We start from the raw sequence: 57,306 nt of genomic DNA, 5'->3' as shown, positions 1-57,306 counted from the left end.
TCGCCGGGTGCCAGGTGATCCGGGCCTCACCGGCATCCGTACCGACCGTCTGCGTGGTCACTTCTGTCACGTCCGTCACGTCAGAAGAGTGTGCCCTCTTCCGGTCCCTCCAGCTCCTTCAGCAGCTCCGGGCCGTTGTTGCGGACATTGCTGACGGCGGTGGGGACCGGGTAGGCCCGCATCAGGCCGGCCGGGGGCGGGGCGAGCAGCTCGCGCAGCTCGTCAGGGTCGGTGCGGGAGGGGTCCAGCCACGCGTCCCAGCGGTCCGGGGTGAGCATCAGCGGCATCCGCGGGTGGATCTCGGCGAGGGAGCGCGGACCCTCGGCGGGGGCCACGGCCAGCGGGGTCCTCTCCGCCTCGGTGGTGATCACCGAGCAGGTGGCCCACCAGGCCCGCGGGTGGTCGTCGGGCAGGGTCCGGTCGCGCCAGAACTCGTACAGGCCGGCCATCGCGAACACCGAGCCGTCGGCGGGCAGCACGAAGTACGGCTGCTTGCGCGGCCGCTTCTTCCTGCCCTCCACCTCCAGGTCGCGCTCCTGCTGACCGGTGACCCACTCGTAGTAGCCGTCGGCCGGCACGATGCAGCGGCGGGCGGCGAAGGCGCGCCGGTAGGCGGGCTTCTCGTGCACGGTCTCGGCGCGGGCGTTGATCATCCGGGCGCCGCCCTCCGGGGTCTTGGCCCAGGACGGGACCAGCCCCCACTTCAGCGAGCGGAGCTGGCGAACCGGACGCGGGGAGTCCGCGTCTTTCAGGGGGCGGTCCAGGACGGCGTAGACCTCCTTGGTCGGCGCCACGTTGTAGTCGGGCTCCAGGGTCTCCTCGGGCTCCCACTTCTCGATCTCAAAGATTCCTGCGAGATCCTCGGGCCCACGACTCGATGCATACCGTCCGCACATACGTGCAACACTGCCAGGCCCGCCCGCCACCCGGCCACCACCTCGACGACGGCGCCGCGCGCCGACCTCCATCGCCAGCGAAACGGAGCCACCAGCAGACATGGACCGCCTCGCCGCCACCGCGCTGCCCGGCCTCTGGGACCGGCTCACCGGCACCCAGCCCGACCCCGACCTGTGGGTGGTGCTGGCCACGCTGGCCGCCGCGCTCGCGGTGGTCGTCCCCCACCCGGTGTGGCGGATATCCCGCAACGCGATCACCATCGCGCACGAGGGCGGCCACGGTCTGATCGCCCTGCTCACCGGCCGGCAGCTCACCGGGATCCGGCTGCACTCCGACACCAGCGGGCTCACCGTGAGCCGGGGCAAGCCGCACGGGCTGGGCATGATCCTGACGGCCGCCGCGGGCTACACCGCCCCCTCGCTGCTGGGTCTCGGCGGGGCCGCGCTGCTGGCCGCCGGGCGCATCACCCTCCTGCTGTGGGTGGCCACCGCCCTGCTGGTGGCGATGCTGGTGATGATCCGCAACGCGTACGGCGTACTGACCGTGGTCCTCGCGGGCGGGGCGTTCCTGCTGGTGTCCTGGCTGACGGGGCCGCAGGTGCAGGCCGCGTTCGCGTACGCGGTGGTGTGGTTCCTGCTGTCCGGGGGAGTACGGCCGCCGTTCGAGCTCCAGGCCAAGCGGTCCCGGGGCGGTGCCGGGGACTCCGACGCCGACCAGTTGTCCCGCCTCACGCACGTACCGGCGGGCCTGTGGCTGTTCCTGTTCCACGCGGTGTCGCTGTGCTCGCTGATCGGCGGAGGGCGCTGGCTGCTGGAGGGTTGACGGCGCGGCCTCCTTATAAAGTGGCCCCATGGCCCCGAACACCTCCTCCACCGCCCTCTGGCCCGCCCCGCACGCGAGCGGAGCCGTCGACGCGACGGTCCACGTGCCGGGGTCCAAGTCGGTCACCAACCGCGCTCTGGTCCTCGCGGCCCTGGCCTCCGAGCCCGGCTGGCTGCGCCGCCCGCTGCGGTCCCGGGACACCCTGCTGATGGCCGGTGCCCTCAGGGCCATGGGCGTGGAGATCGAGGAGGGCGTGGGCCCGGACGGCACCGGCGAGGCCTGGCGGGTGCTGCCCACGGGCCTGTCCGGCCCGGCCACGGTCGACGTCGGCAACGCGGGCACGGTGATGCGGTTCCTGCCGCCGGTGGCCGCGCTGGCCGACGGCCCGGTCCGGTTCGACGGGGACCCGCGGTCGTACGAGCGTCCCCTGAACGGCGTGATCGACGCGCTGCGGGTGCTCGGCGCCCGGATCGACGACGACGGCCGGGGCACGCTGCCGCTGACCGTGCACGGCGGCGGGGCCCTGGACGGCGGCCCGGTGTCGATCGACGCCTCCTCGTCCTCGCAGTTCGTGTCGGCGCTGCTGCTGTCCGGCCCCCGTTTCAACCAGGGCGTGGAGGTCCGCCACACCGGCGCCAGCCTGCCCTCGATGCCGCACATCCGGATGACGGTGGACATGCTGCGCGCGGTCGGCGCCCAGGTGGACACGCCGGAGTCCGGCGGCGAGCCGAACGTGTGGCGGGTGACGCCGGGCGCGCTGCTCGGACGGGACCTGACGATCGAGCCGGACCTGTCCAACGCGCAGCCGTTCCTGGCGGCGGCCCTGGTCACCGGCGGCAAGGTGGTGATCCCGGACTGGCCGGCCCGTACCACCCAGCCGGGTGACCGGCTGCGGGAGATCTTCACCGAGATGGGCGGTTCCTGCGCACTCACCGAGTACGGCCTGGAGTTCACCGGTTCGGGGGCGGTCCACGGCATCGACGTGGACCTCGGTGACGTGGGCGAGCTGACCCCCGGCATCGCCGCGGTGGCCGCGCTCGCCGACTCGCCGTCCACCCTGCGGGGCGTGGCCCATCTGCGGCTCCACGAGACGGACCGGCTGGCCGCGCTCACCAAGGAGATCAACGAGCTGGGCGGTGACGTCACGGAGACGGCCGACGGCCTGCACATCCGCCCGCGCCCGCTGCACGGCGGGACCTTCCACACCTACGAGGACCACCGCATGGCGACCGCCGGTGCGATCATCGGCCTGGCCGTGCCGGGCGTGCGGATCGAGAACGTGGCGACGACGGCGAAGACCCTGCCGGACTTCCCCGAGCTGTGGACCGGGATGCTCGGGCAGTAGGGACGTACGCCATGCGCCGCTACGGCAAGCACACCGACGAGGACGACATCCGCAGCCGTCCCAACCGCAAGGGCAACCGGCCGCGGACGAACATCCGGCCCAAGCACGAGGACGCGGCCGAGGGCATGGTCCTCACCGTCGACCGGGGGCGGCTGACCTGCCTGGTCGAGGACCGGGTCGTGATGGCGATGAAGGCGCGCGAGCTGGGCCGCAAGGCGGCCGTGGTGGGTGACCGGGTGGCCCTGGTCGGTGACCTGTCCGGCGCGAAGGACACGCTCGCGCGGATCGTCCGCATCGAGGAGCGGACGTCGGTGCTGCGCCGCACGGCCGACGACGACGATCCGTACGAGCGGGTGGTCGTCGCCAACGCCGACCAGCTGGCGATCGTCACGGCCCTGGCCGATCCCGAGCCCCGCCCCCGGCTGATCGACCGCTGCCTGGTCGCGGCCTTCGACGGCGGTCTGGAGCCGCTGCTGGTGATGACCAAGTCGGACCTGGCCCCGCCGGACAAGCTGCTGGAGCTGTACGGCGCCCTCGACATCCCGTACGTCGTCACCAGCCGGGGGGAACTGGAGAACGGGGACGCGGCGGACCGGGTCCGCGAACACCTCGACGGCAAGATCACCGCGTTCGTGGGCCACTCGGGCGTCGGCAAGACCACCCTGGTCAACGCGCTGGTGCCGAAGGAGCGCCGGCGTACGACGGGACACGTCAACGCGGTGACCGGCCGGGGCCGGCACACCACCACCTCCGCCCTCGCCCTGCCGCTGAGCGGTGCCGGGGGCTGGGTCGTCGACACACCGGGGGTCCGCTCCTTCGGGCTCGCGCACATCGACCCGTCCCGGGTGATCCACGCCTTCCCCGACCTCGAACCCGGCACGGCGGGCTGCCCGCGCGCGTGCAGCCACGACGAGCCGGACTGCGCGCTGGACGCGTGGGTCACGGAGGGGCACGCGGACCCGGCACGGCTGTACTCGCTGCGCCGGCTGCTGGCCACCAGGGAGCGCAAGGAAGGCGACTGAGCCTCGCGTTGTTTGCCGGGGTGCGAGGCCGGTAAGTGCATAATCGCACCGAGCCGGAGATCCGGATCAACGGGAGGACCGCACATGGCGTGGCTGCTGGTCATAGTGGCCGGGATACTGGAGACCGGCTTCGCCGTGTGCCTGAAGCTCTCGCACGGGTTCACGCGTCTGTGGCCGACGATCGCCTTCGCGTCGTTCGCCCTGGGCAGCTTCGGTCTGCTCACCCTGTCCCTGAGGAAGCTGGACGTCGGCCCGGCCTACGCCGTGTGGACCGGCATCGGCGCGGCGGGCACCGCCATCTACGGCATGGTCTTCCTCGGCGACCTGGTCTCCACCCTGAAGATCGTGTCCATCAGCCTGGTCATCATCGGGGTGATCGGGCTGCAGTTGTCGGGGTCGGCGCACTAGGGGGCGGGGCATGGGGGGCACGGGTCCGTCCCGGCACCACGACACGGGCCGCTGGCTGGTCCAGTACACCGGCCGGGTGCTGGTGGTCTGCCCGGGCTGCGGTGGCCGCGCGCTGGTCACCCCCCGGCCGGACCTGCCTGCGCCGCCGTACTTCAGCGAGCTGCTGTTCCTGCCGCGCCGGCTGACCTGCGCGGGCTGCGGCGCGATCGCCCACTGGACGGCGGACCCGCGCGGCCGGGGACTGGTCGGGGCCCAGCCGGGCGGCACCGAGGACCCCTTCTTCCGGCGGCCCCTGTGGCTCCAGACCCGGTGCCTCGGCCGCGTGCTGTGGGCCTGCAACGAGGAGCATCTCGAAGCGCTGACGGCCTACGTCGGTGCCGCGTTGCGCGAGCGGGGCCCCGCGCGTCCGACCATGGCGATGTTCGCGCGGCTGCCCCGGTGGATGAAGGAGTCCGGCCACCGTGCCGAGGTGCTGGCCGGCCTGGACCGGCTGCGGGACCTGGCCCGCCGCTCCGCGCCCGCCGACCGCTCCGACGCCGCGCACGAACGCGGGGACCGGCCCCGCCACTACGGGGCCGTGTACTTCCGGGGCGACCCCTACGAGGACGGTGTCTGAGGCCGCCCTCACACCAGGTGCCGTGGCAGCACCGCCCGTACCAGCTCGGCCATCCCGCCCTCCCCCGGCGGCGCCGCCACACAGGACAGGGCGAGGCGTACGACGAGCTCGCAGGAGCGGAGCAGTTCGGCGGTGTCGGCCGGGTCGGCGCCGGGACCGGCCAGCGCGGTCGCCGCGCGGTCCCGGACGATCCGCACGAGGTCGCGGGGCGCGGGCAGCGGCCCGTCCGCCCGGCGCTGCGCCGGTACCGCGGTGGTGGAGGGCACGGCGGTGAGCGGCGGGCTCGGCAGCCACTCGGTCCAGCAGCCGGTGAGCATGGCCCGGACGAGTACGTTGTCCCGGGCGGCGGTGGCCGTCCACTCGGCGGTGGCGGTGAGCCGGTCCGACGCCCCCGTGGGGCCGGCGAGGGCCCGCTCGACGCCGGCGAGGTATCCGTCGGCCTCCCGCCGCACCAGCGCCCGGGCCAGGCCGTCCTTGCTGCCGAACTCGTTGTACAGGGTCTGCCGGGACACCCCGGCCGACGCGGCCACGTCGACCATCCGCACGGCGGACCACGGCCGGCGCGCGAGCGCCGTGTACGCGGCGTCCAACAGGGACTCCCGGGCAGCAGGCATCCTCGCCTCCCTGGACCACACCGACTCTGCGCCCAGATTTGACGGGCTTGTATGCACTGTCAAGGGTTCGGGAGGGAGCGCGGGAGGCGTTCGGCCGCCCTCCCGCCGCGGGTCCGCCATGGCCCGCCGCGGGTCCGCCATGGCCCGTCGCGCGGTCCGCCTGGTCCCTCCGGGCTCTCCCCGCGCCCCCGGTGGCCCCGTACGGGCCCCGCCGGATACCGTTCCTCACATGCCCGACTACCTCGACGACCTGCGCCTCGCCCACGTCCTCGCGGACGCGGCCGACGCCGCCACCACGGCCCGCTTCAAGGCCCTCGACCTGAAGGTGGAGACGAAGCCGGACATGACCCCGGTGAGCGAGGCGGACAAGGCCGCGGAGGAACTCATCCGCGGCCGGCTCCAGCGCGCCCGCCCGCGGGATGCCGTCCTCGGCGAGGAGTACGGCATCGAGGGCACGGGCCCCCGCCGCTGGGTGATCGACCCGATCGACGGGACGAAGAACTACGTGCGGGGCGTCCCGGTCTGGGCCACCCTGATCTCCCTGATGGAGGCGGGCGAGGGCGGCTACCAGCCCGTCGTCGGCGTGGTCTCGGCCCCCGCGCTCGGCCGCCGCTGGTGGGCGGCGAAGGGCCACGGCGCCTTCACCGGCCGCAACCTCACCTCCGCGACCCGCATCCACGTCTCGCGCGTCGGCAAGCTCGCGGACGCCTCCTTCGCGTACTCCTCGCTCTCCGGCTGGGAGGAGCGCAGCCGCCTGGACGGCTTCCTGGATCTGTCCCGCCAGGTGTGGCGCACGCGCGCGTACGGTGACTTCTGGCCGTACATGATGGTCGCCGAGGGTTCCGTGGACATCTGCGCCGAGCCGGAGCTGTCGCTGTGGGACATGGCCGCCAACGCGATCATCGTGACGGAGGCGGGCGGCACGTTCACCGGCCTCGACGGCCGCCCGGGTCCGCACAGCGGCGACGCGGCGGCGTCCAACGGCCTGCTCCACGACGAGCTGCTGGAGTATCTCCGCCCGCGCCCGTGAGGAACGGGGAGAGGACCGGACGTACTCCCGCCACGCCCTCAACTGGCGCCGCGCGCCCCCTTGTTGACCCTCCCTTTACCTGGCACTCTGGGCCCACCCCCACTTGTGAACTTGTGAATCCCTGAACTTTCCCCAGGGATTCCTAGGAGGTGGTCCGTCCATGCTCGTCCGTGACGCCATGAGCACGGTGATTCTCACCCTCGGCCCCGCGCACACCCTCCGCGAGGCAGCCGCCCTGATGTCCGCCCGCCGCGTCGGCGCCGCCGTGGTCCTCGACCCGGACGCCGGCGGCATCGGCATCCTGACCGAACGCGACATCCTCAACTCCGTCGGCCTCGGGCAGAACCCGGACGCGGAGCGCACCCACGCCCACACCACCACCGACGTCGTCTTCGCCGCCCCCACCTGGACCCTGGAGGAGGCGGCCCGCGCCATGGCGCACGGCGGCTTCCGGCACCTCGTCGTCCTCGACCGCGGCGACGTTGCCGGGATCGTCTCGGTCCGCGACATCGTCCGCCGCTGGCTGCCGGCCCGCGAACCCACGCCCGCGCTGTGACATGCGAAGCGGGCCGGACCCCGAGCACCGTGGGGTCCGGCCCGCCCAGCCGCGAGGGCGGCCGGCTCAGCCGCGCAGCTCCCGCACCGCCGCTTCCAGCCGCTTGCCGAAGTCGGCGTCGGCGGCCGCGAAGTTGCCGATCGCGCGCTCGGCTATGTCCTCGCGCGAGACCTGCGAGATCGCGCCCGCGAGGTTGGCGATCAGCCGCTCCTTCTCCGCCTCCGACATCAGCCGGTACAGGTTGCCCGCCTGCACGAAGTCGTCGTCCTCGGCGTGCACGGGCGTCGGGTGGTTGCCGGTGCCGCCCGTGAAGCCGTCGAACGGCTGCCAGAGCGGACGGCCGGTCTGCTGCGGCCCGCCGAAGCTGTTCGGCTCGTAGTTCTTCGCACCGCCGTGCCGGCCGTCGTAGAGGAAGCCGTCACGGGAGTTGGTGCGCGCCTCGGTGGCGTGCGGGCGGTTCACCGGCAGGTGGTCGGCGTTGATGCCGACGCGGTAGCGGTGGGCGTCGCCGTAGGCGAAGAGCCGGCCCTGGAGCATCTTGTCGGGCGAGGGGCCGATACCGGGCACGAAGTGCGCCGGGGAGAAGATCGACTGCTCGACCTCGGCGAAGATGTTCCGCGGGTTGCGGTTCAGCTCCAGCTTGCCGATCTCGATGACCGGGTAGTCCGCGTGCGGCCACACCTTGGTCAGGTCGAACGGGTTGAAGCGGTACGTCGCCGCGTCCGCCGCCGGCATGATCTGCACGCCCACGGTCCAGCTCGGGAACTCCCCGCGCTCGATCGCCTCGCGCAGGTCGCGCTGGTGCGAGTCGGGGTCCTTGCCCGCGAGGACCTCCGCCTCCTCGGCGGTGAGGTTCTTGATCCCCTGGTCGGTCTTGAAGTGGTACTTGACCCAGAAGACCTCGCCGGCCGCGTTGTTCCACTGGTAGGTGTGCGAGCCGAAGCCGTCCATGTGCCGGTACGACGCGGGGATGCCGCGGTCGCCGAACAGCCAGGTGACCTGGTGCGTGGACTCCGGCGACAGCGACCAGAAGTCCCACACGTTGTCGGCCTCGGTGCTGCCGGTGTACGGGTCGCGCTTCTGGGTGTGGATGAAGTCCGGGAACTTGATCGCGTCCCGGATGAAAAAGACCGGGGTGTTGTTGCCGACGAGGTCGTAGTTGCCCTCCTCGGTGTAGAACTTCAGCGCGAAGCCGCGCGGGTCGCGGACGGCGTCCGCCGCGCCGAGGTTGCCGGCCACGGTCGAGAAGCGCAGGAAGACCTCGGTCTGCTTGCCGGGCTCGGAGAGGAACGCGGCGCGGGTGTACGGCGTGACATCGGCGGTCACGGTGAAGGTGCCGTACGCGCCGGCGCCACGGGCGTGCACCACGCGCTCCGGGATGCGCTCGCGGTTGAAGTGCGCCAGCTTCTCCAGCAGGAGCTGGTCCTGGACGAGGACCGGCCCGCCGACGCCTGCCGTCTCGCTGTTCTGGTTGTCGGCGACCGGGGCACCGGCCTCCGTGGTGAGCGGTCCCTGCGTCACGTACGCCTCCTGCGTCATCACTGACTAGTCCTGTCCTGTGGCCAAAGCCGGTTTCGATCCTACAATGGACATTGTCTAAGTCAAACGACGATCCAAAATCACACCTATTCCCGACCTGGGGACTCTTCCTGTTAGGCTGGTGGCCATGAGCGACCTTCTGGAACGGCTGCGTGGACGCGGATGGCGGATGACCGCGCAGCGACGCGTGGTGGCCGAGGTCCTGAACGGCGAGCACGTCCATCTGACGGCCGACGAGGTCCACGCACGGGCTGTCGCCAAGCTGCCCGAGATCTCCCGGGCGACCGTCTACAACACCCTGGGCGAGCTGGTCTCGCTCGGCGAGGTGCTGGAAGTCACGACGGACAAGCGCGCCAAGCGGTACGACCCGAACGCGCACCGGCCGCACCACCACCTGGTCTGCGCCCGGTGCGGCGCGATCCGCGACGTGCACCCGACCGGCAACCCCCTCGCCGACCTCCCCGACACCGAGCGCTTCGGCTTCGCGGTGTCGGACGTCGAGGTGACGTACCGGGGGCTGTGCCCGGACTGCGCGGGCGCGTAGTACACCCGCTTCCCTGGAGCCCCGGCATCCGCCGGGGCTCTTCGCGTATGCGGGTTGCCGGGTGCGTATGCGGGTGGCCGGTCGGTCGCGTATGCGGGTGGCCGGGTACGAAAACACCGAGGGCCGGAACCCATCTCTGGATTCCGGCCCTCGGCCTTCAGTAGCGGGGACAGGATTTGAACCTGCGACCTCTGGGTTATGAGCCCAGCGAGCTACCGAGCTGCTCCACCCCGCGTCGGTGAACTCGACACTACGTGAGTGAGGCATCGAGAAGCAAATCGGTTGGGGCCGGGGTGTCCGGCGTCACGCCGAGAGCTCCTCCCGCAGCGCGTCCCGCAGTCGTCCCGCCCGCTCGGACACCTCCGCCGGCCCCAGCGCGACCGCCCTGTCGGCCCACCGCTGCCCCTCCGCCAGCTCGCCGCGACGCGCGTAGACGAGGGCCAGCCGCAGCGCCGCCCGCCCGTGCCCGGCATCGGCGGCCCGGGTCCACCACACCGCCGCCTCGGGCTCGCTCCCCTCGCGGGCGAGCAGCAGCCCCAGGTTGAAGGCGCCGTTGCGCGACCCGGCCTCGGCCGCCGCCCGGTACCACCGCGCCGCCTCCACCACGTCGCCCCGCGCCGCCGCGAGCATGCCGACCCGCACCTGCGCCCGCCGGTGCCCCTGCGAGGCGGCACGCTCGTACCACTCCTCGCACTCGGTCTTCTCCTGCACGGTCTCGCCCAGCTCGTGCGCGGGCTCCGGCGGCCGCCGCGCGTCGAGCAGGGCGGCCAGCCGGTATGCGCCCTCCGCGCTGCCGCCGCCCGCCGCACAGCGCAGATGCCGTTCCGCCTCCTGCTCGTCGCCCTCGCGCAGCCGGGCGATCCCCACCTGGAGCGCGGCCTCGGCGTGCCCGGCGGCCGCCGCCCGCTCGTACCAGCGCAGCGCCATCTCGTCCTCACCGCGCCCGGCGTACAGGATGCCTAGGTTGAAGGCGGCGTCCACGCTCCCGGTCTCGGCGGCCTTGGAGAACCACGGCTCGGCCCCGGTCGTGTCGCCGTTCTGGAGCAGCAGGATGGCCAGCGCGTTCGCGGCCTCGCGGTGCCCGGCGTACGCGGCCCGCCGGTACCACTGCTCGGCCTGCGCGGTGCGGCCCTGCTCGGCGCAGAGGAGCCCGAGGTTGTAGGCGCCGTTGTCGTCACCGGCGTCCAGCGCGGCCCGGTACCACCGCTCGGCGGTCTGGGTCTCGCCGCGCTCGGCGTGCAGCGCGCCCAGCGCGTTGGCCGCGTTGCCGTCGCCGTCCTGGGCGGCGCGCAGCCACCACACGGCCGCGCTCTCGGTGTCGCCGGCGTCGCGCAGCAGGAAGCCGAGCGCGCAGGCGGCCCGCGGCTCGCCGTCCTTGGCGGAGGTCAGGTACCAGCGCCCGGCCTCCTTCAGCTCGCCGCGCTTCTCCAGGATGGCCCCGAGCTGGAGCGCGGCCCGCCGGTGCCCGCGCGCGGCGGCCTGCCGGTACCACTGCTCGGCCTCCGCGACAGCGTTGTCACCCCCGGTCTCCTCCCCGTGTCCGGCCGCGCGGTCGAGCGCGCGCGCCAGCCGGTAGGCGGCCTCGCGGTGTCCGCGCTCGGCGGCGGCACGCATCCAGTGCTCGGCGCCGACGTCCCCGCGGTGCTCCAGCAGGTCGGCGAGCGCGTAGGCGCCGAGGACATGGCCCTGCTCGGCGGACTGGCGCAGCCAGTACTCGGCGGCCGGCTCGTCACCGCGCTCCCGGTGGTGACGGCCGAGCGCGTGCGCGGCGGCGGCGGAACCGGCGACGGCGGCGATCCGCCACCAGCCGGCCGCCTCCTCGGGGTAGCCGCGCTGGTGCAGCAGGACGCCCAGGTTGTTGGCGGCGGCCCGGTCACCGGCCGCGGTGGCCGCGCGCAGGTGGGGTTCGGCTCCGTCCAGGTCGCCGCGGCGCAGCAGCATGGCCCCGAGGACGCTAGCCGCCTCGGCGTCACCGCTCTGCGCGGCGAGCGCGAGGCGCGTCTCCTCGCCGGCTTCCCCCATGTCCGCCAACTCGTCGCGGGCCGGCTCCGCGTCGGAAGGCTGCACAAATCGCCCTGACTCGAACAGAGTTGCCTTGTCCCCCATAACGTCCATCGTCGCACCACCTGCAACCTGGGTACACCCGGTATAACGCAGCCCGTGAGGTCACTTGAGCGTTTTGTCGACATGCCCACAGAGAGACAAGTCAAACACATACCGCCCAACTCCCCACGGCGGCGCGGCCGGTCCCTCCCCTCAGCACATGAGTTCGCACACCACGAAGGCCCGGATCCGTGTTGGATCCGGGCCTTCGACTTCAGTAGCGGGGACAGGATTTGAACCTGCGACCTCTGGGTTATGAGCCCAGCGAGCTACCGAGCTGCTCCACCCCGCGCCGTTGTGTGTCAACCGTACCACGGCGCGAGGGGGCCTTGATCAACTCCGGTTCTTGTCGCCGTTCTTGTCGCCGTTCTTGCCGCCCGTCTTGGACTGGGCCTCCTCGGCCCGCTTCAGCGCGTCCTGGAGATCCTTCTGCGCCTTGGCGTACGCGTCCCAGTCCGGTCCGTTCTTCAGCGCCTGCTGCCCGGCGTCGAACGCCTTCTGCGCGTCTTCCAGCGCCTGTTTGACCGTCGGACTGGCGGTGTTGGGCGGGGTCGTGGTGCCGGTCTGGGGCGGCCTGGCCGAGCCCTTCACGCCGAACACCTCGTCGAGGGCCTCGTCCAGGGTGTCCTTGAAGGCAGTCTTGCCCTCGTAGGTGACCAGAACCTTCCTCAGCAACGGGTACTTGAGCGAACCACCGCGGACGTAGACGGGCTCCGCGTACAGCAGGCCCCCGTCCAGTGGCACGGTCAGCAGATTGCCGTACTCCACCTTCGAGTGTCCGCGGCTGAGGAGGCTGATGGTCTCCGCGATGGCCGACTCGGAGTTGAACTGGCTCTGGACCTGTTTGGGGCCGTCGACGGTCGTGTTCGTCGGCAGCTTCAGGACTCTGATCCTGCCGTAGTCGCTGGTGCGCGGATCGGAGTCGACGGCCATGAAGGCGCTGAGGTTGTCCCGCCCGTTGGGCGTGAACGTCGTCGTCAGCGAGAACGCCTGCTCGCTCTGGCCCGGCATCTTCATGCTCAGGTAGTACGGCGGCACCGCGCTGCCCGAGTTGTTCGTCGGGTCGTCCGGGACCTGCCACACCTCGCTGCCGGTGAGGAACGTCTGCGCGTCCGTCACGTGGTAGCGGGTGAGCAGCTCCCGCTGCACCTTGAACAGGTCCTGCGGATAGCGCAGGTGGTCCATCAAGTCCGGGGAGATCGCGCTGCGCGGCTCCACCGTGTCGGGGAAGGCCTTCATCCAGGTCTTCAGCACCGGGTCCTGGGTGTCCCACTGGTACAGCTTGACCTCGCCGCTGTAGGCGTCGACGGTCGCCTTCACCGAGTTGCGGATGTAGTTGACCTGGTTCTGCTGGGCCACCACCGCGCGGGAGTTGTTCGTCGCGGTCAGCGAGTCGGCCGTCGTGTCACCGAGGGTCGTACGGGAGGCGTACGGGTAGCCGTTCGACGTGGTGTACGCGTCGACGATCCACTGGATGCGGCCGTTCACGACCGCCGGGTACGCGTCGCCGTCGATGGTCAGCCAGGGGGCCACCGCCTCCACGCGCTCCTTGGGCGTGCGGTTGTACAGGATCCGGGAGCCCTTGCCGATCGCGCCCGAGTAGAGGATCTGCGGCTCGTTGAACGCCACCGCGTACGCGGCCCGGTTGACCGGGTTGTCGAGGTTGACCCCGCTCTTGCCCTGGTAGCTGGTGGTCATCTCACGCTCGTTGTCGGAGTAGTCGACCTCCTTCTGGGGGCCTCCGACGATCGAGTACGTGGTGGTCTTCTCGCCGTAGTAGATCCGCTGTTCGTACGTCCCGAGGTCGCCCTGGGACGGCAGGTTCTTCTCGGTGAAGACCGGCCGGCCCTCGGAGTCCGCCTCGGTGCCCTTGGCGGCCACCACGCCGAAGCCGTGCGTGTAGCGGAAGTGGTCGTTGATCCAGTTGTTCTTCGGGATGCCGTCCAGGTTCAGTTCGCGCAGACCGATGACGGTGTCCTGCTCCTTGCCGTCCTTGGGGTACCGGTCGACGTCGAGGTTGGTCGGGAATCCGTAGTAGGCCTTGATCTGCTGGAGCTGCTGGAACGTCGGCGAGACGACGTTCGGGTCCATGATGCGGATGCTGGCCGTGGCGTCGACCTGGTCGCGCAGCTTCGTCTTGTCCGAGGTCGTGGACTTGCCCGGGTACTCGGAGACCTTGGCCTGGTCGATGCCGTACGCCTCGCGGGTCGCCTTCAGGTTCTTCTGGACGTACGGCGCCTCCTTGGCCTGCTCGTTCGGCTGGACCTGGAACTTCTGCACGATGGCCGGGTACAGGCCGCCGATCAGGATCGCCGACAGCACCATCAGGCCGAAGCCGATGACCGGGAGCTGCCAGGTGCGCCGCCACAGGGTGGCGAAGAACAGCAGCGCGCAGATGACGGCGATGCAGAACAGGATCGTCTTGGCCGGCAGGTAGGCGTTGGCGTCGACGTAGCGCAGTCCGGTCCAGTTGCCGGTCGCCTTGAAGTCGCTGGACTTGACCGCGAGGCCGTACCGGTCGAGCCAGTAGGCGACCGCCTTGAGGGCGACGAAGATGCCGAGCAGCACCGACAGGTGGCCGGTCGCGGCGGCGGTGGCGCGGGCCCCCGGGCTGGTGACGCGCAGCCCGCCGTACAGGTAGTGCGTGAGCGCGGCGGTGATCAGGCACAGGATGGCGGCGGCGAAGCCGAAGCCCAGCAGGAAGCGGTACCAGGGCAGGTCGAAGGCGTAGAAGGATACGTCGAGGTGGAACTGCGGGTCCTTCTGGTGGAAGGGCACGCCGTTCACCCACATCAGCCAGGTCCGCCACTGGCTCGACGCGGAGGCGCCCGCGATCAGCCCGACCAGGGCGGTGACGGCGAGCAGCAGCCACTTCTTGTACGGCGCGATGGCCATGCGGTAGCGGTCGAGGCTCTGCTGCTCCATGGACATGGCGCTGAGCGGCGGCCGCAGCCGGTGCGCGAGCCAGATGTTCAGGCCGACCGCGGCCGCCATCAGCAGGCCGAAGACGAAGAACAGCCCGATCTTGGTCGACAGGGTGGTGGTGAACACGGACGAGTAGTGCACCGACCGGTACCACAGCCAGTCCGTCCAGAAGCCCGCGAACATGGTGAACGCCATGCCGAGCACGGCGAGCACGCCCAGTGTCACGAGCAGGGCCCTCACCCTCCGGGACGGGCGGCCCGCTCTGATCCGTGGCCCCGTCGGGCCTCCGCCGCGGTCCGGCATCTGGAAAGCCAAGGTGCGCACCTCGAAGTTCGCTGTCGATCCGTCAGACCCTCGGGTTCGCGGGCCCGCCGTGGCCCCCCGTGATCGCGGGCCCACACCTATGCAACTTACTCACGGTTTACTCGGTTCCCGATTCCGGCCGGGAACGAGGCAGGATTGTGACCATGTCCAACACTCCCATGGCAGCGAGCCCGCTCACCCGGGCCGTACTCGAAATCGACGAGTACGTCTCCGGCCTCGGCTGGGACCAGCCCGCTCGCCTCTTCGCCCTCGTAGACACCGCACGGCTGCGGGCTCAGGAACCTTCGCTCGCGGCCCAGCTGGGCCTGGAGGACGAGTCCGAGACCGTCGGTCTCACCCCGATCGAGCAGGACGAGCTGCCGTCCGGCAAGCCCCTCGACGAGTTCCTCGGCACCATCGCCTGGCCCGACGCCGTGACCGGCTGCGCGCTCGCGGTGGAGCGCCTGATGCTGCCGCCGTCCGCCGAGGCCCAGGTCCCCTCCGGTCTGGACGAGGCCGGGCTGGCCAGGTGGGTGGCCGAGCACCCCGAGCGCCAGGAGGTCCGGATGACGGTGGCCGTGCTGCGCGACGGCAGCCGCGAGTCGGCGCTGCGGCTGCGGGAGAAGGACTCCCCGACGGAGGTCCTGACCGGCCCCGACCTGGTGCCGGGCCTGGCGGACGCCCTGGCGGCGACGTTCGCGGACTGATCCCGCCCCTCGGGGGTACGGCGCCGGGGGCGCCCCTGGTGGTCAGGGGCGCCCCCAGCCGTGTCACGGCCCGCTCAGCCCTTGGCGGTGCACTTCGGCAGGGCGGCGGTGTCCCCGCTGCGGATGTCCTTCAGCGCGTCGAGCGCGTCACCGATGGTCTTGACCTTGACCAGGGTGAGCCCGTCCGGGGTGTCCTTGGCGGCCGCCGCGCAGTTGTCGGCGGGGGTCAGGAAGTACCGGGCGCCGCGGTCGCGCGCGCCGACGGTCTTCATCTCGATGCCGCCGATCGGGCCGACCGTGCCGTTGTCGTCGATGGTGCCGGTGCCGGCGACGAACTTCCCGCCGGTGAGGCTGCCCGGGGTGAGCTTGTCGTAGATGCCGAGGGCGAACATCAGGCCGGCGCTGGGCCCGCCGACGTCGGCGAGCTTGATGTCGATGGTGAACGGGAAGGTGTGGTCGGTCCCGGCGGAGATGCCGACGATGGCCCGCTTGGGCCCGGTGTCGTCGGAGGTCGTCGTCGTGATCGTGACGTCCTGCGTCCTGGTCGCCACCCTGTTCGCCTTCTCGGCGGCGGCCTGCTCCTTGGCGGGCACGACGGTGAAGACGACCTTCTGCCCCGGCTTGTGCTTGGTGACCAGCTTGGCGACGTCGGACGGCTGCTTGATCACCGTGCCGTCGACGGCCTTGATCACGTCACCGGCGTGCAGCGTGCCCTCGGCCGGGGAGCCCTTGACGACCGTGGAGACGATCACCCAGGACTTCACCGGGACGCCCAGCTCCTTCAGGGCGGCGACCTTGGCACTCTCCTGGGACTGGCTGAACTCCTCGGCGTTCTCCTGGGTGGACTGCTCCTCCGTCTTGCCGTCCGGGTACAGCGTGTCGTGCGGGATGACCTTGCTGTCGTGGGCGAGCCAGCCGTAGACGGCCTCCACCAGGTTCATCTGGTAGTCGGCCCCGGTGACCCGGACGGTCGTCATGTTCAGATGGCCGTCCGTCGGGTAGATCTTGTGCCCCGAGATCTGCAGCACCGGCTCGCCGTCGTGCTCCCCGAGCGTGTTCACGGTCGGGCCGGGAGACATCTCCGCGTACGGCACGGGGATGAGGACTCCCGCGCACAGGAGCGCGATCAGCATCAGGGTCGAGGCGAGCATCGTCGCGGTGCGGCGTGGCATGTCACGACAGTACGGGACGCCTGTGTCGGCGCACCGTCAGGGCACCCCCGTCAGGCGCCGCGCGCACCCGTGTGGGACTTCTCCATGGCCTCGCGGAACCGGGCGTATCCGTCCAGCTCAGGGCCGTCGCTCCGCGTCTTGCGGGTCCGGTTGGCCCACGTTCCCCACAGCCCGCCGCCGATCGCGGCCACCAGCGGGATCAGCAGCCAGACAAGCACCCCCATGCCGACCTCCCATACGCCACGAGCGTCCGCAAATGACTGATCAGCAGATTAACCGTCTGCACGGACAACGCTCACGCTAGGGTGCCGGTTACGCAACCGGAGCAGACGTGTGCCGGGTGTGACGCCTTCGGGGGACCCCGGAAGACCAGACGGATCAGCGGACGGGCGCGGGACGAGGAGCGGCGGACACTGGGCGGGGTGGACGGGCGGGGCTGCGGGGGCCGGGCTGGGGGCTGCGGGGGCCGGGCTGGGGGCTGCGGGGGCCGGGCTGGGGGCTGCGGGGGCCGGGCTGGGGGCTGCGGGGGCCGGGTCGTCGGGCTGGAGGCTGCGGGGGCCGGGCCGAGGTGTACGGGCGCAGGGCGGGGCTGCGGGCGCTGGGCCGGGTCGTCGGGCCGCGGCTGACGCGGACCCGGCGGTGGCTGCGGGGGCCGCGCGAGGGCTGCGGGTGCCGGGCGAGGGCTGCGGGTGCCGGGCGAGGGCTGCGGGTGCCGGGCGAAGACAGCAAGCGCAAGCTAGCGGGTCAGCGGGTGCCGGGCCGGGGCCAGCGGGCTCCGGACCGGAGCCGGGAGGCGCCAGGGCGCGCCGGCCGGGAGTCAGCGGCGGCCGGGCCCGGGTCGGCAGGCGGCCGTTCGGGAACGACTGGCTCCGGCCGGATCAGCAGGCGCTCGCGCCAGGATCAGCCGACGGCCGGGCCGGGAAGCGGCAGGCGGGCGTTCGGGAACGGCGGGCTCCGGCCGGATCAGCAGGCGCCCGACCAGGATCAGCCGGCGGCCGGGCCGGGAAGCGGCAGGCGGGCCCGTCAGGATCTGGCGCCGGTCAGGCGTCAGCAGGCGCCGACCCACTCCTCCGTGCCGTCCGAGAACTTCTGGTGCTTCCAGATGGGCACCTCGTGCTTGAGGTCGTCGATCAGCTTGCGGCAGGCGTCGAAGGCCTCCGCGCGGTGCGGGCAGGCCACGGCGACGACGACGGCCAGATCCCCGACCCGGAGGTCCCCCACCCGGTGGACGGCGGCCAGCGCCCGCACGGGGTGGTCGGCGACGACCTTCTCGGCGATCCGCCGCATCTCGGCCTCGGCACTCGGGTGGCAGGAGTACCCGAGCGCGTCCACGTCGGCACCCCCGTCGTGGTTCCGCACGGTCCCCACGAACAGTGCGACGCCCCCGGCCGCGTCGTCGCCGACGGCCTGGAACACCTCGTCCACGGAGAGCGGGGTCTCCCGGATGCCGATCAGCTTGATGGGGTCCTGTGCCGCCTGCTCACCGGGGTGATCGTTCGTATGCGCCATGCCCCCATCGTGCCTCACGGGTGTGACACCGTGGAATACGAGTTTCCGCAGGCACGCGCGCGGGACGCTTGGAGGCTCCTACAGAGCAGCTTCCGCATCGGCCGCTCCCCGCACGTCAGACGCGTCGCCGGGCCTTCCGGGCGCGCCGTACGACGGCCGCCGCGCCGAGCAGGGCGACCGTCGCCCCGGCCGCACCAGCTGCCGTCGCGTCCTTCCGCCCCAGCCGCCGCCCGGCCACCGTGTGCCGGCCGGACACCTCCTCCAGCAGCTCGGCGAGCACCTCCTCGTTGGTCCACTTCGGCCGCCATCCGGAGTCGTGGAGCCGGCTCCCGCTGACCACCCAGGGGTACATCGTGTAGGCGAGGTCGCCCGCCGGGGACGGGGTGAGCCCGATCCGGTGCAGCCGGGCCGCCGCGCCGAGCGCGACCGCCGAGGGCAGCTCCATCCGCCGGATGCCGCTCAGCTCCTCGACCTCCTCCTGCTCCAGCCACCCGTCGCAGCCGACGGCCAGTTCCCCGTCGACCTTCTCCAGCACGGCGTACTCCAGGGCGCTGCACAGGTCCTCGACATGGCAGAACTGCCACGCGGGCCGCGACCCGGCCACGACCAGCAGCCGCGGCGACTCGAAGTACCTGGTCAGCGCGGTGTCCGTGCCGCCGACCAGCACGGCCGGCCGTACCACGGTGACGTTCAGGCCCGGATGCGCGCGCGGAGCCCGCCGCGCCAGGCGTTCGATCTCCAGCAGGTCGCCGACGCCGGTCGCCTCGGCGGTGGCGCGCAGCTCGGCGTCCTCCGACAGGGGCAGCTCGTTGTCGGGCAGCGCGCCGTAGACCATCGCGGAGGTGCACAGCACCACCCGGTGCACGCCGGCCGCCGCGGCGGCGGTCAGGACGGTCTGTGTCCCCCGGACGTTGTAAGCGGTGCGCGCCGCCGGATCGGTCTCCAGGTCGAGGTCGAGCGCGAGGTGGACGACGACGTCGGCGCCCCGCAGCTTGTCGGCGATGGCGGGGTCGCGGACGTCGAGGATGTGCCACTGCGCGTCGGCGCACTCGCCGCGCCGTTCGTCGATGGCGAGGACCTGTCTGATCTCCTCCGACGCGGCCAGTCGCTCGGTGAGCAGGGCGCCGACCCCGGTGGCGGCGCCGGTCACCGCGACGACGGGCCCGCGCACGGCAGTCGTCTCGCCGGCGCGCAGCGCCGTCGTCGAGGGGCGGTGGTCGGGCGACGGGTGGGCTGAGAGGTTTCGCGCTGCGCGAACCTGCGGATCTGGGGAACTCACCGGGCGTCTCCAGCGGTTGTCTTCAGTACGGGCGCGAGTGACGCGTACGTACCAGGTGCATCCATCCTGCCGCAGGCGTTCCGTGGGCGAAGCACCGAGGCCCGATCGGGTCGGGGTGTCTACGCTGGGTGGTGTTGTCGGGCAGCCGCGCCGCCGGAGCGAAACCGGTGGCCTTACCAGCCGAGGAATCCCGTGAGTGACACCCCATTCGGTTTCGGCCTTCCGCCGGAGGAGCCGGAAGACGGCGACGAGGGCAAGAAGAAGGACCAGCAGAGCGGTGGTGGGCAGGGACCGGCCAATCCGTTCGGTTTCGGCGGCCTGCCCGGAGCCGGCGGCTTTGGCGGCCCCGGCGCCGACAACCCGCTCGCAGCCATGTTCGGTTCCCTGAACCCCACCGACCTGGGCGCCGCGTTCCAGCAGCTCGGCCAGATGCTGTCGTACGAGGGCGGCCCGGTGAACTGGGACATGGCCAAGCAGATCGCCCGCCAGACGGTCGCCCAGGGCACGTCGGACGGCACGAAGGACGCGAGCGTCGGCCCCGCCGAGCGCAGGGCGGTGGAGGAGGCCGTCCGCCTCGCCGACCTGTGGCTGGACGACGCGACGTCCCTGCCGTCGGGCTCCGGCTCGGCGGTGGCCTGGTCGCGCGCGGAGTGGGTCGAGGCGACCCTGCCCGCCTGGCAGGAGCTGGTCGACCCGGTCGCCGAGCGGGTCGGCGCGGCCATGGGCGACGTGCTGCCGGAGGAGATGCAGGCCATGGCGGGCCCGCTGATCGGCATGATGCGTTCGATGGGCGGCGCCATGTTCGGCACCCAGATCGGGCAGGCCGTGGGCGTGCTCGCGGGCGAGGTCGTCGGCTCGACCGACATCGGTCTGCCGCTGGGCCCGGCCGGCAAGGCCGCGCTGCTCCCGGCCAACGTGCAGGCGTTCGGCAAGGACCTGAGCGTCCCGCAGGAGGAGGTGCGGCTGTACCTGGCGCTGCGCGAGGCCGCGCACCAGCGGCTGTTCGCGCACGTGCCGTGGCTGCGCTCGCACCTGTTCGGCGCGGTCGACGGCTACGCGCGCGGCATCAAGGTCGACACGGCCAAGCTGGAGGACGTGGTCGGCCAGTTCGACCCGCAGAACCCGGAGCAGTTGCAGGACGCGCTCCAGCAGGGCATGTTCCAGCCGGAGGACACGCCCGAGCAGAAGGCCGCCCTGGCCCGTCTGGAGACCGCTCTGGCGCTCGTGGAGGGCTGGGTGGACGCGGTGGTCCACGCCGCCGCGAAGCCGCGCCTGTCGTCCGCCGACGCCCTGCGCGAGACGCTGCGCCGCCGCCGCGCGACCGGTGGCCCGGCGGAGCAGACGTTCGCCACGCTGATCGGCCTGGAGCTGCGTCCGCGCCGGTTGCGTGACGCCTCCCGTCTGTGGGCCTCGCTCACGGACGCGCGCGGGGTCGACGGCCGGGACGGCCTGTGGGCGCACCCGGACATGCTGCCGACCGCGACCGACCTGGACGACCCGGACGGCTTCGTCCACCGCGAGCAGCTGGACTTCTCCGAGCTGGACAAGATGCTCGGCGAGGCGGCGGGCGGCTCGGCGGGCAAGCCGGACCTGAGCAAGAGGGACGAGGGCGACAAGGGCGAGGCCGAGGGCGACGACGGCAAGGGCGACGACGCCGAGTGAGCCTGTACGACGACGCGGTCCTCGTCCTGAAGGGGTACGAGGGCCAGGAAGAGCTGCGCCAGGCCTACCTGGACCATCTGGCGGCCCACCCGGACGGCCTGTGGAAGGCCTGCCACGCCGGTCATCTCACGGCCAGCGCCCTGGTGGTCGATCCCGAGCGTGGCCGGGTGCTGCTCACGCTGCACCGGAAGCTGCGGATGTGGCTGCAGATGGGCGGCCACTGCGAGCCGGGCGACCCGACGCTTGAGGCGGCGGCCCTGCGGGAGGCGACCGAGGAGTCCGGCATCACCGGGCTGACGCTGTTTCCCGGTGGCCCGGTGCGGCTGGACCGGCACCCGATCCCGCCGCCGTGCCACTGGCACCTCGACGTGCAGTACGCGGTCCTGGCCCCGCCCGGCGCGGTGCACGGGATCAGCGACGAGTCCCTCGACCTGCGCTGGTACGCCTACGACGAGGTGGCCGGCGTGGCGGACGAGTCAGTCGTACGGCTGCTGGAAGCGACCCGCGCCCGCCTGTGACCACAGGCGAGGGGCGACCACCGTGGGCGGTCGCCCCTCGCGTCGGGCGGTCCGTCGCGCCCCTCCGGGGGCGCGGGGACCGCGCGGCCGGCCACACACGGACCGCAGCCGAACGCGGCCGACGGCCCGCGGAACCCCTGGGCCGGACCGCAGCCGAACGCGGCCGGCAGCTCCCGGAACCCGGGGGCCGGCCCCCGTGGAGCGATCAGCTCCAGACGTTCCCCTGGTTCTGCCCGCGCGCGCCCTGCTGTCCCATGCCGAACTGGGCGGCGAGGCCCTGCCCGATCACCGCGTTCTGCGGCGGCAGCAGCTCGCTGGGCTGCACCAGCGCGAAGCCGGTGCCCATGAAGCTCAGCTCCCAGCCCTCACCGGTGTTGCCGCGCCGGCGCCACACGCCGGAGGAGTGCGTCTGGGCCTGCATCTGCACGCGCAGCCCGGTGGACCAGGCCACGATCGCGTCGGCGTCGCAGTTGACGTACCGGTCGGGAGTGACCTGCATCAGCAGCGGTGCCCCGGAGGTCATGAGGGCGACCCGGCCGCGCCCGGTGATGTTGAGCTGGTACTTCCCGGAGCCGGAGATGCCGTAGAGGCTGTCGACGGCGACGACCTCGTGGTGCAGCGAGGAGTCCATGGCGAGGACGTAGGAGCTGTCGACGGTCAGCCCGTCCTGCTCGACGTCCATGATGTGCACGTGCTGGGCGAGGTTGGCGAGGTAGACGGTGCCCTGACCGTGACAGCGCATCAGGTCCAGGCCCTCGCCGGTGCGCGCACGCGCGCGTGCCTGGCCGTTGCTGCGGTACTCGGCGTCGAACTCGACCAGGCCCTGGTAGGCGACCATGGTGCCCTTGCGGGCGAGCAGGTCGTCGTGGCCCTCCAGGGTGACCCGGAGCATCTGCGCGTTCTGGAGGCTCCAGCGCTCTTGCGTCTGGACGTCGTTGTGCGCGAAAAGCGGGCTCTGCATGGTGTTCTGGCTCCCCCTCAGCCCCGGAACCGGAGGCGGTCGGTGCTGTCCTCGCTGGGCTGGACGACGACGATGCCCTGGCCGGAGAAGGCCATCTGGTAGGCCTCGCCGCTGCCCCGGCCGATGAGCGACTGGGCCTTGAAGCTGCGCTTGCCCTTCACCTTGAGGTTCGGCGACCAGGCGACGAGCGCGTCCGGGTCGACGTACGTCTCGTCCTCGCCGCCGCCGCAGTCCACGACGATCGGCTTGCCCCGGGAGGTCAGCGCGACCCAGCCCTGCCCGGAGATCTTCGTGTTCCAAAGGCCCTGCCCGGCGAACTTCGCGAGCCCCTTCACGCGCTCCACGCCCCAGGTGAGGTGCGCGTCGAAGGCGAGCAGGTTGGTGGCGTTGACGGAGATGCCGTCGCCGTTGAGGTTGATCACGACGACGTCGGCGCCGTAGTCGGCGAGGTAGAGCAAGCCGTCGCCGGAGCACTTCATCAGCGGCGCCCCCTCGCCGGTGACCCAGTCGCGGGCGATCTGGCGGACGGCGGGCGGGTTGGGCTCGTACTGGATGAAGCCTTCGTAGGCGACCATCGACCCCACGCGCGCGAGGAGGTCGTTCCCGGTCTGGAGGGCGACCTTCAGCATGTGGTTGCCGTGGTTCTCCATACGGGCGGTGACGGGTGCGGGGGCGAAGCCCGCGAGCGGCTGGTTCATGACGGGCTCCCTCTAGACCTCGTAGGGCTGGACGACGATGAAGTTGCCGGGCGCGCCCCGGAACTGGAGGTTGACGCTCTCGCCGGTGTCGCCCGGGTAGGCGTTGCGGCGCATGCGGACCTGGCTGGAGACGATCACCTGGGAGGCGGCCGACCAGGCGACGACGGCGTTGCAGTCGGCGAAGGTGGTCGGCGTGACCGGCAGCACCACGGGCGTGCCGTGCGTCTTGACGACGATCGTGCCGGTGCCCTGGAACTGCATGGTGAACAGCGCGCCGCCGGGGATGCCGTGGCCCTCGATGCGGCGGACCTCGTACTGGAGGCTCTCGTCGAACGCGAGGACGTTCTCCGCGGAGACGCAGATGGCGTCGCCCTGGAGCTCGACGGGGTGCAGGTGGGTGGAGTTCTCGGCGAGGAACACCTGGCCCTGGCCGGTGCAGCGCATCAGCTGCATCTCCTGGCCGGTGGCGTTGCCGACGATCCGCCCGGCGAACCCGGCGCCCTTGTAGCTGAAGTCGACCTTGCCCTGGTAGAGCACCATGCTGCCCTGCTTTGCCAGCACGGGCTGGCCGCCGATACCGAGGTCGACGCGGATCAGCTTCTTGTTCTGCTGGGTCCAGCGCTGCCCGGTCGGCGTCTCCTTGAACGCCTGGAGCGCGGCCGTCACACCGGCACCGCCCTGGGGCGCGCCCTGCGGCACTCCGTACGGGGCGGGCTGCTGGCCGGGGACCTGTCCGTAGCCCGGGGGCATGGGCGGGGTCGGCTGGCCGCCGTAGGGGGCGGGCTGCTGGCCGTATCCGGGGGGCATCGGCGCACCGGGCTGGCCGCCGTACGACGGCTGCTGCGGCGGCTGGCCGTAGGGCGCGGGGGCGGGGGCCGGCAGCGGGACGGTGCCGCCTCCGGGCGGGGTCAGGGGGGCGACGACCGTCGGCGCGGCGTGCACGTTCGGGCCGGGCGCCGGGGCCGGGGGCGGGGTGTGGCCGGGCGGTGGGGCGAAGCCCTGCGGGGCCGGCGCCGGGGCGGGTGCGGGGGCCGGAGCGGGTGCGGGAGCCGGGGCCGGGGCGCCGAACGCGGGCGGGGGCGTGGTCTGGGCGGGCGGGGCGAAGCCCGGGGCCGCGCCGGACTGGGGCTGCTGCGGGGTGGCAGGCGCCTCCTCCTCCAGCACCTCGCCGCCGAAGTTCTTCAGCAGCGCCTCCAGACCGCCGTCGAAGCCCTGCCCGACGGCGGCGAACCGCCACCCGTCCTTGAAGTAGAAGTCACCGAGCATCACGGCTCGCTCGGTGGAGAACTCCGCGCCGCTGAAGGAGTACCGCGCGACCTCCTCGCCGCCCGCCACGATGCGCAGGTATCCGGGAGCGATCTGGGACATCTGACCGGCGCCGTCGAGGGTCGCCGTGAAGGACAGCTTGCGGATGTGCGAGGGGATCCGGTCGAGCGTGACCCGGAACGACTCCGTGTCACCCGCCTGGGCACCCAGCAGCTGGATGGACTCCTCCGGGGACTTCGGCTGGTTGAAGAAGACGAAGTACCGGTCGTCCGAGAGACGCTCGTCGGCGTCCAGACCGAAGCAGCTGATGTCGAAGGTCAGTCCGGGACCGGAGATCTGCACGCCTACGTACAGATCCGTGCCCGCGGTGAGGTCACTGATCCTGGCCTTGTGGCCGCGTTGGAATTCCCTGGCCATGCGTTACGACCGTCCCCCATCCCGAATGTGAGTGCGTCGCGCCAGGCTAACGGCAAAGACCGACAGCGACCCCCGAGGGTGCGGGTCGGTACAGACCCGGTACACAACCGCACCCGGCCGCTCACACGGAAGGCGCCCGGCGCGCGGGGCCACCCCCGGTCACCCCGGGAAGACGCCGGACGCCCGCAGTCCGCTCAGGCCTCCTGCTCATCGCTCGCGCCCGGTACATGCGGCAGCCGGGCGGCGGCGACCACCCCTTCGAGGTAGCCGCGGGCCCGCTCGGTGCGCGGATAGGCATCCAGCAGCCGCCAGAAGTCGGGACCGTGGCCGGGGACGAGCAGATGCGCCAGCTCGTGGCAGAGCACGTAGTCGACGACGTACTCCGGCATCCCCCGCAACCGGTGCGACAGCCTGATGCTGCCCTCGGCCGGGGTGCACGAACCCCAGCGGGTGTTCTGGTTGGTGACCCAGCGCACGGAGGCCGGCCGTGCCCGGCCGCCGAAGTACTGGGCGGACAGCCGCTCGGCACGCTCGGCCAGCTCGGCGTCGCCCAGCAGCCGCTTGCTCTCCTGGGCGGCGAGCTTGTCGAGCATGACGGTGACCCAGCGCTGCTCCTCCGCCTTCGACATCCGGGCGGGGATCAGTACGACGGTGCGGTCGCCCTCACGGTACGCGGAGACCGTCCGGCGGCGCCGGGCGCTCCTGCGGACCTCGATCGCGCTCGTCCCCGAGCCGCGGGGCGGCTGGCTCGTCGTACTGCGCTGTGGTTCACCGGCGCGGTGCAGTGGGTCGGCGGGCACGCCCCGACGTTACCCGCTGGACCGGGGCAAAGTCCCGGCCCGGGGACGGTTCCCTCCGGATCCCCCACCATGTGTTTGATTCGTACGACCGAATCGTCCATCCTTTTTGCACCACTTCACCCCGTCTGATTGATATGAAGAACACCCCCACCCTGTGGATAACTCCCGCTGCCCCGACCACCGCCCAGGCATGCTGGCCCAGACACGCATTCACGGACACGGGGGGACAGTCATGCATCCGGTGGTGAAGCCCGCGCTCCGGCGCGGCTGGCGCGACCGCAACACCGTGCAGTTCGGGATGACCCCGGCGCACGCCCTGACCCTGGGCCCCGTCGCCACGGCGACCGGCAGCTTCCTGGACCTGCTCGACGGCACGCGCGGACTGCCGCTGCTGCGCGAGGAGGGCCGCCGGGCGGACGTGCCGGCCGACCACGTCGACGCGCTGGTGGAGCGGCTGGCCCGCGCGGGCCTCCTCGACGACGCACGCGGCGGCGGACCGGCCGCCGACACACTGCGGGAGAAGACGGACGTCCTCGAACGGCTGCGCCCCGACCTCGCCTCACTGTCCCTCCTCACCCCCGAGCCGGGCGGCGCGCTGGCCCGGCTCGCGGCCCGGCGCGCGCTGCGCGTCCGGGTGCGCGGCGGGGGCCGGGTCGGCGCCCTCCTCGCGTCCGCGCTGTCGGGCGCCGGCGTCGGCGAGGTCGACGTGTGCGACGTGGGCCGGGTGGAGCCGTGGGACGTGGCACCGGGCGGGTTGACCGCCGAGTCGCTGGGCGACCGCCGGGACGCGGCGGCCCGGGCCGCCGTCCGCCGCGCCGCACCGGACCGCCCACCGCGCCACGCGCACTCCCCCGGTTCCGGCGCCGAGGAGCCCGGCCTCTCCCTGGTGATCTTCGCGCCCCGCGACGATGTCGCCGTGCACGCCCCGGACCCGTTCGCCGCCGAACCCCTGATGGCCACCGGCACCCCTCATCTCTACGCCGGGGTCGTGGAGGGCACCGGTGTCGTCGGCCCGCTCGTCCTGCCCGGCGAGTCGGGCTGCGCCGGCTGCCTGGACCGGGACCGCACGGACCGGGACCCGGCCTGGCCCCGTCTGGTCACCCAGTGGCGGTCCGGAAGGTCCCGCCGGATCGGCGCCTGCGATCTGACCCTGGCCACGGCGGTGGCCGGTCTCGCCGCGGCGCACGCCCTGGCCTTCCTCGACGGGGGGTCACCGTCCGCCACGGGTACTCGCTGGGAGGTGTCCCTGCCCGGTCTGGAATGGCGCGCCCGGCCGGTCCGGCCGCATCCGGAATGCGCGTGCGGGGCGGCCGGGAGACAGAAACGGGAGCACTCCGCAACCGATGGCGGGACGCGCGCGACAATGGCGGTGCAACGGCCGTCGACGAAGCGGCGACGCGAAGCAGGCGCGGCACGGCCGACTGGGACCTGGAGGGCGCATGTCTGATCTTCCCCGGAAGGCGGTCACCCGTACCGCCAAGCTCGCCGCGCTCCCGCTCGGCTTCGCCGGCCGGGCGACCTGGGGGCTGGGCAAGCGGATCGTGGGCGAGTCCGCGGAGATCGTCGGCCGCGAGCTGCAACAGCGCACGGCGGAGCAACTGTTCAAGGTGCTCGGCGAGCTGAAGGGCGGCGCCATGAAGTTCGGGCAGGCACTGTCCGTCTTCGAGTCGGCGCTGCCGGAGGAGATCGCCGGCCCCTACCGCGCGGCCCTGACCAAGCTCCAGGAGGCCGCCCCGCCGATGCCGACCCGCACCGTGCACGCGGTGCTCCAGGAGCGGCTCGGCCCGGACTGGCGCGACCTCTTCGAGGAGTTCGAGGACAAGCCGGCCGCCGCGGCCTCGATCGGCCAGGTGCACCGGGCGGTGTGGCACGACGGCCGTGAGGTGGCGGTCAAGGTGCAGTACCCGGGCGCGGGTGAGGCACTGCTCTCCGACCTCGGTCAACTCAGCCGGTTCTCCCGGCTGTTGGGTCCGCTCATCCCGGGCATGGACATCAAGCCGCTGATCGCGGAGCTGAGGGACCGCGTCTCGGAGGAGCTGGACTACGGGCTGGAGGCCCAGGCGCAGAGCGTCCACGCGGAGGAGTTCACGGACGACCCGGACGTGGTCGTCCCGGCGGTGGTGCACCAGTGCGACCAGGTGCTGGTGACCGAATGGATCGACGGCATCCCACTGTCCGAGGTCATCGCGGACGGCACCCAGGAGCAGCGCGACCGGGCCGGCCAGCTCCTGGCCCGCTTCCTCTTCTCCGGCCCGGCCCGCACCGGCCTGCTGCACGCCGACCCCCATCCGGGCAACTTCCGTCTGCTGCCCGGCGGCCCGGACGGCCCGGACGACTGGCGGCTGGGAGTGCTGGACTTCGGCACCGTCGACCGGCTCCCCGGCGGTCTGCCGGCCCCGATCGGCATCTCGCTGCGGATGACGCTGGACGGGGAGGCGGAGACGGTCTACGAGCTGCTGTGCGCAGAGGGCTTCGTGAAGGAGACCGTCGAGCTGGACCCGGACGCGGTCCTCGACTATCTGCTGCCGATCATCGAGCCGGCCCGCGTGGAGGCGTTCACCTTCACCCGCTCCTGGATGCGCAGCCAGGCCGCCCGCATCGCCGACCCCCGCTCCCCCGCCTACCAGCTCGGCAAGCGGCTCAACCTGCCGCCGGCCTATCTGCTGATACACCGGGTGACCCTCAGCACGATCGGGGTCCTGTGCCAACTGGGCGCCACGGTACGCCTCCGCGACGAACTGGAGGAATGGCTCCCGGGCTTCGCCGCCGACGCGCCCGGGGACACCGGCACCGACGAGGAGGAGTCGGCGGAAGGGGCCTGATCGGCGTGCCTTGAGTTCTTGGGGGCGGGGTGGGGGGAGGGGGCGGGGGGAGGGCCCCGGAGAAGGGATCTCACCACCAGGCCGAGTCCAGCCGTCCCTCGATCGCCCGGAGGTTCTCCCGGGAGCAGGCGTCGCAGAAGTACTGGCGGACGCCGTTCTCCACGGAGCAGGTCCAGGTGGCCGGCTGGGGGCCGTCGGCGGGGGTGCCGCAGCGGGCGCACACCAGGCGGCGGCGCTCCGCGGTGGAGCCGCCCTGATCACTTCCGCCGGGAAGACTCGTCACCCGGTGACGATAACCCCGTGGCCGGCGGATCGTCGTGCGCAACGCACCGCGGGGGCCGGTCCGTTCGGCCGGACCGGCCCCCGCGGGGAGGCTTCGCCTCCCTGCTCCGGGAGGCCACCGCTGCTCAGGTGGGTTCGTTACTGCATGACGGCCATGGCGAGCGCGCGGCGGGCGCGCAGCGAGGCGCGCTCGGCTCGGCGCTGCATCCGCTGGGCGACCGCCAGGCGCACGGCCCGGCGTTCGCGCGCGGCGTCATGGAGTCGCTCGTGCATATGCGCACGAGCCAGGGCTTCTTGCATGAGTTGCATCTCACGGTTCCTGTTCTGGCGCGCTTCGGTGGCGCCGGTGGTGGTGAAGTCTGTGGTCGCGGAGCCGGCGGGCTCGCTGGTGGACGGCTTCATCGGGGCCTGCTTCTTGGGGTCGTGCGTGAGGGGGCGGTCGATCGTTCCTGCGGTGTTCATGCCGTGACCGGGTTCTTCCGCGGGCGACCACGGGGCCGCTTCCGGGCGACGACGACGCCCTGGACGAACAGCTCGCCTCCCCAGACGCCCCAGGGCTCGCGCCGCACCTTGGCGCCGGCGAGGCAGGCCTCCATCAGCGGGCAGGTGCGGCAGAGGGACTTGGCGTACTCCACGTCCGCGGGCGACTCGGCGAAGAAGACCTCCGGGTCGTAGGAGCGGCAGGGGACGGGTACGCCGAGGTTCTCGATGGCTTCGTCGAGCGCGGTGAGCGCGGTGAGGGGGGTCAAGGTGGAGTCCTCCGTGAGGCCGGGCGGGGGGATCGTTTGCGAGGGCGGTACGGACGGGGCGTGCGCTTCGAGTTGCACGGGTGGTTTTCCTCGTCTGGTCGGTCCGGCCGGTTGACCGGGTGTCGGCTGGGTACCGGGTTCTCTTCCTGTCCCGAGGCCCCTTCGCTCCGTCGTCCCCGTTCGGGGAAAACAGAAGGGCCGCGGATCCCGGATGGGGTTCCGCGGCCCTGAAGGCGCCGGCCTGATCGGCGATCAGGCTGGATCACTCCAGGGTTCTGGCCCACGGAAGGCCCACATCAGGTGGTGCTGCGTCGTCTGCTTCCGGAATCCGGCACCGGCCGCCGCAAAGGCATAGGCGTGCGCCTGTGCCGCTACTGCTTCCAGTGCCTTGGTCGGTCGCTCATTGCGCTCACGGATGGGAAGAACCGCGAGGGCAGGGGAGGACGCCGGACGCACGGCACGGATGCCGGACAGACCGGTGCCCTGGTTCGAGGCGCCGAGCATGCACGTGGAGACGGTCGAGCGATCGGTCAGTTTGGCCGTGCTGACGGTGGTGCTGGTGTTGATGCTGATCACTGGACTCGCCTCCTCTCGGCGTCTCAAGGGACCGGGGTGAACCGGTCCCGTTCGGATATGCAAGTACATCACGGAACCCGGGCCTTGGAGAAGGCCGCTGCTTCCGTGCCTAGAACCTATGGGGATTCGCGGGGCATGCGCAAACTATTTTTTCGACGAGTTGGCATCAGTCGCTTCCGCCGTCTCCACCGGGTTCTTGACCTGCGCATATGGCCAGAACGTCGGCTCCGTAGCTGCGCAGCTTGCGGTTGAGGACGCCAGGGATGCGGGCGAGCTCGGCGGGGCTCTCCGGGCACGCCTCCGCGATGGCCATCAGCGTCCGGTCGGTGAAGACGCAGAAGTCGGGCTGGCCGCTGCGCTCGGCCTGTACCGCGCGCCATTCCCGGAGCCGCTCGTAGAGCCCTTCGTCCATGTCCGAGGGGCAGTCCTCGCAGCGCATCAGCTTCATCTCGCCCGCGTCGGTGAGCGTGCGGCCGCAGACGCGGCAGCGGGCGGGGGTGCGCTGGGTGCGCCGGGGGGTGACGGGGGTGCTCGCGGTGGTCCCTCGTTCGACGCCCGCGCCCGTGCCGGCGCCGGTGCGGCCGACGGTGGGGGTGGTGCCGGGGCGCAGCCCGTCGAGGAAGCGGCTCGGCCGTCGGTTGGGGCGTCCGCCGGGTGAGCGGGACAGGGCCCAGGACAGATGGAGGCGTTCCCGGGCGCGGGTCACGCCGACGTAGAGGAGCCGGCGTTCCTCCTCGATCTGCTCGTCGGTGCGGGCGTAGGTGATGGGGAGCATGCCCTCGGCGATGCCGACCAGGAAGACGACGTCCCACTCCAGGCCCTTTGCGGCGTGCAGGGAGGCCAGGGTGACGCCCTGGACGGTGGGGGCGTGCTGGGCGTTGGCCCGTTCGTCCAGTTCCGCCACGAAGTCGGCGAGGGTGACTCCGGGTCGGGCCGCGGCGAGGTCGTGGGCGAGGTTGACGAGGGCGGCCAGGGATTCCCAGCGCTCCCTGACGGCGCCGGAGCCGGCCGGGGGTTCGCTGGTCCAGCCCTCTCCGGAGAGGACGGCGCGCACCTGGGAGGGCAGGTCCACGGCGTCGTCGAGGAGGGAGTCGTTGCCGCCGAAGCGGGCGGCGCCGCGCAGGGCGATGCCGGCCTTGCGGACCTCGGGCCGGTCGAAGAAGCGCTCTGCGCCGCGGAGCTGGTAGGGCACGCCGACGTCGGCGAGCGCCTGTTCGTAGGTCTCGGACTGGGAGTTGGTGCGGAACAGGACGGCGATCTCGGCGGCCGGGACGCCCGCGTCGATCAGCTCGCGGATGCGGCGGGCGGCGCCCTCGGCCTCGGCGGGCTCGTCGGTGTACTCGGTGTAGACGGGCTCGGGTCCCGTGGGGCGCTGGGAGACGAGTTCCAGCCGGTGGCCGGCGGCGCGGCCCCGGGCCTGGGCGAGCAGGCCGTTGGCGAGGTGGACGATCTGGGGGCTGGAGCGGTAGTCGCGGACCAGTTTGACGACGGTGGCGCCGGGGTGGCGGGCGCGGAAGTCGAGCAGGTGGTCGGGGGTTGCTCCCGTGAACGAGTAGATGGTCTGGCTGGCGTCACCGACGACGCACAGGTTGTCGCGGTCGCCGAGCCACAGGTCCAGCAGCCGCTGCTGGAGGGGGCTGACGTCCTGGTACTCGTCCACGACGAAGTGCTGGTACTGCGCGCGGACCTGTTCGGCGATGTCGTGCCGGTCCTGGAGGACGGCGACGGTGAGCAGCAGGACGTCCTCGAAGTCGATGACGGCGCGGTCGCGTTTGAGGTCCTCGTAGGCGGCGTAGAGGTGGGCGATCTCGGCCGGGTCGCGGGGGGTCTCTCGGCCGGCCTTCGCAGCCGCGTACGGGTAGTCGGCGGGGACGGTCTGGGTGACCTTGGACCATTCGATCTCGGCGGTCACGTCCCGCAGCTCGTTGCGGTCGAGCCGGGTGCCGAGGGCGGCGGCCGCGTCGGCGACGAGCTGGATCTTGCGGTCGACGAGCCGGGGCATGGAGCCACCGATCGCTTTCGGCCAGAAGTACTGGAGCTGGCGCAGGGCGGCGGAGTGGAAGGTGCGGGCCTGGACGCCCTGGGCGCCGAGCTGGCGCAGCCGGCCGCGCATCTCTCCGGCGGCGCGGTTGGTGAAGGTGACGGCGAGCACGCTGGACGGCTGGAGGATGCCGGCGCGCACCCCGTAGGCGATGCGGTGGGTGATCGCCCGGGTCTTGCCGGTGCCCGCTCCGGCCAGCACGCACACCGGACCGTGCAGGGAGGTGGCCACCTCGCGCTGCTCGGGGTCGAGCCCTTCGAGCACCGCGTCGGCCCCGCTCGGCGGAGCCGCGTGGGGAGAGCCACCGGTGCCCTGCGGGAAAAGGGTGGAATGCGTTGCTGCTGTCACACCGCCATGCTGCCAGGTCGCCCGGGACGGCTGTGCCGGTTGTCCACAGGCTGGGGCTCGCAGTCGTACTAATGCGGCAGGCGTCACAGCGGGGAGCGCAGGCCGGAGCCGGCGGGGCGGCCGCCCGGGGATCGGGGCCCGATCGCCGCGGGACCGGGGCGGGCCCGGTCGCCCGGAACTGGCGGGTCGGTCGCCCGGGGGCCGGGGCGGGCCGGGTCGCCCGGAACTGGCGGGTCGGTCGGCTGGGAACCGGGGCCTGGTCGCCGGAACCTGCGGCCCGGTGGCGTGGGAATGGGGGGCCGGTCCCTTACGTTCTCTCCCTGGACGACCTTTTCCGAGCTGCCTGAGGAGCGCGAGAGACATGCAGGGCACTGTGACGATGTACAGCACGACTTGGTGCGGTTACTGCCGGCGGCTGAAGAGCCAGCTGGACCGGGAGGGCATCGCCTACACCGAGATCAACATCGAGCAGGACCCCGAGTCCGCGGCCTTCGTGGAGAAGGCGAACGGAGGGAACCAGACCGTCCCGACCGTGCTCTTCGCGGACGGCTCCACCATGACGAACCCGTCGCTGGCCCAGGTCAAGCAGAAGCTCGCCGCGTAAGCGCGAGCCGCACCGAACGGCGGTTCCCGAGTCCGTGACCGGCTCGGGAGCCGCCGTTCGCCGTCTCAGACGAAGCTGCGGGTCGGCAGGGGCTTGCCGTACCACATCTCGATCAGGCGGGCCGCGATGGAGATGCCGTAGGGCGGCAGCACCTCGCCGGCCTCGAAGGCCGCGCGCAGCTCCTCGCGGGAGAACCAGCGGGCCTCGTGGATCTCGTCCCCGTCGACGTCGATCTCGGTGGAGGTGGCGCGGGCCATGAAGCCGAGCATCAGGCTGGACGGGAAGGGCCAGGGCTGGCTGGCGACGTACTCGACCGGGCCGACGGTGACGCCGACCTCCTCGCAGACCTCGCGGCGCACCGCCTGCTCGATGGACTCGCCGGGCTCCACGAACCCGGCGAGCGTGGAGAAGCGGCCCTCGGGCCAGTGGACCTGGCGGCCGAGCAGGATGCGGTCGTCCTCGTCGGTCACCGCCATGATCACGGCGGGGTCGGTGCGCGGGTAGTGCTCGGCGCCGCAGGCCGGGCAGCGGCGGATGTGGCCGGCGGCCGCGATGACCGTGCGCTCGCCGCAGCGGGAGCAGAAGCGGTGGGTGCGCTGCCAGTTCTCCAGGCCGACCGCGTGCACCATGAGCCCGACGTCGCGCGGCGACAGCAGCAGGCCGGCCTCGCGCAGCCCCGCCGGGCGCGCGGACTGGTCGATGCGGCCGGGCAGCGCGTCCTTCTGGAGCGCGAAGTAGCTGACCCCGTCCTCGTCGATGCCGAGGAAGTAGCGGTGCGCCTCGGTGAGCGGGGCCTCGAAGGACGGCGTCATGACGAGTTCGGTCCGGCCGTCCGGGGTCTCGTCGATGAGCACCTGGCCGCCGGAGACCACGAAACAGCGGGTCGTGGGGTGGCTCCACGCCGCCGCGAGCCAGGCCTCGTCCAGCCGGTGGTGGGCGGCGCGGTCGATGCCGCTCGGGGCGGTCAGTGAGATGGGTCGGTCGGCTGTGTGGTCGGTCCAGGTGGTCACGGGTGCTTCCAACTCCCCCAGTGCGGCGGTTCTTTCGGCGGGCGGTTCGGCGGGACGTAGGGCGGGAGGGCACCGGGCCGGGCGCGGCCGGGGCGACGGGACGGTCGGGGCGGTCCCTCCAGTGTGCCCCGCGCGCGGTGACCGGCCGTACGGCGCCGGCCGGTCAGGGTGCGGTACGCCAGTTGCCGGCGAGGTCACCCCACAGGTAGGCGCTGGTCTCGACGCCTTTGAGGAGGAGGTCCAGCTCGACCTTCTCGTTGGGTGCGTGCCAGCCGTCGGACGGGACGGAGATGCCCAGGAAGAGCACGGGAACGCCGAGGACTTCCTGGAGCTCGGCGGCGGGTCCGGAGCCGCCCTCCCGGGTGAAGCGGACCGGCTGCTGGAAGGCGCGGCCCATGGCGCGGGCCACGGACCGCAGCGCGGGGTGGTCGAGCGGGGTCAGGCACGGGCGTGTGGCCGGGCCGAAGTCGATCTCGTACCGGATCCCGGGGGGCACCTGCTCGGCGGCCCAGGCGCGGACGGCCTTCTCGATGTGGTCGGGGTCCTGGCCGGCGACCAGCCGGAAGGACAGCTTCACCATGGCCGTGGCGGGGATGATCGTCTTGCTGCCGGGGCCCTGGTAGCCGCCGCCCATGCCGTTGACCTCGGCGGTCGGGCGGGCCCAGATGCGCTCCAGGGTCGAGTAGCCGGCCTCGCCGTAGAGGGCGGCGGACCTGGCGGTGCGCAGCCAGCGCTCCTCGTCGAAGGGCAGTTCGGCGAAGAGTTCGCGCTCGCGGTCGGTGAGCTCGACGATGCCGTCGTAGAAGCCGGGGATCGCCACGCGCGCGTGCTCGTCGTGGAGGGCGGCGACCAGGCGGGCGGCGGCGGTGGCCGGGTTGGGCACGGCGCCGCCGAAGGAGCCGGAGTGGATGTCCTGGTCCGGACCGTACAGCCGGATCTCGCACTCGGCGAGGCCGCGCATGCCGGTGCACACGGTCGGGGTGTCCTCGGACCACATGCCGGTGTCGGAGACGATCACGGCGTCGGCGGCGAGGCGCCCGGCGCGCTGTTCCACCAGGGCCCGGAAGTGCGGGGAGCCGGACTCCTCCTCGCCCTCGATCAGCAGCTTGAGGTTGACGGCCGGCGCGGTGCGGCCGGTCGCGGCGAGGTGGGCGCGGACGCCGAGTGTGTGGAAGAACACCTGGCCCTTGTCGTCGGCCGCCCCGCGCGCGTAGAGGCGGTTGCCGCGGACGACCGGCTCGAAGGGGTCGCTGTCCCAGCCGTCCTCGCGGGCGGCGGGCTGCACGTCGTGGTGGCCGTAGACCAGGACCGTGGGTGCCTCGGGGTCGCCGGACGGCCATTCGGCGAAGACGGCGGGGGCCCCGGGGGTCTGCCAGACCTCGGCGGTCGGGAAGCCGGTCTCCGACAGCTTGGCGGCGAGCCATTCCGCGCTGTGCCGTACGTCGGGAGCGTGCTCGGGCTGGGCCGACACGGAGGGGATGCGCAGCCATGCGGCGAGGTCGTCGAGGAAGGCGGCGCGGTGCTGCTCGATGTACGTGCGGACGGCGCTGTCCGGGGTCTGGCTCATGCTCCCGAGCCTATCCGCCCGCGCCGGCATCCTCGGCGGGCGGTTCGTCACACTCAGCTCGCCTTCGGTGTGCGCTCCGTCTCACCTGTGAGCAGCCGCTCCAGAGCGGCCCGGTCCGGCAGGCCCTCGGGGCGTACGACCTCGCCGCTGCGCACGTACAGGAACGTGGCGGTGACCGACTCGGGCGGTATGCCCTGCTGCTCGGCCCAGGCCAGCCGGTACACGGCGAGCTGGAGCGGGTCGGCGGTGCCGGTGCGGCCGGTCTTCCAGTCGACGATCTCGTACGTCGCCTCGTCGCCGTCGCCGTGCCGGTAGACGGCGTCGATGCGTCCCCGGACGACGCGGCCGGCGAGGGTGAGCTGGAAGGGGGCTTCGACCCGGTACGGGGTGCGCCGGGCGTACTCGGTGCGTTCGAAGGCGTCCTTCAGGGCTTCCAGGTCGCGTTCGTCGGCGATCTCGGCGTCGCCGCCGGGCAGCTCGTCCGGTTCCAGCAGGGGCAGGGTCAGCTCCTCGAAGCGGGTTTCCACCCAGGCGTGGAACCGGGTGCCCCGGCGTGCGGCCGGTTGCGGGGGGCGTGGCATGGGGCGCGCGAGTTCCTGCGCGAGCCCGTCCGGGTCCTCGGCGAGCCGCAGCAGCTGGGTGGCGGTGAGCGTGGTGGGCAGGGGGACCTCGGTGACGGTCTGCCGGGCGCGTAGCAGCTCTCCGGTGAGCGCGTCCAGGTCACGGTCCCAGGAGGCGATGGTGCGAGCCTCCTCCGGGGTGAGGGCGGCGGCGGGTGGTGCGACGGCGCGGGGTCCGTCCTGCGGGGCGGGCGCCTGGTGCGGGACGGTGGGCCGTTCGGTGTTCCAGGCGTCCTGGCCGAAGGGCTCACCACCGAAGGCGTCACCGTCGAAGGGGTCGCCGGCGAACGCGTCACCGTCGAAGGGGTCCTCGTCGAAGGCGCCGATGGGATCGTCACCGAACGGATCGTCGTGCGGAAGATCCTCTTCATGAGGCAGGTCCGCGTACGGCTCCTCGTCGTACGGTCCGACGCCGTACGGGTCGTCACCGTGCGGGTGGTCACCGTACGGGTGGTCGCCGTACGGCTCGTCCTCCGGTGGCGCGGGCCAGTCCGGGTCCTCGGCACCGGCGGGGTCGTGCAGGGCCGGCCGGCGCCCGTCGGCAGGCCCGGCGGCGACGGCGTCCAGGTGGGCGAGGACGGTCTCCGCGGCGGCGCGACGGCGGGCCAGGGCGGCGGCGTCCAGCGGGAGCGGCCACACCTGGTCGGCGGTGGCCGCGTGCAGGGCAGGGTTCTCCTCGTCCTCGGCGGGCGGGTCCGCCCACACCTCGATCTCGCCGTACCCGGCGGCGCAGTGGTCGTACAGGGCCTGGAGGAAGTCCGACGGGCCGCGCGGCTTCTTCTGGCTGGGCCCCCACCAGTGGCCGGAGCCGAGCAGCAGTGAGCGGGGGCGGGTGAAGGTGACGTAGCCGAGGCGGAGCTCCTCGGTGTGCTGGTGCTCCTTCATGGCCTCGTGGAAGGCCTTCATGCCGCGCGAGTCCCAGGAGTCCACGTCGGGCAGGGTGTCGGTGTCCCCGCGCAGGGCGTGCGGCAGCACCTTGGCCTGCGCGGTCCACTTCTCGCGGCCCTGGGCGCTGGGGAACGTGCCGGTCACGAGGCCGGGAACGGCCACGACGTCCCATTCCAGGCCCTTGGACTTGTGCGCGGTGAGCACCTTGACGGTGTTCTCGCCGCCGGGCAGGGCGTTGTCGAGGCCCTTCTCGTACTGGGCGGCGGTACGCAGGAAGCCGAGGAAGGCCAGCAGGGTGGCCTCGCTGTCGCTCGCGGCGAAGGAGGCGGCGATGTCCAGGAAGTTGGACAGGGTCTCGCGACGGCGGGCGGCGAGCGCGTGCGGGGACGCCGACAGCTCCACCTCCAGGCCGGTGACGGCGAGGACGCGGTGCAGGACGTCCATCAGCGGGTCGGACAGCGAGCGGCGCAGGTCGCGCAGCTCGGCGGCGAGCCGGGCGAAGCGCACGCGCGCGTCCGGGGAGAACGGCAGCCCGTCGTCGTCGCCCTTCTCCATGGGCGCTTCCAGGAAGGTGTCCAGGGCGTCCGCGAGCGAGATCACCTCGGACGGGTCGACGCCCTCCACGGCCTCGGCGAGCCGGCGGTCCGGGTCGTCGGTGCCGTCCACGCGCGCGTGGGCGACCAGCAGCCGGGCGCGGCGGCCCAGCAGGGCGAGGTCGCGGGGGCCGATGCGCCAGCGCGGTCCGGTCAGCAGGCGCACCAGGGCGGCGTTGGCGCCGGGGTCCTGGAGGACCTCGCACACGGCGACGAGGTCAGCGATCTCGGGCAGGTGGAGCAGGCCGGAGAGGCCGACGACCTCCACGGGGATGTCACGGGCGACGAGGGCGCCCTGGATCACGGCGAAGTCGGTCGCGGTCCGGCACAGTACGGCGATCTCGCCGGGCGGGGTGCCGGTGCGCACGAGGTGGGCGAGGGAGTCGGCGATCCAGTCGATCTCCTCGGCATGGGTCGGCAGCAGGGCGCAGCGGACCGTGCCGTCGTACTCGGCGCCGGGGGCCGGGCGGAGGGCCTCCACGCCCGCGTGCATGGCGCGCAGAGGTGTGGCGAGGCCATTGGCGAGGTCGAGCAGGCGTCCGCCGCTGCGGCGGTTCTCGCTGAGCGCCTGCCGGGCGGCGGGGCTGCCGTCGGCGTGCGCGAAGTGGTCGGGGAAGTCGTCCAGGTTGGCGACGGAGGCGCCGCGCCAGCCGTAGATGGCCTGGCAGGGGTCGCCGACGGCGGTCACCGGGTGACCGGTGCCGCCGCCGAACAGGCCGGCGAGCAGGACGCGCTGTGCCACGGAGGTGTCCTGGTACTCGTCCAGGAGCACCACGCGGAACTCCTCGCGCAACAGGCGGCCCACCTCGGGGATGCCGGCGAGGCGGGCCGACAGGGCGATCTGGTCGCCGAAGTCGAGCAGGTCCCGCGCGCGCTTGGCGGCCCGGTAGCGCTGGACGAGCTCGGCGAGTTCCCGGCGGGCCGCGGCGGTCTCCGGGACCTTGCGCAGGTCGGCGTTGGTGAGCTTGGCCCCTTCCAGCGTGCGCAGCAGGCCGGTGTCCCAGGCGCGCAGTTCCTCCGGGTCGACGAGGTGTTCGGCGAGCTCGGAGTCGAGCGCGAGCAGGTCGCTGACGAGGTCGGCGAAGGAGCGGGTCAGCGCCGGGTACGGGCCCGGGGCCTCGCGCAGCACGCGCGCGGCGAGCTGGTAGCGGGTGGCGTCGGCCAGGAGGCGTGAGCTGGGCTCCAGGCCGAGCCGCAGGCCGTGGTCGGTGAGGAGGCGGCCGGCGAAGGAGTGGTACGTCGAGATGACCGGCTCGCCCGGAGGGTTGTCGGGGTCGATGACATCGGGGTCGGTGACGCCGGCCTTGATCAGGGCCTTGCGGACGCGTTCGGCCAGCTCGCCGGCGGCCTTGTTGGTGAAGGTCAGGCCGAGGACCTGTTCGGGGGCGACCTGTCCGGTGCCGACCAGCCAGACCACGCGGGCCGCCATCACGGTGGTCTTGCCCGACCCGGCACCGGCCACGATCACCTGCGGGGCGGGCGGCGCGGTGATGCAGGCCGTCTGCTCCGGGGTGAACGGGATGCCCAGGAGCTCCTTGAGCTGCTCGGGGTCGGTGATACGGGCGGACATGTCGGAAGAGGCTAGCGGCGGGGACTGACAATCGAGACCGGAGCGGTCGGCCGGAGCGGAAGAAGCGCAGGTCAGCGCCTGTGGTGCCGTACGTCACTCCGGTCAGGGGCGGGGCAGGCTTGCCAGGGGCCACGTCACTCCGGTCAGGGCCAGGGCAGGCTCGCCAGGGCCACGTCACCTCGGTCAGGCCACGTCACCCTGGCCAAGGCTGGGCACGCTCGTCAGGGCCACGTCCCGCGCCGGTCACGTGGGCTCGCGCTGCCGTCACGTGGGCTCGCGCTGCCGTCACGTGGGCTCGCGCCGCGGCCACGTCACTCGCGCCGCGGGCACGTCATCACTCGACCACGTGCCGTCCCTCCGGGCGCGCGCTGCACGACGCCCGGAACGCGCAGTGCGCGCAGTGCTGGCCGGCGCTCGGTGTGAACCGCTCGTCGAGGACCTTTCCGGCGGCGGTGGCCAGCAACTCGCCGACCCACTCCCCCGTCGGCGGCTCCTGGGTCTGCACCTTGGGCAGGCTGTCGCCCCCGTCACGCTTGGTGGCGCCCTGTCTGAGGTGGACCAGTTCGGCGCCGCCCGGCTCGGGGCGTACGCCGTCGAAGGCCGTGTCGACGGCGCCTTCGCGGACGGCGAGCTGGTAGACGGCGAGCTGGGGGTGGCGCTCCACCTCGCCCGCGGTGGGCGCCTGTTTGCCGGTCTTGAAGTCGACCACGTAGGCGCGGCCCTCGGCGTCCGTCTCCACGCGGTCCATCTGGCCGCGGATGCGGATCTGGTAGTCGCCCGCTTCCAGGGTGACGTCGAAGTCGTGCTCGCTCGCCACCGGTGTGCGGCCCGCCCGGTTCAGGACGTGCCAGTTGAGGAAGCGTTCGAGCGCCACGCGCGCGTTGTCCTTCTCCTGCCGCGACTTCCACGGCGCGTCGAAGGCCAGCGCGTTCCACACGGAGTCCAGGCGTTCCATGAGGACGTCGAGGTCGGCGGGGGTGCGGCCGGAGGCGACCTCGTCGGCGAGGACGTGGACGACGTTGCCGAAGCCCTGCGCGGTGGTCGCGGGGGCGTCCGCCTTCACCTCACGGCCGAGGAACCACTGCAACGCGCACGTGTTGGCGAGCTGGTCGAGGGCGCTGCCGGAGAGCACCACGGGCTCGTCCCGGTGGCGCAGCGGCACCTTGCTCTCGGTCGGCTCGAACATGCCCCACCAGCGGTAGGGGTGTGCGGAGGGCGCCAGCGGGCGGCCGTCCTCGTCGGCGAGCGCGGCGAGCCGGGCGAGCCGGCGGGCGGCGGCCTCCCGCAGCGCGGCCGACGCGCGCGGGTCGACCGTGGTCGCGCGCAGTTCGGCGACGAGCGCGGCGACGGACAGCGGCCGGCGCGGGCGTCCGGTGACGTCCCTCGGCTCGACGCCCAGCTCGGTGAGGAACCGGGACGGCTGGTCACCGTCGTCGGCCGGTGCCTTCACCGCGGTGACGACGAGGCGGTCACGCGCGCGTGTGGCGGCGACGTAGAACAGGCGGCGCTCCTCGGCGAGCAGCGCGCCGGGGGTGAGCGGCTCGGCGAGTCCGTCACGGCCGATGCGGTCGGCCTCCAGCAGCGAGCCGCGGCGGCGCAGATCGGGCCACAGTCCCTCCTGGACGCCGGCGACGACGACCAGCCGCCACTCCAGACCCTTGGCGCGGTGCGCGGTCATCACGCGGACGGCGTCCGGGCGTACCGCGCGGCGCGCGAGCGTGTCGGCGGCTATGTCCTCGGCCTCGATCTGCTCCAGGAAGTTCAGGGCGCCGCGGCCTCCGAAGCGCTCCTCCGCGCGCGCGGCGGTGGCGAACAGCGCGCACACGGCGTCCAGATCCCGGTCGGCGTTGCGGCCGGCCGCGCCACCGCGCCGGGCGGCCCGCTCCAGGCGTCCGGGCCACGGCGTCCCCTGCCACAGGTCCCACAGCGCCTCCTCGGCCGTACCGCCACCGGCGAGGCGCTCACGGGCCTTGCGGAGCAACGCGCCGAGGCGCTGTGCCCCGCGCGCGTACGCCGGGTCGTGCACGGCCAGGCGCTCGGGTTCGGCGAGCGCCCGGGCAAGCAGCTCGTCGGACGGGGGCGGCAGGGGGTTCCCGGCGGCCCTCTCCTCCTCGCGCAGGGCGCGCCCGAGGCGGCGCAGGTCGGCGGCGTCCATTCCGGCGAGCGGTGAGGTGAGCAGGGTGAGAGCGGTCTCGGTGTCCAGCCAGGAGGAGGCGTCCGGGGCCGGGTCCGCGGGGGCTTCGGCGCGATCTCCGGAGGCCTCGGCCCGTCCCCCGACAGCTTCGGCGCGGTCTGGGGAGACATCGGTGCGGCCTCCGGAGGCTTCGGCCCCTCCACCCTCCCCGGCGGCACCGGCGCGTTCCCCGGTGGCCTCTTCACCAGCCGGTTCACCCCCCTCCGAACCCCCGGCCGACTCCTCGTCCCGGTGTCGTGCCTCCGCCGTGGCCACCGCGCGGAGGGCCGTGAGCAGCGGTGCGACCGCGGGCTCGTGCCGCAGGGGCAGCTCGTCACCGTCGATGTCCAGGGGGACACCGGCGGCGGTGAGGGCCCGGCGGAGGGCCGGGAGACGAGAGCTCGCGCGCACCAGGACAGCCATGTCGCTCCAGGGGACGCCGTCCTCCAGGTGCGCGCGGCGCAGGATGTCCGCGATGTTGTCCACTTCCGCGCCGGGCGTCGGGTAGGTGTGGACCTCGACCCGGCCGCCGTCCCGTACGGCGGCCGGCTCCCGGTGGGCGCGGACCTTCTCGGCGGGCAGCCGGGACAGCGGCATGCGCTGGGTGATCAGACGGGTCGCGGCCAGCAGTGCGGCGCCGGAGCGGCGCGAGGTGCGCAGCACCGCCACGGGGGCGGGACGGCCGTCCGCGCGCCGGAAGGCGGCCGGGAAGTCGAGGATGCCGTTCACGTCGGCACCCCGGAAGGCGTAGATCGACTGGTCGGGGTCGCCGAAGGCGACCAGGGTGCGCCCCCCGCCCGCGAGCGCCCGCAGCAGCCGGACCTGGGCGGGGTCGGTGTCCTGGTACTCGTCGACGTACACGGCGTCGTACCGGGCCGCCAGCCCTGCCGCGGTCTCCGGGCGGCGGGCGAGCAGGACCGCGCGGTGGACCAGTTCCGCGTAGTCGAGCACGCCCTGGAGGTCGAGGGTGTCGAGGTACTCGGCGAGGAACGCGGCCGCCGCCCGCCAGTCGGGGCGGCCGATGCGGCGGGCGAAGGCGTCCAGGGCCTCCGGGCCGAGGCCCAGCTCCCGGCTGCGGGCGAGGACGGCACGGACCTCGTCGGCGAAGCCACGCGTGGTCAGGCAGGCGCGCAGTTCGTCCGGCCAGCGCACATGGGTCAGGCCGAGCCGCTCCAGCTCGGGCTGGCCGGCGAGCAGCTCCCGGACGGTGACGTCCTGCTCCGGGCCGGAGAGCAGACGCAGCGGCTCGGTGAACCGGCCGCTGTCCTGGTGGGCGCGGACCAGCGCGTAGCAGTACGAATGGAATGTGGTCGCCCTGGGGGCGCGGGCGGCGCCCATGCGCAGGGCCATGCGGTCGCGCAGGTCCACGGCGGCCTTGCGGCTGAAGGTGAGCACCAGGATGCGTTCGGGGTCGCCGCCCCGGGCGATCCGGGCGGCCACGGACTCGACCAGCGTGGTGGTCTTGCCGGTGCCGGGGCCGGCGAGGACGAGGAGTGGTCCGCTCCGGTGGTCAACCACGGCACGCTGTGCCGCGTCCAGACGAGGGGGGTCCACGACGGCCGGAGGGGTTCGGACCAGTCGGTAAGCGCCACGGCTCCCCTGCCGCACCGGTGGGTGCGGCGGGCGCCTGGTGGAGGAAGAGGAGCTCACGTGATGTGCCGGTCCTGGTGGTCGTGCTGGCGGGCGGGCGGTCACGCGCGCGAGGCGGTGGCCGCGGGATGAGGGGGACACGTGTTGCCGACGCTACGCCGCCGCTCCGGATGGAAGCAGGGCTTCCGCTTCTTCCCTCACGGCGCTCGGGTCACGCGAGTCCCACGTCTCACGAACGTACGGCATGCCACGGACGTCCCCCGTGTCCCCCGAACGGGCCACGGGCCCTCCGCGGCGGCATCCGATGGCGGAAGCTGTCAGGTGTGACCCTCCGCACCCGCGCCGCCGTCCCATCGGGCCCGGCGCATGTCGAGCCGCGGCAGATGGCCCTCTGTGCTGCTGCCCGCCTGCCTGAGCGGGGTGCCCTCCGCGCGGTAGTGGGCGAGCGCGCGGAGCTCGTGTCCGGGCAGCAGCACGCCGTCGGCGCGTACGACACGCCACCACGGGACCGCGCCGCCGTAGAGGGCCATCACCCGGCCGACCTGGCGCGGCCCGCCCTCCTCCAGCCACTCCGCGACATCGCCATAGGTCATGACCCGGCCCGGCGGGATCCGCTCGGCGACGTCCAGGACCCGCTCGGCGTACTCCGGCAGGGCGTCCGCGTACCCCGGCAGCGCGTCCGCGTACTCCGCGCGGGCGTCTTCGGGAGGGCTCTGCTCGCTCATCCACCCCATCCTGCCGCACCCCGCCGGCGTTCCGGCGGGGGCCGTGAGGAGCGGTCCTCTCGCCCCCGCGCGGTCCTTGGGGCAGACTGTGCGCCCGCGCATCCGCACCCTGATGCCCGTGAGTGTCGGTGGGGCATGCCACCATCGTGCGGGCGGTGACTGGTGATACGAGACCACGAAGAGACCATGAAGGAGCAGGGCGTGCACCCCGAAGGAGCGGCGGGCACCCCTGATGCCTCCGCGCGCCCCGGTCCCGCCCGCGCGGACGACGGCGGCACCGGCGCGCAGCAGGAAGACACCGGCCGGCACCACCAGGAAGACGCCGGTCAGCGCGAGGACGTCGCCACGCGCGCGCGTGGCGACGGCGGAGCGGACGTCGCAGAGGGGCCGCCCGCCCCCGAGGTGGCGCACGTCCCCGGTAACCCACCCCCGGACCACCGTCCGTGCGCTGACGACGACCCCCACGCCGAGCAGGTGGAGCGCGACGAACCGCTGCTCCCCGCGCGCGTGCACCGCCCCTCCGACCTGATGCGGCTCCTGGTGGGCCTGCTGGGCATCGTGGTGCTGCTCGCCATCGCCGCGTTCGCGCACGGCACCACCTCGGGCCTCGAACAGGACATCAACAAGGGCACCGGACAGGCCCCGGACCTGCTGATCAAGATCGCGGGCCTCGCGTCCAGCATCGCGATCCTGCTGGTGCCGGTCGCGTTCGCGATCGAACGGCTGATCAAACGGGACGGGCTGCGCATCGCCGACGGCGTCCTCGCGGCCGTCCTGGCGCACGGAGTGACGCTCGCCACGGACCTGTGGGTCGCCCGGGCCGCCCCGGACTCGATCCAGGAGGCGCTCACCCAGCCCTCGCCGGGCGACATCCACGCCCTGACCGACCCGGTGCACGGCTATCTGGCACCCGTGATCGCCTACATGACGGCCGTCGGCATGTCCCGCAGACCCAGATGGCGCGCGGTGCTGTGGATCGTGCTGCTGCTCGACGCGTTCTCGATGCTGGTCACCGGCTACACGACCCCCTTCTCGATCATCCTGACCGTGCTGATCGGCTGGACCATCGCCTACGGCACCCTGTACGCGGTCGGCTCCCCCAATGTCCGCCCGACCGGTCAGACCCTGATGGCGGGCCTGAGGCACGTCGGCTTCCATCCCGTCGGCGCGGCCCGCGAGGAAGTGGTGGAGACGGAGAACGGCGACCGGGGCCGGCGCTACTTCGTCTCCCTGGAGGACGGCCCGCCGCTGGACGTCACGGTCGTCGACCGGGAACAGCAGGCCCAGGGCTTCTTCTACCGTGCCTGGCGCAACCTCACCCTGCGCGGCTTCGCCACCCGCTCCAGCCTCCAGTCGCTGCGCCAGGCACTGGAGCAGGAGGCGCTGCTGGCGTACGCGGCGATCGCGGCGGGCGCCAACGCTCCCAAGCTGATCGCCACCTCCGAGCTCGGCCCGGACGCGGTCATGCTCGTCTACGAGCACACCGGCGGGCGCACCCTGGACTCGCTGGCCGACGAGGACATCACCGACGAGCTGCTGCGCAACACCTGGCACCAGGTGAGGGCGCTGCAGTCCCGGCGCATCGCGCACCGCAGGCTGGCCGGAGACGCGATTCTGGTGGATCGTTCCGGCAGGGTGATCCTCACCGAACTGCGCGGTGGCGAGATCGCGGCCGGCGATCTGCTGCTGCGCATGGACGTGGCCCAGCTGGTCACCACGCTCGGCCTGCGGGTCGGTGCCGAGCGGGCGGTGGCCTCGGCGGTCAACGTGCTCGGCCCGGACGCGGTCGCCGACTGCCTGCCGATGCTCCAGCCGATCGCGCTGACGCGCTCCACGCGCGCGACGCTGCGCCGACTGGCCCGCGAGCGGGCCGAGCGCGAACGGGAAGCGGTACTCGAAGCCTCCCGGCAGGCCAAGCTGGCCCGGCTGGAGGAGACGTCCGGAACGGCCCCGGCCGGGCTCGAAAAGCCCGACAAGAAGGCGGTCCGCGCCGAGCAGCGCGCGGAGAAGCGGGCCATCGACGAAGCGCTCGAAGAAGCCCGCGAGGAGGATCTGCTCACCCAGATCCGGCACCAGGTGCTGCGGATCAGGCCCCAGGCGCCCGTGGAACCGGCCCGCCTGGAGCGGGTCCGGCCGCGCACCCTGATCAGCTTCATCGCCGGTGCGATCGGCGCGTACTACCTGCTGACCCAGCTCACCCACATCGAGTTCGGCACGCTGTTCGCGCAGGCCCAGTGGGGGTGGGTGGCTGCCGCGGTGCTGTTCTCCGCGCTCAGCTACGTCGCCGCCGCGATGGCCCTGCTGGGCTTCGTACCGGAACGGGTGCCGTTCCCGCGGACCGTGGCGGCGCAGGTCGCCGGGTCGTTCGTGAAGATCGTCGCGCCGGCCGCGGTCGGCGGTGTGGCCCTCAACACGCGCTTCCTGCAACGCGCCGGCGTGCGCCCTGGGCTCGCGGTGGCGAGCGTCGGCGCCTCGCAGCTGTTCGGGCTCGGCTGTCACATCCTGATGCTGCTGTCCTTCGGCTATCTGACCGGCACCGAGAAGACGCCCTCGCTGTCGCCGTCCCGCACGGTCATCGCGGGTCTGCTGACCGTGGCCGTCCTGCTCCTCGTGGTCACCTCGGTGCCGTTCCTGCGGAAGTTCGTCGTCACGCGCGTGAGGTCGCTGTTCGCCGGTGTCGTGCCGCGAATGCTCGACGTGCTGCAACGGCCCCAGAAGCTCATCACCGGCATCGGCGGCATGCTGCTGCTGACCGCCTGCTTCGTGATGTGCCTGGACGCCTCCATCCGGGCCTTCGGCGACGGATCGGTGTCGCTGAGCATCGCCAGCGTCGCCGTCGTCTTCCTCGCCGGCAACGCGCTCGGCTCCGCGGCGCCCACCCCCGGCGGCGTGGGCGCGGTCGAGGCGACCCTCACCGTCGGCCTGATCGCCGTGGGCCTGCCCAAGGAGGTCGCCGCGCCGGCCGTGCTGCTGTTCCGGCTGCTGACCCTGTGGCTGCCGGTGCTGCCGGGCTGGCTGGCCTTCAACCACCTCACCCGCAAGGGAGCCCTGTAAGCGGGCCTGCCGGTGCGGTCCCGGCCCCGCCGGTTCGTACCTCTTACGGCCCGCGTCCCGCGCGCCCCGGCGTGCGCGCCCCCACGATGGGAGTATGGCGAACCCGTTCCTGCTGCGCGCCGCCGCGCTGACCACCACCGCTGTGCTGCTCGCCGCTGTACTGGCCGGATGCGGCGACAGCGGCAAGGACGGGGATCTCACGGCGCAGAAGCTGGACTGGAAGTCCTGCCCGGCCCCCTCCGAGGCGGAAGGCGGCGGCAGTCCTCCCTCGCCGCTGCCGAACGGCGGGGAGTGGCAGTGCGCGACCATGAAGGCGCCGCTGGACTGGAGCCGGCCGAAGGGCGACACCATCGGCATCGCCCTGATCCGCGCCCGGGCCAGTGGGCCCGAGAGCAGGCGGATCGGCTCGCTCGTGTTCAACTTCGGCGGCCCGGGCGGCAGCGGCGTGACCACGCTGCCCGCGTTCGGCTCGGACTACACGGCCCTGCGCACCCGCTACGACCTGGTCAGCTTCGACCCGCGCGGGGTCGGCCGCAGCGCACCGGTGGAGTGCGAGAGCGACGCCCAGCTGGACGAGTACTTCCAGCAGGACGCCACCCCGGACGACCACGCCGAACAGGGCCAGCTCCTGCAACGCACCAAGCAGTTCAACGCGGCCTGTGAGAAGAACTCCGAGAAGATCCTGCCGCACGTGCGCACCACGGACGCGGCCCGCGACATGGACCTGATGCGCCAGGTCCTCGGCGACGACAAGCTGCACTACTTCGGCATCTCCTACGGAACCGAACTCGGCGGTGTCTACGCCCACCTGTTCCCGAAGAACGTCGGCCGGGCCGTCCTGGACGCGGTCGTGGACCCCACGCAGACCCCGGAGGAGAGCGCGCTCGGGCAGGCCAGGGGCTTCCAGCTCGCGCTCGACAACTTCGCCGAGGACTGCACCTCGAAGACCGAGGAGTGCCCGATCGGCAGCACCGAGCAGGAGGTGAAGGACCGCATCGCGAAACTCCTCGCCGACCTGGAGAAGAAGCCGATCCCGGGCATCTTCCCGCGTCAGCTGACGCAGACCGCCGCCACCAACGGCATCGCACAGTCCCTGTACTCGAAGGACTTCTGGGAGTACCTCACCGAGGGGCTGGAGCAGGCCTACGACGGCGACGGCAGGATCCTCATGCTGCTCTCCGACTCGATGAACGGCCGCAGCGAGAACGGCGAGTACAGCAACCTCACCGCGGCGAACACCGCCATCAACTGCGCCGACGAGAAACCCCGGTACACCGCGGACCACGTCCAGCGGAGCCTGCCCGAGTTCCGCGCCGCCTCCGCGCTGTTCGGCGACTACCTGGCCTGGGGGATGGTCAGCTGCACGAACTGGGCGGTGCCGGGCGCGGCCGACCATCCCGACGTCAGCGCCCCGGGGGCGGCGCCCATCCTCGTCATCGGCAACACCGGCGACCCGGCCACCCCGTACGAGGGCGCGCGGAAGATGGCGGACGCGCTCGGCAGGGGCGTCGGCATCGAGCTGACGTACAAGGGCCAGGGCCACGGCGCGTACGACAGCAAGAACAAGTGCGTGCAGAGCGCCGTGAACGGCTACCTGCTGGATGGGAAGACACCGAAGGCCAACACGGTCTGTTCCTGACGGGCCCCCGAGAACAACGGGCCTCATGGCAGGGGAAACCGCAGGTCAGATGGTTATCCACAGGCCCCCGCAGGTCGATCCCCGGACGCCTACCATGGCCTGAACGCCCGGCGCGGCACGATGCGGCGGGCCTGTCAGGGGGGTGCGCGTGGTGCGATTGCTGCGGTGGACGGCCGCGCTGGCGGCGGGGCTGCTGCTGGCCGGATGCGGGAGCTCGTCCGACGGGGGCGGGAGCGAGGACGAGGGCAAGGGAGCGGATTCGCCTCCCCCGTCGGCGTCGCGCTCCACGACCACGCCGGTGCCGGCCGGCCTTCCGGCCTCCCTCACCTCCCAGCGCCTCGACTGGCACCGCTGCGAGGCCACCGGAACCCCGTCCGCGCCGAGCGGCGCCTGGCGGTGCGCGACGCTCAAGGTGCCGCTGGACTGGTCCCGGCCGGACGGCAGGACGATCGGGCTCGCCCTCGTCCGCGCGCGGGCGACCGGGGATGACCGCATCGGCTCGCTGCTGTTCAACTTCGGCGGCCCGGGCGGCTCGGGCGTGTCGACGATGCCGTACTTCGAGGGCGCCGTCTCGTCCCTCCACGAGCGCTACGACCTGGTGAGCTGGGACCCCCGAGGGGTCGGCGCGAGCGGGGGCGTCCGCTGCCGCGGCGACCGGGAGATCCAGGCCGCCGAGTCCGTGGACGCCACACCGGACACCCCCGCCGAGGAGAAGGCGTACCTCCAGGACGCCACCGACTTCGGCAAGGGCTGCCAGAAGGCCGCCGGCCCGCTGCTGGCCCATGTGTCCACCACCGACACCGCCCGCGACATGGACCTGATGCGCCAGGTCCTCGGCGACGACGAGCTGCACTACTTCGGCATCTCGTACGGCACCGAACTCGGCGGTGTCTACGCCCACCTGTTCCCGAAGCGGGTGGGCAGGCTGGTCCTCGACGCGGTGGTCGACCCGACCGCGGACACGGTGGGCCACGCCGAGAACCAGGCGCGCGGCTTCCAGCGGGCTCTGGACGACTACCTGAAGTCCACCGGCCAGGACCCGGAACAGGGCACCCGGAGGGTGGCCGACCTGCTGACACGGATCGACGCCGAACCGCTGCCGACGTCATCGGGCCGCAAGCTCACCCAGACGCTGGCGGTCACCGGGATCATCCTGCCGCTGTACAGCGAGTCGATGTGGCCGAGGCTGACCGACGCCCTGAAGTCGGCGCAACGGGGCGACGGTTCGGGGCTGCTGGCGCTCGCCGACCAGTACGACGACCGGGACGCCTCGGGCCGCTACGGCACGACGACCCACTCCCAGCGGGTCATATCGTGCCTGGACGACAGACAGCGGCCCACGCTCGTCGAGACGAAGCGGCGGCTGGCGGAGTTCGAGCGGATATCGCCGGTGTTCGGGGACTTCCTCGGCTGGGACACGGCGGGCTGGTGCCACGACTGGCCGGTGCCGGGCCAGTACGACACTCCGGAGGTCAGCGCACCGGGCGCGGCGCCGATCCTGCTGGTCGGCAACACCGGCGACCCGGCCACCCCGTACGAGGGCGCCCGCAGAATGGCCGACGAACTGGGCCGGGCGTGGGTGTCGAACTCACCTGGAAGGGCGAGGGACACGGGGCGTACGGCAACGGGAGCGACTGCGTCCACTCGACGGTGGACGCCTACCTGCTGCACGGAACGGTGCCGAAGGACGGCAAGGTCTGCTCCTGACGCGGACGGGGGCTCCGGGCGCCGTACGCACCCGAAGCCCCCGCCACGCACACCGGGTCAGCGGCTCAGTAGACCGGCTTCTCCGGTTCGATCTGGTTGACCCAGCCGATGACGCCGCCGCCGACGTGGACCGCGTCGGAGAAGCCCGCGGACTTCAGGACCGCGAGGACTTCCGCACTGCGGACACCCGTCTTGCAGTGCAGGACGATCTTCTTGTCCTGCGGCAGGCCCTCCAGGGCGGTGCCCATGAGGAACTCGTTCTTCGGGATCAGCTTGGCGCCCGGGATGGAGACGATCTCGTACTCGTTCGGCTCGCGGACGTCGATGATCTCGATGTTCTCGCCGTCGTCGATCCACTCCTTGAGCTGCTTCGGAGTGATCGTGGAGTCGGCCGCCGCCGCCTGGGCCTCCTCGGAGACGACGCCGCAGAAGGCCTCGTAGTCGATGAGCTCGGTGACCGTCGGGTTCTCGCCGCAGACCGCGCAGTTGGGGTCCTTGCGGACCTTGACCTGGCGGTACTGCATCTCCAGGGCGTCGTAGATCATCAGCCGGCCGACCAGCGGCTCACCGGTGCCGGTGAGCACCTTGATCGCCTCGGTGACCTGGATCGAGCCGATGGACGCGCACAGCACGCCCAGGACGCCGCCCTCGGCGCAGGAGGGGACCATGCCGGGGGGCGGGGGCTCCGGGTAGAGGCAGCGGTAGCAGGGGCCGTACTCGGACCAGAACACCGAAGCCTGGCCGTCGAAGCGGTAGATCGAGCCCCACACGTACGGCTTGCCCAGCAGCACGCACGCGTCGTTGACCAGGTAACGGGTCGCGAAGTTGTCGGTGCCGTCGACGATCAGGTCGTACTGGCTGAAGATGTCCATCACGTTGTCGGCTTCGAGCCGCTCCTCGTGAAGGATCACGTTCACGTACGGGTTGATGCCCTTGACGCTGTCGCGCGCGGACTCGGCCTTGGAGCGGCCGATGTCGGACTGGCTGTGAATGATCTGGCGCTGCAGGTTCGACTCGTCGACCTCGTCGAACTCCACGATGCCGAGGGTTCCCACGCCCGCGGCGGCCAGGTACATCAGCGCCGGCGAGCCCAGGCCGCCGGCGCCCACACAGAGCACCTTGGCGTTCTTCAGCCGCTTCTGCCCGTCCATGCCCACGTCGGGGATGATCAGGTGGCGGGAGTACCTGCGGACCTCGTCTACGGTGAGCTCAGGAGCTGGCTCGACCAGGGGTGGCAGCGACACGGGGACTCCGTTGGTCGGTCGATCACTACAGTTGTTCTCTCTGTAACACTGCCACGGCCTTCTTCATTCCGAGACACCCGTTCCGACTCGCGAGACGATGTCGTCCCAGTAGCCGGGCATGGTCTCCCAGGGGTCCGCGCGACCGTCCCTGTCCGTACGGTCCGTGAAGTAGATCGTGGCCGCCCCCTGCCAGCGGGCGATCCGCAGCGCCTCGTCCAGGTGGGCGCGGGGCACGCCGTGCACGAAGTGGCAGAAGCGGTCCGGTGGGTAGTCGGCGGTCCACTCGGCCGCCTGCGACCAGCGGTAGTCGGACCAGGGGCCGGAGAAGGTCACCAACTGATCGGCGTTCTCGGCGTAGCCGGGGTGCGGGTGGCGGCCGTGGCCGAGGACGATGTGGGCGGTGTCACTGATCGCGCGGAGCGTGGTGATCGCACGGCGCACCTCGGGGAGCGCGGTGCGCTCGGTGGGGCAGCGGTCCAGCAGGAAGCCGTCGACGCCGTACCAGTCGAGGTGGCGGTGGGCGTCGGAGAGCAGGTCGCCGAAGGCGCGGGCGCCGTAGGTGAGGTCCAGGTGGCCGAGGACGCGGACGCCGGCGGCGCGGAGCCGGCACGCCGCTTCCAGGCAGTGCGGGTCGGGGCGGGTGCCGGGGCCGGCGGCGACGTCGAGGACCACCCAGTCCAGCGGGGTGCCGGGGCGGGCGAGTTCCGCCCACTGGGCCGGGGCGACGAGCGGGTGGGCGTAGCCGGGGATGCCGAGGGCGGTGCGGACACCGGTGCCGGTGGCGCCCGCCGTGGTGCTGGTCAGATGCGGCATGCCGCCTCCATCCAGATGTCGGCCAGGGATTCTTCGAGGTTGATGCGGGGCCGCCAGCCGAGCCGGTCGCGCGCGGTGCGCACATCGGCCTGCTGCCAGCTGCCGCAGCCGTCCGGGTACGGGTACGCCACCGGGACCGCGTGCTCGGAGTCGGCGCGGGGGTGTCCGATGGCGCCGCGCAGCGGCCCGGGCGGAGCGTCGAGTTCGTGCAGGGCGCCGCCGTATCCGGCCACGCGCGCGAGGACGGCGGCGGCGTCCCTGAGCCGGACGGCACGGCCGGAGCCGATGTTGATCACGCCCTGCGCGGCGGAGAGCGAGGCGGCGTGCACGGCCCGGGCCACATCGCGGACGTCGACGAAGTCGCGCTGGACACCGAGGCCGCCGAGCTTGAGTTCACCGTCGCTGGACTGCATGGCGCGGCGCATGGCCTCCGCGAGCCGGCCGAGCGGGGAGCCGGCCGGGGTGCCGGGGCCGGCCGGTGAGAAGACCCGCAGCACGACGGCGTCCAGACCGGAGCCGAGGACCAGTTCGGTCGCGGCGAGCTTGCTGACGCCGTACGGGCCGCCGGGGCGCGGCACGGCGTCCTCGGCCGTGGAGGAACCGGGCTGGCTGGGGCCGTACTCGGAACCGCAGCCGATCTGCACCAGGCGGGCACCGCAGCCGCTGCGGCGCAGGGCCTCGCAGACGGTGGCCACGGCGACCGTGTTGTGCCGGGTGAGGTCGCGGGCGCCCCCGCGCGTGGCGCCGGCGCAGTTGATGACGACTCCGGGGTGGACCGCGTCGAGGAACCGGGTGAGCGCGCCCGGGCTGCCGGTGGCGAGGTCGAAGCGGACATCGGCGTCGTCGCCGCGGCCGAGCGCGGTGAGCTGGACGGCCGGGTCGGCGAGCAGGCGGTCGGCGACGAAGCGGCCGATGAATCCGTTGGCTCCGATCAGCAGGACCCTCATCGTGCGGCTCCCGGGGTGTGCGCGCCGGTGGTACCGGCCGTCTCGACGGCTCCTTCGGCGGTGCCGGGCGCTCCGGTGGTTCCGGGGGTTCCGGTCGCTCCGGGTCGGGAGGTGGTCATCTGGTCTTCTCCTTCAGAGGGGTCGTGCGGTTGCCGCCGGCGGTGCGTCGGGCCGGTGGCGGAAGGTTCAGTCGGGTGCTCCCGTCGGCGCGTGGGCCGAGGCCTGGGTGAGGGTGCGGGCGGCGTGCCAGAGGAGGGCGAGGGCCGCGGTGCCACAGGCGAGGGCCGGTGCGGCGGCCTCGCCCCAGGCGCCGACCAGGGTCTCCACCGGGGCCGCCAGGAAGGCGCAACCGGGCAGCCGGCCGGCCAGTGGCAGCGCCAGGGCCGCCGCCTCCGTGGCCGCGGCGGCGCCCAGCGCGAGGGCGGGGGCGTGCCGGTGGCGGTGCACGGTGAGCAGGCGGGCGAGCAGGAGCAGGGCGCCCAGGGCGAGGGCCTGCGGGTGGGCCGCGGGCGCGTGCAGGAGGGTGCCGCAGAGCGCGAGCAGTGCGGCGAGGGCGCCCAGGAACATGGCGAGCACGCCGAGCAGCAGGGGTCTCGCGGCTGCCGTGAAGTCCTCCAGGCCCCGGCTGCGGGCGAGCCTGCGGCGGGCGCCGGCGGCGAGGAGGTGGGCGGACCAGGCCGCGGGGGCACAGGCCAGCAGGAGGGCGAGGACAGGTGCGATGGCCATGGGCCAGGGACCGTCCGGGGCCGCGGTGGGCGGGGTGTCGGGGCCGCCCGTCAGGACGGCGTGGAGGAGGCCGTCGCCGAGGAGGGCGTACCCGAGCAGCCAGAGCGTCCACGCACGCGTGCCGACCGTGGTGCGCCACGCGCGGGTGCCGGGCGGGCCGGAGAGTGGGCCGTGCCGCAGTGCAGCGCGCGTGGCCAGGGCTACGGCGAGGAGGCCGCCGAGTGCCGCCAGCTGGCGGGGGTGTCCCTGGGTGAGGCGCACTCCGGTCACCGTGGCCGTGCCGAGCGCTCCGGGCAGGAGGGCGAGCAGGACCCAGCCGGCGCGGATCCGGGGCACCGGCAGGGGCTCGGGTTCCTGGCGCGGCTCGGCGGTGCGCGGCACGCGCGCGTACAGCTCTTCGGCGAGCGAGAAGACGTCACGGTGCCGGAAGCGGGCGGCGGCGCGGTCGGTGACGCCGTGTGCCTCCAGCCCCGCGGCGATCTCCAAGGGATCCACGGCCCGCTCGCACAGTTCCCGGTACCGGTGCAGCAGGGATTTCACCGGGTCGCCGGACCCACGACGGGGCGCGGGGGCCCACCGCCGCGGGGCGCCCTCCCCCGGCCGCGCATCCGGTACGGCGCGGGAGCCGAGCGGGGTCGGGACCGGCGGAGCCTCGGGTGCTTGCGCGGAGCACTGCTCGGCAGGGGCGGCAGGTGATCCAGCGGCTTGCCCGGCGGAGACGGCCGGCGCCCCGGGGAACTGCCCGGCGGTGACGGCCGGCGTTCCGGAGAACTGCCCGGCGGCTGGTGGTCCAGAGACCTGACTGGCGGAGACGGCCAGCGATCCGGAAAGCTGCCCGCCGACCGGCAATCCAGAGCCGTGCCCGACAGAGACGCCCGGTGATCCCGACCCCTGCCCGGCAGAGACGGCCGGTGATGGGGAGCGCCGTTCTGCCCCGGCGAACGACGACCCCGCGGCTCGCGCGGAGCGCTCGTCGGGCACGTCCGCCAGCCACTCCCCCGACCGCGCGTCCCACGGATCGGCTCCGCTCGGCATCCCCGGCCGGTCCGCTCCGGTCGGCTCCTTCCGGTCCGGCGTGTCACCGCCCGTGACGGAGTCGGGTCGGTCCGCTCCGGTCGGCTCGCTGCGGCGGTCTCCACCACCGGAGTCGGGCCGGTCCGCTCCGGTCGGCTCCCTCCAGCCCGGCGTGTCACCGCCCGTCACGGAGTCGGCACCACCCGGCTCGCCCGCCGGGCCGGTGACCGGCCCGTCCGCCGGACGTGCGTCCAGCTCGCTCATCGGACACCCTCCGTCGCCGTCGCCAGCGGGGTCGCTCGGACGGGGGTGGTCGTGGCCCAGGTAGGGATGGAGCGGGGAAGGACGCGGGGTGTGGGGCCGGTCCAGTGGCCGGGGACGTGGGACTCGGCGGGGGCGGCGAACGGCAGGGGTTCGCCGGACTGGTCCAGGACCACCCGGCGGACCGGGCAGCGCGAGACGATCTCCAGGTAAATGCCGTGAAATGCCGCGACGTTCTGCTCGACGGTGAACAGTTCGAGCGCCCGTGCACGTGCGGCGGCACCCAGGCGCTCACGGCGCTCGGGGTCGCGCAGCAGCGCCACGCACGCCTCGGCGAGCGCCCTGGGGTTGCGCGGGGGCACGACCAGTCCCGTGCCGCCGATGACCTCCACCACCGCGCCCACGTCCGTGGACACGGTGGCCCGGCCGCAGAACATCGCCTCGACGAGGCTGATCGGGAAGCCCTCGATGACGCTGGAGAGGACGACGACCGCGCCGGCGGCGTACGCGTCGGGCAGCGTCGGGACGTCCGGGGCGCCGATCTCCTCGAAGGAGACGGGGTTGTCGCCCACGGCGTGCGCGCCCTCCGCCTCGTCCGGGAACAGCTGGGCGGCGAGCGCCCGGCAGTGCCCCAGGTACGCCGCGCCCTCCGCACCGGAGGGCGCGCCGACGATCCGCAGACGCGCCTCGGGCTCCTCCTTGCGCACCTCCGCGAAGGCGTGCAGCAGCGACACCAGGTCCTTGGCGGGGTCCACGCGTCCCACCCAGACCAGGGTGTGCGGGTCGGCGCGGTCCGGGGACTCGCCGACCTCCGTGAACCGGTCGGCCGCCATGCCGGGGTACACCGTGCGGATACGGGCGCGGTCGGCGCCGCACCGTTCCTGCCAGCGGCGGGCGTGGGCGTTGCCCGGGGTGAGGATCTCGGCTCCCCGGTAGACCTCGGCGGCGAGCCGGCCGTGGAAGGCGCCGAGCAGGGCGCGTACGGCGGGGGTGGCGTTGTCGGAGCCGAGGGTCAGGTAGTGCGAGCGGAGGTGCACGCCGTATTCGGTGACCAGCAACGGTACGCCGGAGAAGTGCCGGGCGAGGAGGCCGCAGAGGGCCGCGGGGCCGCCCGAGGTGGCGTGGCAGAGGTCGGCCGCGCCGAGGCCGTCGTCGCCGTACCAGTCGAGGGAGAGCGGGCGCAGGGCGCGTTCGAGGTGCGCGGCGACGGTGAGCAGATCGGCTACGCGCGCCTCGCGCGCCGTGCGGAGCGCGCGAGGCGCGCGACAGGCGCGTTCCAAGGCGCGCACGGCAGCGTCGGAGCGCAGGGCGCCGACGAGTCCGCCCTCCTCGCGGGCGAGTTCGGCGAGCGCGTACAGGGCACTGCCGAAACGGTCCGCCAGATCGGCGGAAGCGCCCTGCGACCGGAGGATGTCCGACGCGTACCCGGACCCGGCCCCGGTGCCCCCCGCACGCTCAGCCCCGGCCGCGACGCCCCCGACGCGCAGCAACCCTGCCTCGGCGCCCCCTGCGCCTTCGGCCCCTCCCCCGTCGCCCCCGGCGCACACCGCCGACACCAGCTCCCCGTAGCACTCGGCGAAGCGCCGGCGTGCGCGTCGCCCGTACGCGACCCCGTCGTCCACGGCCGTCCACAGCGGCGCTGTGCGTACCCGGCTGACCTGCGGCGGGAGCGGAACGCAGCCCTCGGCTTCCTGGTGCCGGCCGCGACTGAGCGCGTAGACGTCGAACTCGTGCTGGTCGAGCCCGCGTACGAGCCGGTCGCACCAGAGCATGGCGTCACCGCTCGCATAGGGGTAACCACCCTCGGTAAGCAGTCCTATGCGCACGTGTGCACCCCCGATCTCCCGTCTGGGGAGCCGCCGTTGTCCTGGCGGCTCGCAGCGGGACGAACGTAAGGGGACAAGGCGGTGGGGGGGGGGGGGGGGGGGGGGGGGGGCCGGCCCCCCGCGCGGGGGGGGGGGGGGGGGGGAAAAAAAAAAAAAAACCCCCCCCCAGAAAACCCCCCCGGGGCGGGGGGGCGCCAAACAAAA

At 72.9% G+C, this 57,306-nt stretch carries 46 protein-coding genes, 2 tRNA genes and 1 pseudogene (1 of these 49 only partly in view); 17 read left to right on the top strand and 32 right to left on the bottom strand.

Features of this window, described 5'->3' with window-relative positions; genetic code table 11:
• Positions 1-70 carry the 5' end (the start) of an alpha/beta family hydrolase gene (locus ACH4LD_RS27190; protein ID WP_398056189.1) on the bottom strand. It extends 569 nt beyond the left edge of the window, so only the first 70 of its 639 coding nucleotides appear in the window; the start codon lies at positions 68-70; the stop codon falls past the left edge of the window.
• A gap of 10 nt (positions 71-80) precedes the next feature.
• Positions 81-896 carry an SOS response-associated peptidase gene (locus ACH4LD_RS27185; protein WP_132788568.1) on the bottom strand — a complete coding sequence of 272 codons (816 nt, stop codon included), beginning with the start codon at positions 894-896 and terminating at the stop codon, positions 81-83.
• A gap of 100 nt (positions 897-996) precedes the next feature.
• On the opposite strand from ACH4LD_RS27185, the gene ACH4LD_RS27180 reads away from it, so the two are divergent.
• The 5 genes from ACH4LD_RS27180 (at position 997) to ACH4LD_RS27160 (ending at position 5,110) form a co-directional block, all read left to right on the top strand.
• Positions 997-1,719, top strand: a complete 723-nt coding sequence (locus ACH4LD_RS27180) for a M50 family metallopeptidase (protein ID WP_398056126.1) — start codon at positions 997-999, stop codon at positions 1,717-1,719.
• 28 nt (positions 1,720-1,747) lie between these two features.
• Positions 1,748-3,064: a 3-phosphoshikimate 1-carboxyvinyltransferase gene (gene aroA / locus ACH4LD_RS27175; protein WP_132788566.1), complete on the top strand. Its 1,317-nt coding sequence runs from the start codon at positions 1,748-1,750 to the stop codon at positions 3,062-3,064.
• Between the two features lie 11 nt (positions 3,065-3,075).
• Complete coding sequence (rsgA, locus tag ACH4LD_RS27170) at positions 3,076-4,086, top strand: ribosome small subunit-dependent GTPase A (RefSeq protein ID WP_398056127.1); 1,011 nt, start codon at positions 3,076-3,078, stop codon at positions 4,084-4,086.
• Positions 4,087-4,170: 84 nt separating this feature from the next.
• A complete protein-coding gene (locus ACH4LD_RS27165) occupies positions 4,171-4,494 on the top strand; it encodes a multidrug efflux SMR transporter (RefSeq protein WP_103812495.1) in 324 nt (107 codons plus the stop codon).
• Positions 4,495-4,504: 10 nt separating this feature from the next.
• Positions 4,505-5,110 (top strand): hypothetical protein, encoded by a 606-nt coding sequence (locus ACH4LD_RS27160; RefSeq protein WP_398056128.1) that lies wholly within the window; start codon positions 4,505-4,507, stop codon positions 5,108-5,110.
• 8 nt (positions 5,111-5,118) lie between these two features.
• Here ACH4LD_RS27160 and ACH4LD_RS27155 read toward each other — a convergent pair whose 3' ends face one another.
• The gene (locus tag ACH4LD_RS27155; protein WP_398056129.1) at positions 5,119-5,724 is read right to left on the bottom strand and encodes a TetR/AcrR family transcriptional regulator; all 606 of its coding nucleotides are present in this window, start codon (positions 5,722-5,724) and stop codon (positions 5,119-5,121) included.
• 229 nt (positions 5,725-5,953) lie between these two features.
• Here ACH4LD_RS27155 and hisN point away from each other — a divergent pair, with 229 nt between their 5' ends.
• Together hisN and ACH4LD_RS27145 are read left to right on the top strand one after the other, a co-directional pair.
• Complete coding sequence (gene hisN, locus ACH4LD_RS27150; RefSeq protein ID WP_132788562.1) at positions 5,954-6,754, top strand: histidinol-phosphatase; 801 nt, start codon at positions 5,954-5,956, stop codon at positions 6,752-6,754.
• 160 nt (positions 6,755-6,914) lie between these two features.
• Positions 6,915-7,310 carry a cyclic nucleotide-binding/CBS domain-containing protein gene (locus tag ACH4LD_RS27145; RefSeq protein WP_103812491.1) on the top strand — a complete coding sequence of 132 codons (396 nt, stop codon included), beginning with the start codon at positions 6,915-6,917 and terminating at the stop codon, positions 7,308-7,310.
• A gap of 66 nt (positions 7,311-7,376) precedes the next feature.
• On the opposite strand, the gene ACH4LD_RS27140 is transcribed toward ACH4LD_RS27145, so the two are convergent.
• Positions 7,377-8,831: a catalase gene (locus ACH4LD_RS27140; protein ID WP_132788561.1), complete on the bottom strand. Its 1,455-nt coding sequence runs from the start codon at positions 8,829-8,831 to the stop codon at positions 7,377-7,379.
• 145 nt (positions 8,832-8,976) lie between these two features.
• On the opposite strand from ACH4LD_RS27140, the gene ACH4LD_RS27135 reads away from it, so the two are divergent.
• Entirely contained in the window at positions 8,977-9,393 is a 417-nt protein-coding gene (locus ACH4LD_RS27135) for a Fur family transcriptional regulator (protein ID WP_132788560.1), read from the top strand.
• A gap of 161 nt (positions 9,394-9,554) precedes the next feature.
• Here ACH4LD_RS27135 and ACH4LD_RS27130 read toward each other — a convergent pair.
• The 4 genes from ACH4LD_RS27130 to ACH4LD_RS27115 form a co-directional block, all read right to left on the bottom strand.
• A tRNA-Met gene (locus ACH4LD_RS27130) sits at positions 9,555-9,628 on the bottom strand.
• Between the two features lie 68 nt (positions 9,629-9,696).
• Positions 9,697-11,508, bottom strand: a complete 1,812-nt coding sequence (locus ACH4LD_RS27125) for a tetratricopeptide repeat protein (protein ID WP_207928519.1) — start codon at positions 11,506-11,508, stop codon at positions 9,697-9,699.
• Positions 11,509-11,714: 206 nt separating this feature from the next.
• Positions 11,715-11,788 (bottom strand) — tRNA-Met (locus tag ACH4LD_RS27120).
• A gap of 41 nt (positions 11,789-11,829) precedes the next feature.
• The gene (locus tag ACH4LD_RS27115; protein WP_398056190.1) at positions 11,830-14,724 is read right to left on the bottom strand and encodes a UPF0182 family protein; all 2,895 of its coding nucleotides are present in this window, start codon (positions 14,722-14,724) and stop codon (positions 11,830-11,832) included.
• 164 nt (positions 14,725-14,888) lie between these two features.
• On the opposite strand from ACH4LD_RS27115, the gene ACH4LD_RS27110 reads away from it, so the two are divergent.
• Positions 14,889-15,431 carry a PPA1309 family protein gene (locus ACH4LD_RS27110; protein ID WP_165951754.1) on the top strand — a complete coding sequence of 181 codons (543 nt, stop codon included), beginning with the start codon at positions 14,889-14,891 and terminating at the stop codon, positions 15,429-15,431.
• Between the two features lie 74 nt (positions 15,432-15,505).
• Here ACH4LD_RS27110 and ACH4LD_RS27105 read toward each other — a convergent pair whose 3' ends face one another.
• The 4 genes from ACH4LD_RS27105 to ACH4LD_RS27090 form a co-directional block, all read right to left on the bottom strand.
• Positions 15,506-16,603 (bottom strand): PDZ domain-containing protein, encoded by a 1,098-nt coding sequence (locus ACH4LD_RS27105; RefSeq protein WP_398056130.1) that lies wholly within the window; start codon positions 16,601-16,603, stop codon positions 15,506-15,508.
• A gap of 50 nt (positions 16,604-16,653) precedes the next feature.
• Positions 16,654-16,827: a hypothetical protein gene (locus ACH4LD_RS27100; RefSeq protein WP_165951753.1), complete on the bottom strand. Its 174-nt coding sequence runs from the start codon at positions 16,825-16,827 to the stop codon at positions 16,654-16,656.
• 823 nt (positions 16,828-17,650) lie between these two features.
• Entirely contained in the window at positions 17,651-18,112 is a 462-nt protein-coding gene (locus ACH4LD_RS27095; RefSeq protein WP_014674870.1) for a molybdenum cofactor biosynthesis protein MoaE, read from the bottom strand.
• Between the two features lie 115 nt (positions 18,113-18,227).
• Complete coding sequence (locus ACH4LD_RS27090) at positions 18,228-19,391, bottom strand: SDR family oxidoreductase (protein ID WP_398056131.1); 1,164 nt, start codon at positions 19,389-19,391, stop codon at positions 18,228-18,230.
• A 192-nt stretch (positions 19,392-19,583) separates the two neighbouring features.
• On the opposite strand from ACH4LD_RS27090, the gene ACH4LD_RS27085 reads away from it, so the two are divergent.
• Entirely contained in the window at positions 19,584-21,053 is a 1,470-nt protein-coding gene (locus ACH4LD_RS27085; protein WP_398056132.1) for a zinc-dependent metalloprotease, read from the top strand.
• Entirely contained in the window at positions 21,050-21,571 is a 522-nt protein-coding gene (locus tag ACH4LD_RS27080; protein WP_398056133.1) for an NUDIX hydrolase, read from the top strand. The genes ACH4LD_RS27085 and ACH4LD_RS27080 overlap by 4 nt, the downstream gene beginning before the upstream one ends.
• A gap of 205 nt (positions 21,572-21,776) precedes the next feature.
• Here ACH4LD_RS27080 and ACH4LD_RS27075 read toward each other — a convergent pair whose 3' ends face one another.
• The 4 genes from ACH4LD_RS27075 to ACH4LD_RS27060 form a co-directional block, all read right to left on the bottom strand.
• On the bottom strand, positions 21,777-22,532 hold the full coding sequence (locus ACH4LD_RS27075; protein WP_398056134.1) for an AIM24 family protein: 756 nt from the start codon (positions 22,530-22,532) through the stop codon (positions 21,777-21,779).
• Between the two features lie 17 nt (positions 22,533-22,549).
• On the bottom strand, positions 22,550-23,230 hold the full coding sequence (locus ACH4LD_RS27070; protein WP_132788552.1) for an AIM24 family protein: 681 nt from the start codon (positions 23,228-23,230) through the stop codon (positions 22,550-22,552).
• 12 nt (positions 23,231-23,242) lie between these two features.
• Positions 23,243-24,913 (bottom strand): TerD family protein, encoded by a 1,671-nt coding sequence (locus tag ACH4LD_RS27065; protein WP_398056135.1) that lies wholly within the window; start codon positions 24,911-24,913, stop codon positions 23,243-23,245.
• Between the two features lie 194 nt (positions 24,914-25,107).
• Entirely contained in the window at positions 25,108-25,713 is a 606-nt protein-coding gene (locus ACH4LD_RS27060; RefSeq protein WP_398056136.1) for a M48 family metallopeptidase, read from the bottom strand.
• A gap of 232 nt (positions 25,714-25,945) precedes the next feature.
• Between ACH4LD_RS27060 and ACH4LD_RS27055 the strand changes: the two genes are divergently transcribed.
• Together ACH4LD_RS27055 and ACH4LD_RS27050 are read left to right on the top strand one after the other, a co-directional pair.
• A complete protein-coding gene (locus ACH4LD_RS27055) occupies positions 25,946-27,160 on the top strand; it encodes a TOMM precursor leader peptide-binding protein (RefSeq protein WP_398056137.1) in 1,215 nt (404 codons plus the stop codon).
• The gene (locus ACH4LD_RS27050; protein WP_398056138.1) at positions 27,153-28,535 is read left to right on the top strand and encodes an ABC1 kinase family protein; all 1,383 of its coding nucleotides are present in this window, start codon (positions 27,153-27,155) and stop codon (positions 28,533-28,535) included. The genes ACH4LD_RS27055 and ACH4LD_RS27050 overlap by 8 nt, the downstream gene beginning before the upstream one ends.
• A gap of 70 nt (positions 28,536-28,605) precedes the next feature.
• Here ACH4LD_RS27050 and ACH4LD_RS27045 read toward each other — a convergent pair whose 3' ends face one another.
• From ACH4LD_RS27045 to ACH4LD_RS27025, 5 genes are all read right to left on the bottom strand, one after another.
• On the bottom strand, positions 28,606-28,818 hold the full coding sequence (locus ACH4LD_RS27045; RefSeq protein ID WP_148282094.1) for a hypothetical protein: 213 nt from the start codon (positions 28,816-28,818) through the stop codon (positions 28,606-28,608).
• 137 nt (positions 28,819-28,955) lie between these two features.
• The gene (locus tag ACH4LD_RS27040; RefSeq protein WP_014674859.1) at positions 28,956-29,279 is read right to left on the bottom strand and encodes a hypothetical protein; all 324 of its coding nucleotides are present in this window, start codon (positions 29,277-29,279) and stop codon (positions 28,956-28,958) included.
• Entirely contained in the window at positions 29,276-29,644 is a 369-nt protein-coding gene (locus tag ACH4LD_RS27035) for a WhiB family transcriptional regulator (protein ID WP_398056139.1), read from the bottom strand. The genes ACH4LD_RS27040 and ACH4LD_RS27035 overlap by 4 nt, the downstream gene beginning before the upstream one ends.
• Positions 29,645-29,818: 174 nt before the next feature.
• Positions 29,819-30,142, bottom strand: coding sequence for a hypothetical protein (locus ACH4LD_RS27030; protein ID WP_103817701.1), 324 nt, complete (start codon positions 30,140-30,142; stop codon positions 29,819-29,821).
• A gap of 166 nt (positions 30,143-30,308) precedes the next feature.
• Positions 30,309-32,618 (bottom strand): ATP-dependent DNA helicase UvrD2, encoded by a 2,310-nt coding sequence (locus ACH4LD_RS27025; protein WP_398056140.1) that lies wholly within the window; start codon positions 32,616-32,618, stop codon positions 30,309-30,311.
• A 274-nt stretch (positions 32,619-32,892) separates the two neighbouring features.
• Here ACH4LD_RS27025 and ACH4LD_RS27020 point away from each other — a divergent pair, with 274 nt between their 5' ends.
• On the top strand, positions 32,893-33,135 hold the full coding sequence (locus tag ACH4LD_RS27020) for a mycoredoxin (RefSeq protein ID WP_067300300.1): 243 nt from the start codon (positions 32,893-32,895) through the stop codon (positions 33,133-33,135).
• A 65-nt stretch (positions 33,136-33,200) separates the two neighbouring features.
• Here ACH4LD_RS27020 and nudC read toward each other — a convergent pair whose 3' ends face one another.
• The 5 genes from nudC to ACH4LD_RS26995 form a co-directional block, all read right to left on the bottom strand.
• Positions 33,201-34,145 carry an NAD(+) diphosphatase gene (nudC, locus tag ACH4LD_RS27015; protein WP_398056141.1) on the bottom strand — a complete coding sequence of 315 codons (945 nt, stop codon included), beginning with the start codon at positions 34,143-34,145 and terminating at the stop codon, positions 33,201-33,203.
• A 163-nt stretch (positions 34,146-34,308) separates the two neighbouring features.
• Positions 34,309-35,712 (bottom strand): dipeptidase, encoded by a 1,404-nt coding sequence (locus ACH4LD_RS27010; RefSeq protein ID WP_398056142.1) that lies wholly within the window; start codon positions 35,710-35,712, stop codon positions 34,309-34,311.
• A 53-nt stretch (positions 35,713-35,765) separates the two neighbouring features.
• Entirely contained in the window at positions 35,766-39,383 is a 3,618-nt protein-coding gene (locus tag ACH4LD_RS27005) for a UvrD-helicase domain-containing protein (RefSeq protein WP_398056143.1), read from the bottom strand.
• Between the two features lie 334 nt (positions 39,384-39,717).
• A complete protein-coding gene (locus ACH4LD_RS27000) occupies positions 39,718-43,206 on the bottom strand; it encodes an ATP-dependent helicase (protein WP_398056144.1) in 3,489 nt (1,162 codons plus the stop codon).
• Positions 43,207-43,463: 257 nt separating this feature from the next.
• Complete coding sequence (locus ACH4LD_RS26995) at positions 43,464-43,871, bottom strand: MGMT family protein (protein ID WP_398056145.1); 408 nt, start codon at positions 43,869-43,871, stop codon at positions 43,464-43,466.
• A gap of 186 nt (positions 43,872-44,057) precedes the next feature.
• Between ACH4LD_RS26995 and ACH4LD_RS26990 the strand changes: the two genes are divergently transcribed.
• The 3 genes and pseudogenes from ACH4LD_RS26990 to ACH4LD_RS26980 all read left to right on the top strand — a co-directional run bounded on the left by ACH4LD_RS26990 (position 44,058) and on the right by ACH4LD_RS26980 (position 50,271).
• On the top strand, positions 44,058-46,925 hold the full coding sequence (locus ACH4LD_RS26990; RefSeq protein ID WP_398056146.1) for a YbhN family protein: 2,868 nt from the start codon (positions 44,058-44,060) through the stop codon (positions 46,923-46,925).
• 94 nt (positions 46,926-47,019) lie between these two features.
• A complete protein-coding gene (locus tag ACH4LD_RS26985) occupies positions 47,020-48,564 on the top strand; it encodes an alpha/beta hydrolase (protein ID WP_398056147.1) in 1,545 nt (514 codons plus the stop codon).
• A gap of 148 nt (positions 48,565-48,712) precedes the next feature.
• A pseudogene (locus ACH4LD_RS26980) lies at positions 48,713-50,271 on the top strand (alpha/beta hydrolase).
• A 65-nt stretch (positions 50,272-50,336) separates the two neighbouring features.
• Here the strand turns inward: ACH4LD_RS26980 and moeZ are convergent.
• From moeZ to ACH4LD_RS26950, 6 genes are all read right to left on the bottom strand, one after another.
• Positions 50,337-51,515 carry an adenylyltransferase/sulfurtransferase MoeZ gene (moeZ, locus tag ACH4LD_RS26975; RefSeq protein ID WP_103817693.1) on the bottom strand — a complete coding sequence of 393 codons (1,179 nt, stop codon included), beginning with the start codon at positions 51,513-51,515 and terminating at the stop codon, positions 50,337-50,339.
• Between the two features lie 63 nt (positions 51,516-51,578).
• Positions 51,579-52,328: a spherulation-specific family 4 protein gene (locus ACH4LD_RS26970; RefSeq protein WP_398056148.1), complete on the bottom strand. Its 750-nt coding sequence runs from the start codon at positions 52,326-52,328 to the stop codon at positions 51,579-51,581.
• On the bottom strand, positions 52,316-53,275 hold the full coding sequence (locus ACH4LD_RS26965; protein ID WP_132788537.1) for an NAD-dependent epimerase/dehydratase family protein: 960 nt from the start codon (positions 53,273-53,275) through the stop codon (positions 52,316-52,318). The genes ACH4LD_RS26970 and ACH4LD_RS26965 overlap by 13 nt, the downstream gene beginning before the upstream one ends.
• Entirely contained in the window at positions 53,272-53,394 is a 123-nt protein-coding gene (locus ACH4LD_RS26960; protein WP_398056149.1) for a hypothetical protein, read from the bottom strand. The genes ACH4LD_RS26965 and ACH4LD_RS26960 overlap by 4 nt, the downstream gene beginning before the upstream one ends.
• A 67-nt stretch (positions 53,395-53,461) precedes the next feature.
• Positions 53,462-54,541: a hypothetical protein gene (locus ACH4LD_RS26955; RefSeq protein WP_398056150.1), complete on the bottom strand. Its 1,080-nt coding sequence runs from the start codon at positions 54,539-54,541 to the stop codon at positions 53,462-53,464.
• A 734-nt stretch (positions 54,542-55,275) separates the two neighbouring features.
• Positions 55,276-57,102, bottom strand: coding sequence for a DUF3492 domain-containing protein (locus ACH4LD_RS26950; RefSeq protein WP_398056151.1), 1,827 nt, complete (start codon positions 57,100-57,102; stop codon positions 55,276-55,278).
• Positions 57,103-57,306: the final 204 nt, after the last annotated feature.

This window comes from Streptomyces sp. NPDC017676 (assembly GCF_044329325.1).
Lineage (GTDB): Bacteria > Actinomycetota > Actinomycetes > Streptomycetales > Streptomycetaceae > Streptomyces.
This window is presented reverse-complemented; position numbering and strand designations above follow the sequence as displayed.

Bases quoted from the DNA above. Each gene is read 5' to 3' on its own strand.
- ACH4LD_RS27185 (WP_132788568.1), bottom strand. From the start codon at position 896: ATGTGCGGACGGTATGCATCGAGTCGTGGGCCCGAGGATCTCGCAGGA.
- ACH4LD_RS27180 (WP_398056126.1), top strand. From the start codon at position 997: ATGGACCGCCTCGCCGCCACCGCGCTGCCCGGCCTCTGGGACCGGCTC.
- aroA (WP_132788566.1), top strand. From the start codon at position 1,748: ATGGCCCCGAACACCTCCTCCACCGCCCTCTGGCCCGCCCCGCACGCG.
- rsgA (WP_398056127.1), top strand. From the start codon at position 3,076: ATGCGCCGCTACGGCAAGCACACCGACGAGGACGACATCCGCAGCCGT.
- ACH4LD_RS27165 (WP_103812495.1), top strand. From the start codon at position 4,171: ATGGCGTGGCTGCTGGTCATAGTGGCCGGGATACTGGAGACCGGCTTC.
- ACH4LD_RS27160 (WP_398056128.1), top strand. From the start codon at position 4,505: ATGGGGGGCACGGGTCCGTCCCGGCACCACGACACGGGCCGCTGGCTG.
- ACH4LD_RS27155 (WP_398056129.1), bottom strand. From the start codon at position 5,724: ATGCCTGCTGCCCGGGAGTCCCTGTTGGACGCCGCGTACACGGCGCTC.
- hisN (WP_132788562.1), top strand. From the start codon at position 5,954: ATGCCCGACTACCTCGACGACCTGCGCCTCGCCCACGTCCTCGCGGAC.
- ACH4LD_RS27145 (WP_103812491.1), top strand. From the start codon at position 6,915: ATGCTCGTCCGTGACGCCATGAGCACGGTGATTCTCACCCTCGGCCCC.
- ACH4LD_RS27135 (WP_132788560.1), top strand. From the start codon at position 8,977: ATGAGCGACCTTCTGGAACGGCTGCGTGGACGCGGATGGCGGATGACC.
- ACH4LD_RS27125 (WP_207928519.1), bottom strand. From the start codon at position 11,508: ATGGACGTTATGGGGGACAAGGCAACTCTGTTCGAGTCAGGGCGATTT.
- ACH4LD_RS27115 (WP_398056190.1), bottom strand. From the start codon at position 14,724: ATGCCGGACCGCGGCGGAGGCCCGACGGGGCCACGGATCAGAGCGGGC.
- ACH4LD_RS27110 (WP_165951754.1), top strand. From the start codon at position 14,889: ATGTCCAACACTCCCATGGCAGCGAGCCCGCTCACCCGGGCCGTACTC.
- ACH4LD_RS27105 (WP_398056130.1), bottom strand. From the start codon at position 16,603: ATGCCACGCCGCACCGCGACGATGCTCGCCTCGACCCTGATGCTGATC.
- ACH4LD_RS27100 (WP_165951753.1), bottom strand. From the start codon at position 16,827: ATGGGGGTGCTTGTCTGGCTGCTGATCCCGCTGGTGGCCGCGATCGGC.
- ACH4LD_RS27095 (WP_014674870.1), bottom strand. From the start codon at position 18,112: ATGGCGCATACGAACGATCACCCCGGTGAGCAGGCGGCACAGGACCCC.
- ACH4LD_RS27075 (WP_398056134.1), bottom strand. From the start codon at position 22,532: ATGCAGAGCCCGCTTTTCGCGCACAACGACGTCCAGACGCAAGAGCGC.
- ACH4LD_RS27070 (WP_132788552.1), bottom strand. From the start codon at position 23,230: ATGAACCAGCCGCTCGCGGGCTTCGCCCCCGCACCCGTCACCGCCCGT.
- ACH4LD_RS27065 (WP_398056135.1), bottom strand. From the start codon at position 24,913: ATGGCCAGGGAATTCCAACGCGGCCACAAGGCCAGGATCAGTGACCTC.
- ACH4LD_RS27055 (WP_398056137.1), top strand. From the start codon at position 25,946: ATGCATCCGGTGGTGAAGCCCGCGCTCCGGCGCGGCTGGCGCGACCGC.
- ACH4LD_RS27050 (WP_398056138.1), top strand. From the start codon at position 27,153: ATGTCTGATCTTCCCCGGAAGGCGGTCACCCGTACCGCCAAGCTCGCC.
- ACH4LD_RS27040 (WP_014674859.1), bottom strand. From the start codon at position 29,279: ATGAACACCGCAGGAACGATCGACCGCCCCCTCACGCACGACCCCAAG.
- ACH4LD_RS27020 (WP_067300300.1), top strand. From the start codon at position 32,893: ATGCAGGGCACTGTGACGATGTACAGCACGACTTGGTGCGGTTACTGC.
- ACH4LD_RS27010 (WP_398056142.1), bottom strand. From the start codon at position 35,712: ATGAGCCAGACCCCGGACAGCGCCGTCCGCACGTACATCGAGCAGCAC.
- ACH4LD_RS27005 (WP_398056143.1), bottom strand. From the start codon at position 39,383: ATGTCCGCCCGTATCACCGACCCCGAGCAGCTCAAGGAGCTCCTGGGC.
- ACH4LD_RS26995 (WP_398056145.1), bottom strand. From the start codon at position 43,871: ATGAGCGAGCAGAGCCCTCCCGAAGACGCCCGCGCGGAGTACGCGGAC.
- ACH4LD_RS26990 (WP_398056146.1), top strand. From the start codon at position 44,058: ATGAAGGAGCAGGGCGTGCACCCCGAAGGAGCGGCGGGCACCCCTGAT.
- ACH4LD_RS26985 (WP_398056147.1), top strand. From the start codon at position 47,020: ATGGCGAACCCGTTCCTGCTGCGCGCCGCCGCGCTGACCACCACCGCT.
- ACH4LD_RS26970 (WP_398056148.1), bottom strand. From the start codon at position 52,328: ATGCCGCATCTGACCAGCACCACGGCGGGCGCCACCGGCACCGGTGTC.
- ACH4LD_RS26965 (WP_132788537.1), bottom strand. From the start codon at position 53,275: ATGAGGGTCCTGCTGATCGGAGCCAACGGATTCATCGGCCGCTTCGTC.
- ACH4LD_RS26960 (WP_398056149.1), bottom strand. From the start codon at position 53,394: ATGACCACCTCCCGACCCGGAGCGACCGGAACCCCCGGAACCACCGGA.